At 34.1% G+C, this 57,671-nt stretch carries 56 protein-coding genes and 1 tRNA gene (1 of these 57 only partly in view); 33 read left to right on the top strand and 24 right to left on the bottom strand.

Annotated features, from left to right (window positions below):
- On the bottom strand, positions 1 to 288 hold the 5' end (the start) of the coding sequence (locus LXH21_RS06875) for an efflux RND transporter permease subunit (RefSeq protein ID WP_239863515.1). Its footprint begins 2,100 nt before the window's first position; only the first 288 of its 2,388 coding nucleotides appear in the window; it begins with the start codon at positions 286 to 288; its stop codon lies off the left edge, out of view.
- 179 nt (positions 289 to 467) lie between these two features.
- Here LXH21_RS06875 and LXH21_RS06870 point away from each other — a divergent pair, with 179 nt between their 5' ends.
- Entirely contained in the window at positions 468 to 2,741 is a 2,274-nt protein-coding gene (locus LXH21_RS06870; RefSeq protein WP_239863514.1) for a cation:proton antiporter, read from the top strand.
- A gap of 4 nt (positions 2,742 to 2,745) precedes the next feature.
- On the top strand, positions 2,746 to 3,075 hold the full coding sequence (locus tag LXH21_RS06865; protein WP_239863513.1) for a DMT family transporter: 330 nt from the start codon (positions 2,746 to 2,748) through the stop codon (positions 3,073 to 3,075).
- On the opposite strand, the gene LXH21_RS06860 is transcribed toward LXH21_RS06865, so the two are convergent.
- From LXH21_RS06860 to LXH21_RS06845, 4 genes are all read right to left on the bottom strand, one after another.
- Positions 3,072 to 5,570 (bottom strand): DUF5686 family protein, encoded by a 2,499-nt coding sequence (locus tag LXH21_RS06860; protein ID WP_239863512.1) that lies wholly within the window; start codon positions 5,568 to 5,570, stop codon positions 3,072 to 3,074. The two genes, LXH21_RS06865 and LXH21_RS06860, sit on opposite strands and share 4 nt — an antisense overlap.
- 109 nt (positions 5,571 to 5,679) lie before the next feature.
- A complete protein-coding gene (frr, locus tag LXH21_RS06855; RefSeq protein ID WP_239863511.1) occupies positions 5,680 to 6,243 on the bottom strand; it encodes a ribosome recycling factor in 564 nt (187 codons plus the stop codon).
- Positions 6,244 to 6,320: 77 nt separating this feature from the next.
- Positions 6,321 to 7,028: a UMP kinase gene (gene pyrH / locus LXH21_RS06850; RefSeq protein WP_239863510.1), complete on the bottom strand. Its 708-nt coding sequence runs from the start codon at positions 7,026 to 7,028 to the stop codon at positions 6,321 to 6,323.
- A 240-nt stretch (positions 7,029 to 7,268) separates the two neighbouring features.
- On the bottom strand, positions 7,269 to 8,621 hold the full coding sequence (locus LXH21_RS06845; RefSeq protein WP_239863509.1) for a M20/M25/M40 family metallo-hydrolase: 1,353 nt from the start codon (positions 8,619 to 8,621) through the stop codon (positions 7,269 to 7,271).
- A gap of 218 nt (positions 8,622 to 8,839) precedes the next feature.
- Here LXH21_RS06845 and LXH21_RS06840 point away from each other — a divergent pair, with 218 nt between their 5' ends.
- The gene (locus tag LXH21_RS06840; RefSeq protein ID WP_239863508.1) at positions 8,840 to 9,886 is read left to right on the top strand and encodes an NAD(P)-dependent alcohol dehydrogenase; all 1,047 of its coding nucleotides are present in this window, start codon (positions 8,840 to 8,842) and stop codon (positions 9,884 to 9,886) included.
- 224 nt (positions 9,887 to 10,110) lie between these two features.
- Complete coding sequence (locus LXH21_RS06835; RefSeq protein WP_239863507.1) at positions 10,111 to 10,722, top strand: thioredoxin family protein; 612 nt, start codon at positions 10,111 to 10,113, stop codon at positions 10,720 to 10,722.
- Positions 10,723 to 11,019: 297 nt separating this feature from the next.
- Here LXH21_RS06835 and truB read toward each other — a convergent pair whose 3' ends face one another.
- Genes truB through LXH21_RS06815 form a run of 4 tightly spaced genes read right to left on the bottom strand, consistent with a single transcriptional unit; the run spans position 11,020 to position 13,735 of the window.
- Positions 11,020 to 11,727 (bottom strand): tRNA pseudouridine(55) synthase TruB, encoded by a 708-nt coding sequence (gene truB / locus LXH21_RS06830; RefSeq protein ID WP_239863506.1) that lies wholly within the window; start codon positions 11,725 to 11,727, stop codon positions 11,020 to 11,022.
- Positions 11,727 to 12,545 carry an undecaprenyl-diphosphate phosphatase gene (locus LXH21_RS06825; protein ID WP_239863505.1) on the bottom strand — a complete coding sequence of 273 codons (819 nt, stop codon included), beginning with the start codon at positions 12,543 to 12,545 and terminating at the stop codon, positions 11,727 to 11,729. The genes truB and LXH21_RS06825 overlap by 1 nt, the downstream gene beginning before the upstream one ends.
- 37 nt (positions 12,546 to 12,582) lie before the next feature.
- Complete coding sequence (locus LXH21_RS06820) at positions 12,583 to 12,816, bottom strand: DUF3098 domain-containing protein (RefSeq protein WP_239863504.1); 234 nt, start codon at positions 12,814 to 12,816, stop codon at positions 12,583 to 12,585.
- Positions 12,817 to 12,859: 43 nt separating this feature from the next.
- Positions 12,860 to 13,735: a cell division protein FtsX gene (locus tag LXH21_RS06815; protein ID WP_239863503.1), complete on the bottom strand. Its 876-nt coding sequence runs from the start codon at positions 13,733 to 13,735 to the stop codon at positions 12,860 to 12,862.
- Between the two features lie 160 nt (positions 13,736 to 13,895).
- On the opposite strand from LXH21_RS06815, the gene leuS reads away from it, so the two are divergent.
- Both leuS and LXH21_RS06805 read left to right on the top strand, forming a co-directional pair.
- Positions 13,896 to 17,114, top strand: coding sequence for a leucine--tRNA ligase (gene leuS, locus LXH21_RS06810; protein WP_239863502.1), 3,219 nt, complete (start codon positions 13,896 to 13,898; stop codon positions 17,112 to 17,114).
- A 223-nt stretch (positions 17,115 to 17,337) separates the two neighbouring features.
- Entirely contained in the window at positions 17,338 to 18,027 is a 690-nt protein-coding gene (locus LXH21_RS06805) for a zinc metallopeptidase (protein WP_239863501.1), read from the top strand.
- A 94-nt stretch (positions 18,028 to 18,121) separates the two neighbouring features.
- Here LXH21_RS06805 and LXH21_RS06800 read toward each other — a convergent pair whose 3' ends face one another.
- Positions 18,122 to 18,871, bottom strand: coding sequence for a uroporphyrinogen-III synthase (locus tag LXH21_RS06800; RefSeq protein WP_239863500.1), 750 nt, complete (start codon positions 18,869 to 18,871; stop codon positions 18,122 to 18,124).
- Between the two features lie 13 nt (positions 18,872 to 18,884).
- Positions 18,885 to 19,556 (bottom strand): DUF4271 domain-containing protein, encoded by a 672-nt coding sequence (locus LXH21_RS06795; protein WP_239863499.1) that lies wholly within the window; start codon positions 19,554 to 19,556, stop codon positions 18,885 to 18,887.
- Positions 19,557 to 19,660: 104 nt separating this feature from the next.
- Between LXH21_RS06795 and LXH21_RS06790 the strand changes: the two genes are divergently transcribed.
- Genes LXH21_RS06790 through LXH21_RS06780 form a run of 3 tightly spaced genes read left to right on the top strand, consistent with a single transcriptional unit; the run spans position 19,661 to position 22,245 of the window.
- Positions 19,661 to 20,386, top strand: coding sequence for a polyprenol monophosphomannose synthase (locus LXH21_RS06790; protein ID WP_239863498.1), 726 nt, complete (start codon positions 19,661 to 19,663; stop codon positions 20,384 to 20,386).
- A gap of 11 nt (positions 20,387 to 20,397) precedes the next feature.
- The gene (locus LXH21_RS06785; RefSeq protein ID WP_239863497.1) at positions 20,398 to 21,744 is read left to right on the top strand and encodes a dihydroorotase; all 1,347 of its coding nucleotides are present in this window, start codon (positions 20,398 to 20,400) and stop codon (positions 21,742 to 21,744) included.
- Between the two features lie 30 nt (positions 21,745 to 21,774).
- A complete protein-coding gene (locus tag LXH21_RS06780; protein ID WP_239863496.1) occupies positions 21,775 to 22,245 on the top strand; it encodes a DUF4296 domain-containing protein in 471 nt (156 codons plus the stop codon).
- Here the strand turns inward: LXH21_RS06780 and LXH21_RS06775 are convergent.
- Entirely contained in the window at positions 22,242 to 23,231 is a 990-nt protein-coding gene (locus LXH21_RS06775) for an NAD-dependent epimerase/dehydratase family protein (protein WP_239863495.1), read from the bottom strand. The two genes, LXH21_RS06780 and LXH21_RS06775, sit on opposite strands and share 4 nt — an antisense overlap.
- 194 nt (positions 23,232 to 23,425) lie before the next feature.
- On the opposite strand from LXH21_RS06775, the gene tyrS reads away from it, so the two are divergent.
- Together tyrS and LXH21_RS06765 are read left to right on the top strand one after the other, a co-directional pair.
- Positions 23,426 to 24,724, top strand: a complete 1,299-nt coding sequence (gene tyrS / locus LXH21_RS06770; protein WP_239863494.1) for a tyrosine--tRNA ligase — start codon at positions 23,426 to 23,428, stop codon at positions 24,722 to 24,724.
- Between the two features lie 84 nt (positions 24,725 to 24,808).
- A complete protein-coding gene (locus tag LXH21_RS06765; RefSeq protein ID WP_239863493.1) occupies positions 24,809 to 25,588 on the top strand; it encodes a sialate O-acetylesterase in 780 nt (259 codons plus the stop codon).
- A gap of 52 nt (positions 25,589 to 25,640) precedes the next feature.
- Here the strand turns inward: LXH21_RS06765 and LXH21_RS06760 are convergent, their stop codons facing one another.
- The 4 genes from LXH21_RS06760 to LXH21_RS06745 form a co-directional block, all read right to left on the bottom strand.
- A complete protein-coding gene (locus LXH21_RS06760; RefSeq protein ID WP_239863492.1) occupies positions 25,641 to 26,621 on the bottom strand; it encodes a LuxE/PaaK family acyltransferase in 981 nt (326 codons plus the stop codon).
- Positions 26,622 to 26,724: 103 nt separating this feature from the next.
- Complete coding sequence (locus tag LXH21_RS06755; protein WP_239863491.1) at positions 26,725 to 27,540, bottom strand: S1/P1 nuclease; 816 nt, start codon at positions 27,538 to 27,540, stop codon at positions 26,725 to 26,727.
- 100 nt (positions 27,541 to 27,640) lie between these two features.
- Entirely contained in the window at positions 27,641 to 28,396 is a 756-nt protein-coding gene (locus tag LXH21_RS06750) for a UDP-2,3-diacylglucosamine diphosphatase (protein ID WP_239863490.1), read from the bottom strand.
- Between the two features lie 23 nt (positions 28,397 to 28,419).
- Positions 28,420 to 28,872 (bottom strand): 6-pyruvoyl trahydropterin synthase family protein, encoded by a 453-nt coding sequence (locus LXH21_RS06745; protein ID WP_239863489.1) that lies wholly within the window; start codon positions 28,870 to 28,872, stop codon positions 28,420 to 28,422.
- 380 nt (positions 28,873 to 29,252) lie between these two features.
- Between LXH21_RS06745 and LXH21_RS06740 the strand changes: the two genes are divergently transcribed.
- Positions 29,253 to 30,020, top strand: coding sequence for an amidohydrolase (locus LXH21_RS06740; protein WP_239863765.1), 768 nt, complete (start codon positions 29,253 to 29,255; stop codon positions 30,018 to 30,020).
- A 7-nt stretch (positions 30,021 to 30,027) separates the two neighbouring features.
- Here the strand turns inward: LXH21_RS06740 and LXH21_RS06735 are convergent, their stop codons facing one another.
- Entirely contained in the window at positions 30,028 to 31,725 is a 1,698-nt protein-coding gene (locus LXH21_RS06735) for an Ig-like domain-containing protein (protein WP_239863488.1), read from the bottom strand.
- Between the two features lie 166 nt (positions 31,726 to 31,891).
- Here LXH21_RS06735 and mce point away from each other — a divergent pair, with 166 nt between their 5' ends.
- A complete protein-coding gene (gene mce / locus LXH21_RS06730) occupies positions 31,892 to 32,293 on the top strand; it encodes a methylmalonyl-CoA epimerase (protein WP_239863487.1) in 402 nt (133 codons plus the stop codon).
- Between the two features lie 143 nt (positions 32,294 to 32,436).
- Positions 32,437 to 32,510 (top strand) — tRNA-Ile (locus LXH21_RS06725).
- A gap of 110 nt (positions 32,511 to 32,620) precedes the next feature.
- Here LXH21_RS06725 and LXH21_RS06720 read toward each other — a convergent pair.
- The 5 genes from LXH21_RS06720 to LXH21_RS06700 form a co-directional block, all read right to left on the bottom strand.
- Positions 32,621 to 35,416, bottom strand: a complete 2,796-nt coding sequence (locus LXH21_RS06720; RefSeq protein WP_239863486.1) for a COG1470 family protein — start codon at positions 35,414 to 35,416, stop codon at positions 32,621 to 32,623.
- A gap of 10 nt (positions 35,417 to 35,426) precedes the next feature.
- Positions 35,427 to 36,452 carry a hypothetical protein gene (locus LXH21_RS06715; RefSeq protein ID WP_239863485.1) on the bottom strand — a complete coding sequence of 342 codons (1,026 nt, stop codon included), beginning with the start codon at positions 36,450 to 36,452 and terminating at the stop codon, positions 35,427 to 35,429.
- Entirely contained in the window at positions 36,445 to 37,236 is a 792-nt protein-coding gene (locus tag LXH21_RS06710) for a fimbrial biogenesis chaperone (protein WP_239863484.1), read from the bottom strand. The genes LXH21_RS06715 and LXH21_RS06710 overlap by 8 nt, the downstream gene beginning before the upstream one ends.
- Before the next feature lie 112 nt (positions 37,237 to 37,348).
- Positions 37,349 to 37,870, bottom strand: a complete 522-nt coding sequence (locus tag LXH21_RS06705; RefSeq protein WP_239863483.1) for a hypothetical protein — start codon at positions 37,868 to 37,870, stop codon at positions 37,349 to 37,351.
- A 696-nt stretch (positions 37,871 to 38,566) separates the two neighbouring features.
- Positions 38,567 to 39,850 carry an esterase-like activity of phytase family protein gene (locus tag LXH21_RS06700; protein WP_239863482.1) on the bottom strand — a complete coding sequence of 428 codons (1,284 nt, stop codon included), beginning with the start codon at positions 39,848 to 39,850 and terminating at the stop codon, positions 38,567 to 38,569.
- Positions 39,851 to 40,286: 436 nt separating this feature from the next.
- On the opposite strand from LXH21_RS06700, the gene LXH21_RS06695 reads away from it, so the two are divergent.
- Complete coding sequence (locus LXH21_RS06695; RefSeq protein ID WP_239863481.1) at positions 40,287 to 40,496, top strand: hypothetical protein; 210 nt, start codon at positions 40,287 to 40,289, stop codon at positions 40,494 to 40,496.
- 34 nt (positions 40,497 to 40,530) lie between these two features.
- Here the strand turns inward: LXH21_RS06695 and LXH21_RS06690 are convergent, their stop codons facing one another.
- On the bottom strand, positions 40,531 to 41,118 hold the full coding sequence (locus LXH21_RS06690; protein ID WP_239863480.1) for a riboflavin synthase: 588 nt from the start codon (positions 41,116 to 41,118) through the stop codon (positions 40,531 to 40,533).
- 57 nt (positions 41,119 to 41,175) lie between these two features.
- Here LXH21_RS06690 and pdxA point away from each other — a divergent pair, with 57 nt between their 5' ends.
- From pdxA to LXH21_RS06620, 14 genes are all read left to right on the top strand, one after another.
- The gene (gene pdxA / locus LXH21_RS06685) at positions 41,176 to 42,219 is read left to right on the top strand and encodes a 4-hydroxythreonine-4-phosphate dehydrogenase PdxA (RefSeq protein ID WP_239863479.1); all 1,044 of its coding nucleotides are present in this window, start codon (positions 41,176 to 41,178) and stop codon (positions 42,217 to 42,219) included.
- Between the two features lie 90 nt (positions 42,220 to 42,309).
- The gene (locus LXH21_RS06680) at positions 42,310 to 42,852 is read left to right on the top strand and encodes a YceD family protein (protein ID WP_239863478.1); all 543 of its coding nucleotides are present in this window, start codon (positions 42,310 to 42,312) and stop codon (positions 42,850 to 42,852) included.
- A gap of 9 nt (positions 42,853 to 42,861) precedes the next feature.
- The gene (gene rpmF / locus LXH21_RS06675) at positions 42,862 to 43,059 is read left to right on the top strand and encodes a 50S ribosomal protein L32 (RefSeq protein ID WP_073242095.1); all 198 of its coding nucleotides are present in this window, start codon (positions 42,862 to 42,864) and stop codon (positions 43,057 to 43,059) included.
- 179 nt (positions 43,060 to 43,238) lie between these two features.
- The gene (locus LXH21_RS06670) at positions 43,239 to 44,237 is read left to right on the top strand and encodes a beta-ketoacyl-ACP synthase III (RefSeq protein WP_239863477.1); all 999 of its coding nucleotides are present in this window, start codon (positions 43,239 to 43,241) and stop codon (positions 44,235 to 44,237) included.
- Between the two features lie 24 nt (positions 44,238 to 44,261).
- Positions 44,262 to 44,738 (top strand): acetyl-CoA carboxylase biotin carboxyl carrier protein, encoded by a 477-nt coding sequence (gene accB / locus LXH21_RS06665; protein ID WP_239863476.1) that lies wholly within the window; start codon positions 44,262 to 44,264, stop codon positions 44,736 to 44,738.
- 111 nt (positions 44,739 to 44,849) lie between these two features.
- Entirely contained in the window at positions 44,850 to 46,196 is a 1,347-nt protein-coding gene (accC, locus tag LXH21_RS06660) for an acetyl-CoA carboxylase biotin carboxylase subunit (protein ID WP_239863475.1), read from the top strand.
- A gap of 261 nt (positions 46,197 to 46,457) precedes the next feature.
- Entirely contained in the window at positions 46,458 to 46,778 is a 321-nt protein-coding gene (locus LXH21_RS06655; protein WP_239863474.1) for a hypothetical protein, read from the top strand.
- 42 nt (positions 46,779 to 46,820) lie between these two features.
- Positions 46,821 to 47,156, top strand: a complete 336-nt coding sequence (locus LXH21_RS06650) for a hypothetical protein (protein WP_239863473.1) — start codon at positions 46,821 to 46,823, stop codon at positions 47,154 to 47,156.
- Positions 47,157 to 47,212: 56 nt separating this feature from the next.
- Positions 47,213 to 47,578 carry a hypothetical protein gene (locus LXH21_RS06645; protein WP_239863472.1) on the top strand — a complete coding sequence of 122 codons (366 nt, stop codon included), beginning with the start codon at positions 47,213 to 47,215 and terminating at the stop codon, positions 47,576 to 47,578.
- A 56-nt stretch (positions 47,579 to 47,634) separates the two neighbouring features.
- Complete coding sequence (locus tag LXH21_RS06640) at positions 47,635 to 47,997, top strand: hypothetical protein (RefSeq protein WP_239863471.1); 363 nt, start codon at positions 47,635 to 47,637, stop codon at positions 47,995 to 47,997.
- 56 nt (positions 47,998 to 48,053) lie between these two features.
- Entirely contained in the window at positions 48,054 to 48,413 is a 360-nt protein-coding gene (locus tag LXH21_RS06635; protein ID WP_239863470.1) for a hypothetical protein, read from the top strand.
- Between the two features lie 55 nt (positions 48,414 to 48,468).
- Positions 48,469 to 48,765 (top strand): hypothetical protein, encoded by a 297-nt coding sequence (locus LXH21_RS06630; RefSeq protein ID WP_239863469.1) that lies wholly within the window; start codon positions 48,469 to 48,471, stop codon positions 48,763 to 48,765.
- Positions 48,766 to 48,857: 92 nt separating this feature from the next.
- On the top strand, positions 48,858 to 49,157 hold the full coding sequence (locus LXH21_RS06625; protein ID WP_239863468.1) for a hypothetical protein: 300 nt from the start codon (positions 48,858 to 48,860) through the stop codon (positions 49,155 to 49,157).
- 254 nt (positions 49,158 to 49,411) lie between these two features.
- Entirely contained in the window at positions 49,412 to 50,746 is a 1,335-nt protein-coding gene (locus tag LXH21_RS06620; RefSeq protein WP_239863467.1) for a sigma-54-dependent transcriptional regulator, read from the top strand.
- Here the strand turns inward: LXH21_RS06620 and LXH21_RS06615 are convergent.
- Positions 50,739 to 53,171, bottom strand: coding sequence for a hybrid sensor histidine kinase/response regulator (locus tag LXH21_RS06615; RefSeq protein ID WP_239863466.1), 2,433 nt, complete (start codon positions 53,169 to 53,171; stop codon positions 50,739 to 50,741). The two genes, LXH21_RS06620 and LXH21_RS06615, sit on opposite strands and share 8 nt — an antisense overlap.
- 233 nt (positions 53,172 to 53,404) lie before the next feature.
- Between LXH21_RS06615 and mtgA the strand changes: the two genes are divergently transcribed.
- From mtgA to LXH21_RS06595, 4 genes are all read left to right on the top strand, one after another.
- Positions 53,405 to 54,148: a monofunctional biosynthetic peptidoglycan transglycosylase gene (gene mtgA / locus LXH21_RS06610; protein WP_239863465.1), complete on the top strand. Its 744-nt coding sequence runs from the start codon at positions 53,405 to 53,407 to the stop codon at positions 54,146 to 54,148.
- Positions 54,148 to 55,080: a lipid A deacylase LpxR family protein gene (locus tag LXH21_RS06605; RefSeq protein ID WP_239863464.1), complete on the top strand. Its 933-nt coding sequence runs from the start codon at positions 54,148 to 54,150 to the stop codon at positions 55,078 to 55,080. The genes mtgA and LXH21_RS06605 overlap by 1 nt, the downstream gene beginning before the upstream one ends.
- A gap of 29 nt (positions 55,081 to 55,109) precedes the next feature.
- Positions 55,110 to 55,946, top strand: coding sequence for a helix-turn-helix domain-containing protein (locus LXH21_RS06600; protein ID WP_239863463.1), 837 nt, complete (start codon positions 55,110 to 55,112; stop codon positions 55,944 to 55,946).
- Between the two features lie 206 nt (positions 55,947 to 56,152).
- Positions 56,153 to 57,655, top strand: a complete 1,503-nt coding sequence (locus LXH21_RS06595) for an aldehyde dehydrogenase family protein (protein ID WP_239863462.1) — start codon at positions 56,153 to 56,155, stop codon at positions 57,653 to 57,655.
- Positions 57,656 to 57,671 lie beyond the last annotated feature (16 nt).

Genomic DNA, 57,671 nt, shown 5'->3' with positions numbered 1-57,671 from the left:
TTTAGTCCAAGCTTCAAAAACTTTGGGAGTAAAAAACGCTTCGTCTTTAACACCAACAACAATTAAGTTTCCTTCTTCTCCAAATTTGTCGAGAAAAGCATTGTATTCTGTATTGACGCTATTATTTTCTGGTAAAAGAGTAGCTTCGGTAAATGAAAATTGAATGTTTTTCCATTGATAAGCAAGTAATATAGTTATCAATAAGATAAGGCCAAGAATGGCAAGTCTGTTTTTAAGTACGATTCGGGCAATAAATTCCCAGAAACCTACTTTAAAGAGTTTTTTCATATGTGATTTAAAATGAGGCCAAAGGTAATAAAAACACTAGTAGCAGAGCAATTTATTTGTAAACTTTAGAATAATTTTAGTGTTTTTAAACCAGTAAAATTCTTTAAAAAAGTAATTTTCAAGATGTAAAACATATTATAGAATTTAGCATCTTTGTGAAGGCAAATAAAAAATATCACATGTTAAAAAAATACAGAAATACACTGTTTTATTTGGGAGTTACTGGAGGTTTCTCTGCGCTAATTTACTGGATAATCAACCAAGGAACTTTGCTAGAAAAGAAAGATGCCGCGGTTACTATTAAAGCATCAGGTGACTCTTGGAGTGACTTCATTCATTCAATGCTAGAAAATTTTCAAGACCCTCTGGCCATCCTCTTGGCACAAATAGTAATGATTATTTTGACAGCCAGATTATTCGGCTGGATTTTTAAAAAAATAGGCCAACCAACTGTAATTGGCGAAATCATCGCTGGAATTGTTTTAGGTCCATCGCTAGTGGGTATGTATTTTCCCGAATTTTCTGCTGCCTTATTTCCAGCTGCATCGCTCGGTAACTTAAAGTTTTTGAGTCAAATTGGATTGATTTTATTCATGTTTGTTATCGGAATGGAATTAGACATGAAGGTGCTCAAAAACAAAGCTAGCGAGGCGATAGTCATAAGTCATGCAAGTATCATTATTCCGTTTGCTATGGGGATTGGGTTGTCGTACTTTGTTTATGACCAATTTGCTCCCGTGGGAGTCGAGTTTCTTTCATTTAGTTTGTTTATGGGAATCGCCATGAGCATTACTGCTTTTCCGGTATTGGCGCGCATCGTACAGGAACGTGGAATTCATAAAACAAGATTGGGTGCCATCGTCATCACCTGCGCTGCGGCCGATGACATTACTGCATGGTGCTTGCTTGCTGTTGTTATTGCGATCGTAAAAGCTGGCGATTTTGTTGGTTCTTTATATGTTATCTCACTTGCTTTAGTGTATGTTTTGGCGATGATATTTATCGTAAAGCCATTCTTAAAAAGAATTGGAGATTTATATGCCGAAAAAGAAAATATTGGAAAACCTTTAATTGCCATCTTCTTCCTGATTTTAATAATGTCATCTTATGCCACAGAGGTAATTGGAATTCACGCGCTCTTTGGTGCTTTTATGATGGGTGCAATTATGCCCGACATCTCAAAGTTTAGAATGATTTTTATCGAAAAAATTGAAGATGTAGCCGTTATACTTTTACTCCCATTGTTTTTTGTGTTTACCGGACTTAATACGCAAGTAGGATTAATCAATGACGCTTATCTCTGGAAGATAACGGGTGCAATCATAGCAGTTGCAGTTATAGGAAAATTTATTGGTAGTGCACTTGCCGCAAAATTTGTTGGTCAAAACTGGCATGACAGCTTAACGATTGGTGCATTGATGAATACCCGTGGTTTGATGGAGTTAATCGTTTTAAACATTGGTTTGGAATTAAAAGTTTTAACGCCAGAAGTATTTACTATGATGGTTATCATGGCATTGGTGACTACTTTTATGACTGGGCCCGCATTGGATTTGCTCAATTTTATTTTTAAGTATAAAAAAGAATCTGAGATAGAGGAAATTACAGACGATGATACCTATAGAGTTCTAATCTCATTTGGAAATAATGAAAAAGGGAAATCGTTACTTCGACTGGCCCATAGCTTAACCAAAAAACAAAAAAAGTCTTCTGTTATTACTGCAATGCACCTAACGCAAAGTGATGAATTACATTCCTTCAATCGAGAGGAAATAGAAAAGGAAAGTTTCGAACCTATTTTTGAAGAATCTAATCTTTTAGGAGCAAACGTTGACTCTTTATTTAGAGTTACCAATGACATAGAGTCTGAGATTGCAGATGTTGCCAATCATGGTGATTATGATTTGCTATTGGTAGGTTTGGGAAAATCAATATTTGAAGGAACCTTGTTGGGGAAAGTTATTGGTTTTACAACCCGAATAATTAATCCAGACAGATTGATTGATAAATTTAAAGGAAAAGAAGGTCTGTTCGAAAATTCTCCCTTTGACGAAAGAACGCGCCAAATTGTTGCTAAGACAAAAAAGCCGCTGGGTATTTTAATCGACAATGATTTACAAGATGCAAATCAAGTATTTGTACCGATTTTGAAATCTGACGATACTATTTTGATTGATTTTGTACAGAAATTAATCTACAATAATCACAGTAAAATTACAGTTCTTGATATGAACGGGTATGTCAAAAATAATTTTGTAATTCAAAGTGCTATTGCTTCGCTTTTACAAAAATACCCCGATAATATTGAAGTAATTAATGAGAAAGGAATGTCTGTTGATTTGCTACAACAGCAGGATTTAATGTTAATTAGTTTGGCAAGTTGGAAAACAATCTTAGATTCTGATAACGAATGGTTGGATGATGTTCCTTCTGTATTAATTATTAAACCTTAAAAAAATGAGTTGGATTTTATTGATTATTGGCGGTTTGTTTGAAGTAGCATTTGCATCATGTTTAGGCAAGGCAAAAGAGACTACAGGCATGGAATCGACTTACTGGATTATCGGATTTTTAGCTTCTTTAACCGTGAGCATGATTTTACTGTACAAAGCTACTCAAGTATTACCTATAGGCACAGCATATGCAGTATGGACCGGCATTGGCGCAGTTGGAACAGTCTTGGTGGGAATATTGGTATTTAAAGAACCCGCAACTTTTTGGCGTGTATTTTTCTTATCAACTTTAATTATGTCAATAATCGGGCTAAAGGCGGTATCTAGCCACTAGAGACCAATATTTATAACAAAACTAAGTTTTACTGCAATATTGTCTTCAAAATTTGGTAATTGATTAGGACCATAGCGGTAAAATGCCGTTAATCCCAATCCACTCAATATTTGATTAAGTTCTATTCCAGATTCAAAGTAGCCTTCATTTAGCGTTTTATAATTCAAACCGAGGTGTTGCTCCGGCTTGTCCAAATTACCCCAAGCCATACGTGACACCAAAACCAAAGAAGGCTTCACTTTCGAAAATAATTTCAGTCTATTGAAGCTGTGTTTGAATTGAAAAAATGCAAACTCACTAGAGAAAAACTCATTAAAATACATGGTTTCAAAACTATTTTTACCAGCAAATGTTATCCTCTGTATGATCGTTTCTTTAGTAATATTATTTGGTGAAGTATTGTACAAATGAGTTAATGGCACATCTCCTAACGCATACCCTCCTTGAAAAAGTAAATTGGTTTTTTGACCATTTAAGTATTTCTTTTCATACTCTGTTTTAAAATCAAATTTGGTAAATTCAAAATCATTTTCAAAAGCTTTGGGCAGCGTTTTTGTAATTTGAAAAGTGAATTTAGGAAAACGCTTTTCTATTTCAATTCGTCCAGTTGGTGTTTGCATATAGTCACTAAAAGGATTCCACTGCAAAGATACCTTGGCCGTTGTCATTTGATAGTAAGTATAAAGTCGGTTATTCAGATTGTATACATAATCAAATTTCGGTAAAACCTCTGTATGTGACAATTCCCAAATACTTTCCGTTTTAGGAATGATAGCAGTCTCAATATAAGATTTATAACTCACATAGTTGTAGAAAGTACTTATGTTGATTGGTCTTGGATCATAGAGTTTAAACGGCTTTTTATCGATGGCAAAAGTAGTACTTGCAATCTCACCTACATCATCTGTATATGAAGCTCCAATCCACGAATTAGAAAACTTACCAACGCGCACTGCAGCTCCCAAATGGTATTTGAATGCACCATCTTTCGTACCATAGGCGGAGTATCCGTCGATCTTAATTATTTTTGAAAAACGTTCATTTGTTACACCACCAAAACCCAAACGAAAGCCTTCGTAATTGTTGTAACGAAATATTCTGCGCAAGTCCAAATCAAAAAAGCCTAAAGGTAAATATCCATTATATACTTTTCGTCCAAAACGAATTTTACTCTCCAATCGCTTTCTTAAAAACAAACTATCCAGAGCCAGATAAGTTTTTTGCTCCCTTACATCCAAAGAATCTTTACGGTATTTATCCCAAAAGTCTTCGGTTTTATTCAGTGCATTGTCTTTAATTTCAATGCTAACAAATGATTTCTTGACAGTTAAAGGTGCATTAAACCGAAAGTCAAAATTATCAGTTTCTGAGGTTACGTATACATAATCGGATGGCTGTTTTTCTCTTGTTGATAGGTTGTCTTCAAAATCACCATCAAACTGAATAGTCCCTCCTAATATTTTGATATCATCGTCATTTTTACCCTTTACAATCCTGAATTTTTTCGAAATAGGAAACCACATCTTTTCCTGAGGAACATACTCAAACTCATGCGTGCCACTGATGTCTAAAACACCTTTAATTCTCATTACTGCCTTTGCGACAGCAGCACTACTTTTGTCTATATATAAAATTCCTTCTAAACCTGCAGCCTTACTCTTCTTCTTGTTTTTAAAGTGAACCATATATGTCATTCTGCCCTCTATTTCTAAAGTGTCGAGCAATTTATAACTGTATTCTTTAAGTGCATTTTTGGATAATGGACTACTATATTTGGTTTCAAATAACTCATATCGTTCATCATAGACAGAAAACGACTGCAAGTTAAATCCAATAATTTCATAAATAGGCTGCTTTAATCCCGCCATTTTTGTCCCCAAAATAGTTTCTTTTAAAGCATTGTCTTTATATTGAAAATTTGACACTTTTTCTGTTAGAAAAAGATGGTGTTTGTCAATTACTTCTTTGAATTTAAACTTTGTGGAATCTACTTTTTGAAAAATAAGTCCGCGCCTTTTCTGAATAAAAATTGAATCTAATTTTCCGACTATCGAATCTGGATGTGCACTTACTAATAGCTTATTATATGATTTAAATTCAAAACTATTAAGCTTCACCTTTGGATTATTTGCCTCTTTTGATGCTATAGCTTTCTTTATTATTAGTGTCGCAGGATTGATATTGTTACTAAGTACTTCCTCTAGAGCGGTGGTCTTAGGTAGGAGATTGACAAGATAATAGCTAACGCTGCCCGTAATAATATGCTGCGTAGTTGTATACCCAATATAAGAAGCCTCAAAGACAGGGTTGGATGTTGGGATGGTTACCGCAAATTTCCCATCTACGTCTGTTATAGTTTTATGATTAGTATCGAAAGTTATCGTAGCAAACGGAAGTCCTTTGCTCGTCTCTGCATTTTTCACAACACCACTTATTCGCACTTGTGCTTGTAGGGTTAATGAAGTAAATAAAAGAAAGAAATAAAAATATTTCATAAAAAAGTTTCTAATCAAACGTAAAGGACGTCAATTTGTTATGGCAAAAATAGAATAAAAAAGTCCGTCTACAGTGTAAACGGACTTTTAATAAATAGTTTGAAAATGATTATACTTTCATTATTTCAGCTTCTTTAACTACCAACAATTCATCAATTTTTTTGATGTAGTTGTTAGTCAAAATTTGAACCTCATCTTCTGCACTTTTACAAACATCCTCAGAAGTACCATCTTTTTCTAATTTTTTAATATCGTTATTAGCATCTTTACGTGAATTTCTAATACCGATCTTAGCATCCTCAGCTTCAGACTTGGCTTGTTTAGCCAAATCACGTCTTCTATCTTCTGTCAAAGGCGGAACACTGATGATGATTAAATCTCCATTATTCATTGGATTGAATCCTAGATTAGCAATCATAATTGCTTTTTCTATAGGATGCAACATATTTTTTTCAAAAGGCTGTAAGGTAATTGTTCTAGCATCTGGCGTGCTTATTTTTGCAACCTGAGAAAGTGGTGTTGAAGAACCGTAGTAATCAACAAAAACACTTCCTATCATTGCAGGTGAAGCTTTTCCCGCACGAATATTTGTAAATTCTTTCTCTAAGTGTGTAATAGAACCTTCCATTGATTCTTTTGCGCTGTCTAATATAAAATCTATTTCTTCAGTCATCTTTTTGAGTTTTATTTTTTGTGGAATCATTTGCCATTTTAAGCATCATTGTCATGATCTTAAAATAACATTATAAACTATACGTTTACTACTGTTCCTATGTTATCTCCGTTACAAATTTTTTCAAGATTACCTATTTTGTTCATATCAAAAATGACAATTGGTAATTTATTTTCTTGACTTAAAGTAAAGGCTGTTGTATCCATTACATTTAATCCCTTTTTAAGAACGTCTTCAAATGAAATAGTATCAAACTTAATAGCACTATCATTTTTCTCAGGATCACAGTCATAAACACCGTCTACTCTAGTTCCTTTTAAAATAACATCTGCATTAATCTCAACACCTCTTAATACTGCCGCTGTATCTGTAGTAAAGTATGGGTTCCCTGTTCCTGCACCAAAAATTACGATTCTACCTTTCTCAAGGTGACGTACTGCTCTACGTTTGATATAAGGTTCTGCAATTGCTTCAATTTTTAAAGCTGTTTGTAACCTAGTTAAGATCCCTTTGTCTTCAAGAGCACCTTGCAAAGCCATACCATTTATTATAGTGGCTAGCATCCCCATGTAATCTCCTTGTACACGATCCATACCCGCACTTGCACCAGCAACTCCTCTAAAGATGTTTCCTCCACCAATAACGATGGCGATTTCTACTCCTTTATTGTGGATCTTTTTGATTTCTTCAGCGTATTCGGCCAATCTCACAGGATCAATTCCGTATTGCTTATCTCCCATTAGAGCTTCACCACTTAATTTCAGAAGAATTCTTTTATATTTCATGAGTTTGTTGAGTTGTTTGGTGCAAATATAGTAATATTCTTTTTTTTTGAAATAGGGATGCATAATTATTACAAATTAAGTTCCTATTTTATTGATTTGCATTAGAGCACCAATCCTGACAACATACCAATTTACCCTTTCCTTACGTTCATTGATAATGTAAATATTTCCATGGAAAAACATAAAATTATTTTACAAGATGATGTGTTTACAATTTAATCTATTCTATTTTATGCGTTTTTAGCGAATAGGAATAGGAAAAACTGGTAAACTTGCGTGACCCAATTCATCAATTGCTTGTACAGCAAACAAAAAATTGTCTTTCGAATAAGGTATAGTAGCTTTAGTATCTTTTACAAAGACTGCTTTCTGCCAACTATTGTCAGATGTCTCTCTAATTAATATCTGGTAACCATAAACATTAGTCGTCTTTGAGGCTGTCCACGTTAGTGTAGAAAAATTTGTAAGGTCTTTAACTTCGATACCCACATTTTGAGGAGCATTTGGAGCTCCTGCCAAATTTGCTAATGTGGCCAAATTTGACGCTGCAACTTTTCTCAAATATTCAAAGTCCATAAATTCGGGTAAATCGCCATATTTTATATTATCCTCAGTACGTAAGTCTTGGTGTTGGTGGTCAAAATTTTCATTCATCTCGCAAAAGCGAATGGCTGTAAATCCATTTTGACTAAAGGGAGTATGATCTCCACCACGTAAAAAGCGATCATTTCTATAGACTAGATTGATATCAAGTTGTGCTACATATTGATTGGTAGTTGCCTTGATATATCGGGCAAGTTGTCTTGACGGACTGTCATTATCTCTATTTGTAAGTACACGCATTTTGGCCTCCTCATTAGTTTCTAAATATGGTGTGGCTTCGCTAAAGACACGTACTTGCGTATTGTCGCGTAACTTTGTACCACTTGATAAGCTATTACCAATCATATCATTATTTAGCATCGCAATTATATTCCAATTTCCTTTTTTGGCAACCTCTGCAAGATGACGTGCCCCATACAAGCCTTGCTCCTCACCTGTTACTGCAACAAAAATTATTGAATAAGGAAAAGCTCTTTTACTCATAATTTTAGCCAGTTCCATCATGGCCGCTACACCAGAACCATCGTCATTTGCTCCTGGAGCATCCGATTTTGCATCCATAACATCTGTAACACGTGAATCTAGATGACCGCTTATTATAAGTACTCGATTATCAGAAGGATCCGTTCCTTTTAAAGTCGCCATCACATTCCCTAATTGACTATCAGTAGCGATGCGTTTTCCATCTGCTTTTACGGTAAAATAATCGATGATTGATGTTAACCTACCTCCAGATTCTAATGCGTATTTTTCAAATTCAGATTTCACCCATTGTTGCGCCGCACCAATACCGCGCGTTTTACTTTTGGTATCACTCAAAGTATGTCGGGTTCCAAAAGAAACTAATTTTTTTACAGTGATTTCAAGGTTATCTGCCTTTATTTCAGAAATCATTTTTGTTATTTCGGGATCTTCCTGAGTAATTTGACCAAAATTAGTTTGAGTCACAAATAGAAGAGAGCAAATAAATAAAGTAGTGATATGTTTCATTTTATGAAGAATTTTATTTTAGAAATAAAAATAAGTAAAAAAAGAGGAAGAATAAGGTTCTGAAGAAAATTTAGGAGTTGTTTAAACGCTACCATTTTACAACTAGGATTATCAAACAGTTATAGGAATTCGCAATGAGAGCTTACTCATTTACATATTTCTTAACAATTAACGCACTATCGTTTTGTAATTTTGCCTTTTAAATAAATTAAGATATCATGACAGAAATAAAAGCATATGCAGCATACGATGCAGAAACCCCTTTAAAACCATTTACTTTCGAAAGAAAAGAAATTGGCGAAAAAGAAATTCAAATAGAGATCCTTTATAGTGGAGTATGTCACTCAGATATACATACAGCAAAAGGGGATTGGGGACCAGCTATTTACCCATTGGTACCAGGTCACGAAATTGTAGGTAGAATTACAGCAGTTGGTAGTGGTGTATCTAAATTTAAAGTTGGAGAACTTGCAGGAGTAGGATGTTTTGTAGATTCTTGCAGAACATGTCCTAGTTGTCAAGCAGGTGACGAGCAGTTATGTGACGAAGGTATGACAGGAACATACAATAGTTACGAAAGAGGAACAACTATACCAACTTATGGCGGATATTCTACTAGTATTACTGTTGATGAAAATTATACTTTGCACGTATCTGATAAATTAGAATTATCTGGAGTTGCACCTTTATTATGTGCTGGAATCACAACTTACTCTCCACTACGTTATTTAAAAGTGGGTAAAGGACATAAAGTTGCTGTTTTAGGACTTGGAGGTCTAGGACATATGGCAGTAAAATTTGCAGCTTCTTTTGGTGCAGAAGTAACCATGCTAAGCCACTCGCCATCTAAAGAGGCAGATGCTAAAAAGTTAGGAGCACATCATTTTGCTTTGACATCAAATGAAGAAGTAATGGCATCACTTGCAAGTAAATTTGATGTGATTTTGAATACTGTATCTGCAGAGCACGACTACAATGCATACTTAAACTTATTGAACACAAATGGTACAATGATCATTGTAGGTATTCCTAATTCTCCAGCTATTATTCCTGCTGCTACTTTGGTAATGAAACGTAGAAGCATCATGGGAAGTTTAATTGGCGGTATTGCAGAGACTCAAGAAATGCTTGATTATTGTGCAGAGCATAACATTACATCAGATGTTGAAGTAATCGATATGAATTATATCAATGAAGCTTACGATCGTATGAATAAAAGCGATGTGAAATATCGTTTTGTAATTGATATGGCATCATTGAAATAAAAGTTGAAATAAAGTAATTTTACTTTATTATTCATAACATCTAGCAACCCCAAAATGACTTTTTCAAGTTGTTTTGGGGTTGTTGTTTTCAGAGATATTACAAGCTTTGACTAGCGATTATTTATTTTATTAGCCTAAAACATATTTATGATTAGCGCTAATGATTATTATCATTACTAGTTCGTACTATTTCTGCTAAATTTACTAAAATAAAAAATTGAACTATGAAGACAGTAATTGCAAAAGCATTATTCAACAGCCATTCTTACTTAGAGTACCGCAAATTAGTCTCTGATTTACTTATAGAAAATAAATCTACTGCCCAAGAACAAACAGAAGATCTTACCAATTATAGTCACCTAAACGACACGAGAATGAATCGATTGGATAAAACCGTGAGATTGAATCATGAGTCAAACAACAAAATGAAAAGTCTACAAAAGGAATACATTTGGTTGGTGATTACAGAAGGTTGGTGTGGAGATGCTGCACAAATATTACCCGTAATAGACAAGCTAGCAACAGCCTCTGAAGGTAAAATAGATTTGAAGATTGTACTGCGTGATGAAAACGAGGAATTAATGAAACTCTTTTTGACCAAGGGCACAAAAGCGATTCCGAAATTAATTATTATCGATCAAGAAACTACAGAAGTATTAGTGCACTGGGGGCCTAGACCAGAAGGAGCAACTAAACTAATTCAAGAATACAAAAAAACGCATGGCGTACTCGATGAAACTGCCAAAACCAATTTACAGTTATGGTATTTGCATGACAAAGGGCAATCTATTCAAAATGAAATTGCCACTACAATGATGGAATTTGAGTTGAGTTAAAAAATAGTTATAATTCAAAATTTATTAAATAAATTACGTAACTTAGTGATTCCCAATCAAGTCTATCATTTCCTATTTGATTTTTATGTGTATTTAATTATTGTTTAACAATTAAAAAATATCGTCATGAAAAAATTATTCGAAAAAATGTATGATATGCTTTCTCGTTTTCTATTTGGAAATGAACGTATGTCACATTATTAATCTATCAAGGGATTTGATAGTTAATGTAGTCTTAATCTATTCACGATTTGAGCTTTGGCATACAAAACTCAAATCGTGAAATTTTTATAGCTATTATTGAAGATTTTTTAAGTTTTCTTCGAATAATTCTACATCAATCGCATCGTCAACATCATAGTTTCCAATCTTAGTTCTTCGCAAAGCCGTTAGGTGTGATCCTGACTGCATAGCTTTACCAAAATCAAAAGCTAATGATCGAATGTAAGTCCCTTTACTGCAAGTCACTCTAAAGTCAATTTCTGGTAATGCTATCCGTGTAATTTCAAATTCGTGTATGGTCGTTTTCCTAGAAGCAATTTCGACTGTTTCCCCTGCACGAGCATGCTCATAAAGTCGAACACCGTCTTTCTTAATTGCCGAATAGATCGGAGGAATTTGATCAATTTCGCCTAAAAATTGCTTTACTGTTTCGTGAATTAATGCTTCATCGATATGTGAAGTCGGAAATTCTTGATCAACTTCTGTTTCCAAATCATATGATGGTGTAGTTGCACCAATATAAAAAGTTCCTGTGTATTCTTTGGCTTGAGCTTGAATTTCAGTAATTCTCTTAGTAAATTTTCCCGTGCAAACAATTAACAAACCAGTAGCAAGCGGATCTAAAGTTCCTGCATGCCCAATTTTGAATTTCTTTGGCAAGCCGATTGTATTTATCAAAGCGTACTTTAATTTATTAACTGCCTGAAAAGAACTCCACTTTAATGGTTTGTCTATCAACAATATTTGTCCGGTTAAGTACTCTTCTGGAGTTAATGTGTCCATTATTTAGTAGTATAAAAATAGATCAATAATCCAATACCGATAACAATTCGGTACCAACCCCAAAATTTGAAACCATATTTAGTCAAAACAGTTATAAATGTCTTCACTGCAATCAGGGCAACAATAAATGCCAAAACATTACCCAAAATAAATAGTTGTATATGACTATCATCTTGCATAATCATCTCGTAACCTTTCATTTCGGTAACCGTTCCTTTTCCCCATGTTTTTACAAACACAGAATATACTGTAACTGCCAACATCGTAGGAACAGCCAAAAAGAATGAAAATTCAGCAGACGCTCTTCTACTTAACCCTTGCGTCATACCACCAATAATCGAGGCTGCAGAACGCGAAGTTCCAGGCATCATAGCAAGACATTGCCAGAAACCAATGATTACTGCTTTTTTTACAGTGATGTCTTTTTCGTCAAGTATTACTGGATTTTTAAACCAATTATCTACAAACAAAAGAACGACACCGCCTAGCACCAAAACAGTAGATATTGCTATTTGATTTCCTAGAACTGCCTCTATTGCATCATCAAAAAGATAACCCAAAACCAAAGCTGGAATTACTGCGCACACTAATTTTATGTAGAAATTAAAATTTTTGAAGTCAAAAAATTTCTTCCAATACAAGACAACAATTGATAATATTGCTCCAAATTGTATTGATACTTGAAACATTTTTAAGAATTCCGTCTCTTCCATTCCTAGGAGAGAGGCTGTAAAACCCATGTGAGCTGTAGAAGAAATTGGTAAGTATTCCGTAAGTCCTTCGACAATCGCAAGGATAATTGCTTGTAATGTATTCATTAATGATATTTAAAATAGTGAGAAGAGATAAAAGTAACTACTTACGTGTTTTAAGTATTGAAAAAACAGTAATACCAAAGCCAATTAAGACCGTAGTAGGTGCTAATCGAATTCTTCTAAAATTAAATATTTCTTCGTTAAAAACAGTTGGATCATCACTACCTCCACCAGACATCAAAATAAAGCCTAAGGCAATAACCCCCACTCCTACCAATAGGATTTTGTAATTTACATTATCAAATAAAAATTCTGATTTATTTTCTTCCATCATGCTGTCGTTTGTCTTTTTTTATCTTTCGATTATAATTCTACTATTAATATAAATCGTCTGTTCTTAAGTTTAAGAAACGTTGTGTTGCAAAATGAGTACTGATCCAAGTGATCAAAATTCCCATTGCCATAACAGCAGCAAACACAATCCCAATTAATGCTTTGTTTTCAAGAATTTCAAGTTCAGGAAAGTTTGATTGAACATAAGTTAGCATCGCAATTAGAGCGATGATGGCCAATGTTGCACCGATAACCCCAAGTTTCACACTACGCATTACAAACGGTTTTCTAATAAAAGATTTGGTAGCTCCTACCATCTGCATGGTTTTGATGATAAATCTGTTCGAATAAATAGAAAGACGTAGAGAGCTATTAATAAGTAAAACTGCTATAAAAGTCAAAAAGCAGCTGATGATTAGAATCCACATACTTACTTTTTTAATATTATCATTTACCAAGTTAACAAGTTGTTTGTCATAAACAATATCATCAATTTGTTTGTTAAGCCTAAACTCTTTTTCGATTGCCGCAATACTATCACGTTCTACATAAGCCGCTTTAAAATGGATATCATACGAATTCTGCAAAGGGTTTTCGCCCAAAAAGGTTAAAAAATCTTCACCAATAATATCTGTATGTTGTTTAGCAGCTTCATCTTTAGTTACAAAAACCGATGATTTAGCAAAAGGCGCTTTTTTCAGTTCTGCACCAAAAGCTTTTAATTCCGCATCAGTAGCTTTGTTTTTGAAAAATATAGTCATGGCGATTTTTTCCTTAAAATCATCTGCTAGTTTTTGAGAATTGATAATGAAAAGACCAAGGGTCCCTAACAGAAACAAAACCAAGAATATACTTAGCACAACTGAAAAATAAGAAGAAATTAATCTGCGTTTTTGAAACTTATCAAATGAAGAACTCATAGTGTGTTTTAATTATGCCGTAAAAATAATAAAGTATTTCTTTATTTGAAGTTAATAACGTTCAAAGTTTTGACTTTCGTACAATAAACGTAAATTTGCGCCTTTATTATATCGTTAATCCTAGAAACTTAGCGTTTTTATACTTTAGAAACACAATCTGATGAAATACAATCCAAACGAAATTGAAGCCAAATGGCAAAAATACTGGGCAGACAACAAAACTTTTGCTGCGTCTAACACTTCGGATAAACCTAAACATTATGTTTTAGACATGTTTCCTTACCCGTCGGGAGCAGGATTACATGTAGGTCATCCGTTAGGATACATAGCTTCAGATGTCTACTCAAGGTACAAGCGCCACCAAGGTTTTAATGTTTTACACCCAATGGGTTATGACAGTTTTGGTTTGCCAGCAGAGCAATATGCAATACAAACAGGACAGCGCCCAGAAGATACTACACGTGTAAATATTGATGGTGGATTTGACAAAGAGGGAAATCAAATTGCGGGGTACAGAAAACAACTAGACACTATTGGGTTTTCATTTGATTGGGATAGAGAAGTGCGAACTTCGAATCCTGATTACTACAAACACACACAATGGATTTTTATTCAGTTATTTAATTCATGGTATAATAAAGACAGCGATAAAGCAGAAGATATTTCGACTTTAATAACTACCCTAGCATCAGAAGGTAATGCTGCAATTAACGCGGTTTGCGATGACAATATTACTGTTTTCACCGCCTCTGAGTGGAATGTTTTCGACAAAGAAAAACAAGAGAAAATTCTATTACAATATAGAATGACCTATCTAGCAGAAACCGAAGTAAACTGGTGCCCTGGCTTAGGAACGGTTTTGGCCAATGACGAAATTATAAATGGTGTTTCTGAACGAGGAGGATACCCTGTAGTACGTAAAAAGATGACACAATGGAGCATGCGTATTTCTGCTTATGCAGAACGTTTGTTGCAAGGATTGAATACGATTGACTGGACAGAAAGTATCAAAGAAAGTCAACGCAATTGGATTGGAAAAAGCATTGGTGCTATGGTAGACTTTCCTATTATAACTTTCCCCGAAGGAGAAGAAAACATGGGATCTAGAGATCCTTTGGCTAATTCAACCGAAATTGAAAAGACCTTATGGCTAAGTTTACAATCAAAAGCTTTAGATTATAAATTCAAGCAACAACATTTAATCGCAGGATATACGGTTGATTTTGTATGTCTTTCGAAAAAATTGGTAATCGAAGTTGATGGTAAAGTAAAAGGTGAAATTATAGCGATCGATCCTGAAAAAGTTAGAGTATTAAATGAAAATGGTTTTAAAATAATTCGTTTTACAAACGAAGAAATCATCAGAAATCTAGCAGGTGTTTTAGATACCATCACAATAGAATTAGACAATATTGGAGACTACCCTTCTGGAGCTAACGGTACCATTAGTGTTTTCACTACACGTCCCGACACTATTTTTGCTGTTACTTTTATGACACTAGCACCAGAGCACGAGTTGGTAGCACAAATTACGACAGCAGATCAAAAAGATGCAGTAGCTGCTTATATCGAAAAAACCTCTAAACGTTCTGAAAGAGAACGTATGGCTGATGTAAAAACAATCTCTGGAGTATTTACAGGAGCTTATGCAGAACATCCGTTTACCAAAGAGCCAATTCCGGTTTGGATTGGAGACTATGTTCTGGCAGGATATGGTACAGGTGCTGTAATGGCCGTTCCTTGTGGAGACGAAAGAGATTTCGCTTTCGCTAATTTCTTTAAAGGGCAAAACGGAATGCAAGAAATTAAGAACATATTCGACAAGGACATTTCCGAAGCTGCGTTTGGAGCTAAAGAAGGGTTTGTTTTAGAAAATTCTGATTTCTTAAATGGACTAGGTTACAAAGAAGCTACTAAAGTCATTATTGAAGCCTTAGAAAAAATAAACCAAGGAAGAGGAAAAATAAATTACCGTTTACGTGATGCTGTTTTCTCCCGCCAAAGATATTGGGGAGAACCATTCCCAGTTTATTATGTAAATGAGTTACCACAAATGATTGATGCACAATATTTACCAATCATATTACCAGAAGTAGAAAAATATTTACCAACCGAAGACGGTTTGCCTCCATTAGGAAATGCAACTGTTTGGGCTTGGGACAGCATAAACAATAAAGTTGTCGAGTCGACCACTGTCGATAATCAAACCATCTTCCCGTTAGAGTTGAACACGATGCCAGGTTGGGCAGGTTCATCATGGTATTGGATGCGTTATATGGATGCGAGTAATGAAAATGAATTTGCAAGCAAAGAAGCGCTAGCGTATTGGGAATCTGTGGATTTGTATATAGGAGGTAGTGAGCACGCAACAGGTCACTTGTTGTACTCCCGTTTTTGGAATAAATTCTTAAAAGATAAAGGGTATGCACCTACAGAAGAGCCGTTCAAAAAATTGATTAATCAAGGAATGATCTTAGGTACCAGTGCATTTGTATATCGATTGGAAGGAACAAATTCATTCGTTTCGAAAAATAAGATTGAAGGACACAGTATCCAACCAATTCATGTTGATGTCTCAATGGTTAATTCATCTGATGAATTAGATATTGAAAAATTCAAATCATGGAGAGAAGAGTATAACAATGCTGAATTCGTACTAGATGAAAATGGTAAATACATTGTAGGTCGCGAAGTAGAGAAAATGTCTAAATCGAAATACAACGTTGTAACACCAGATGATATTTGCACGGAGTATGGAGCAGATACCTTACGTTTGTACGAAATGTTTTTAGGGCCACTGGAACAAGCAAAGCCTTGGAATACGGCAGGTATTTCGGGAGTGTTTGGTTTCTTAAAAAAATTATGGCGTTTGTATTATGAAGAAGACACATTGGTAGTCACAAACGATGAACCGACCAAAGACAACTTAAAAACATTACATAAAACGATTAAAAAAGTAGCAGATGATATAGAGAATTTCTCTTTTAATACCTCTGTGTCACAATTCATGATTTGTGTAAATGAATTGTCTACTCAAAAATGCCATTCACGTGCCATTTTGGAACCTTTGGCTATTGTAATTTCTCCTTATGCACCACATATTGCAGAGGAATTATGGTCAATATTAGGAAACGAAGGATCTATAGCTACGGTTGCTTTCCCAGTTTTTGAAGAGAAACATTTGGTAGAATCTGAAAAAGAATACCCAGTATCTTTTAACGGTAAGATGCGTTTCACGTTGACTTTACCATTGGACTTGAGCAAAGATCAAATTCAAGAAATTGTTTTGAACGATGAAAGAACGATTAAACAATTGGACGGAAAGACTCCTAACAAAATAATTATTGTACCAGGAAAAATCATCAATTTGGTAGGGTAACAATTGTACTAATTAAATAATTATTGCTTTAACCTGAATATAAAGCAACAACTTAAATCCAAATTCTATTAACAATTAGTTAATTGGAATTTGGATTTTTTTTTAAAATTTTAATCTAAAGTTCTATTTAATAAATAATTAACCATTGCCACAATGACACTTTTATCAAATTGGTTCAGAATTTGCTATCTAATAGTCAAATAAAAAACTTAAAATAAAAAACATGGGAACAGGATATCTTGTATTGGCTGGAATCATAATGCTTTTCAGCTGGTTGGTTAGTTCAAGACTTAAAAGCAAATTTGAATTTTATTCGAAACTGCATTTGCAAAATCATATGAGCGGAGCTGAGATTGCTCAAAAAATGCTCGCCGATAATGGTATTTATGATGTGCGCGTTATTTCGACTCCAGGTCAATTGACCGACCACTACAATCCAGTAAACAAAACAGTAAACTTAAGCGAAGCTGTATACAACCAACGCAATGCAGCGGCGGCTGCTGTGGCTGCTCATGAGTGCGGACACGCTGTACAACATGCTGTTGGTTACCAGTGGTTGACGATGCGTTCCAAATTGGTACCTTTTGTAAATGTAGCTTCTAGCTATATGCAATGGGTTTTACTGGGAGGTATATTGTTATTAAATAGTTTTCCGCAGTTATTGTTGGCTGGTATCGTTTTGTTTGCAGCGACTACTATCTTCTCACTTGTTACATTACCAGTAGAATACGATGCAAGTAACAGAGCTCTAGCCTGGCTTAAAAACAAAAACATGCTAAATCATGCCGAGTACGCCGGAGCAGAAGATTCTTTGAAATGGGCAGCTCGCACCTACGTTGTAGCTGCATTAGGTTCTATCGCTACGTTACTGTATTATATTTCAATTTATATGGGTGGAAGCAGAAGAGACTAATTAGAGCTATAGCTCTTTTATTCAAAAAAACAGGAAACAAAAAAACCGCAATTAGTTGCGGTTTTTTTTTGACTTATATAATTCTAGTAAAAAATTACTTTGATTTATTATTTTCTACAATGTATTTTTCGATTGCCATTGTCATTGAAGGTGTACCAGGAGTTGGAGCAAGAATATCAATTCTCAAACCACAATCCAAGGCTTCTTTTTGGGTAGTACTACCAAAAACAGCAATTCTAGTTTCGTTTTGTTTAAAATCTGGAAAGTTTTTAAACAATGACTTGATTCCAGTTGGACTGAAAAAAGCCAAAACATCATAATAAACATCAGCAAGATCAGACAAATCACTCATTACAGTTTTGTAAAAAGTGGCTTGAGTCCAGTCTACTTTCAAGTTATTTAATGTAGTAGGTGCATCAGCATTCAATTGATCAGACGCAGGTAATAGGAATTTCTCATCCTTATACTTTTTAATCAGCGGTGATAAATCTGCAAAATCTTTTCCTCCAACATAAATTTTACGTTTTCTATACACCACATATTTTTGCAAGTAGAAAGCAACAGCTTCCGATTGGCAAAAATACTTTAATCCTTCAGGAACTTTGAAACGCATTTCTTCAGCTACTCTAAAAAAATGATCTACGGCGTTGCGACTCGTTAAAATAATTGCAGTAAAATTATTAAGATCGATTTTTTGTAGACGAATCTCTTTTGCATTAACTCCTTCTATATGGATAAAAGGTCTGAAATCAATTTTTATTTTATGCTTTTGTTGCAATTCAAAGTAAGGAGAATTCTCAACTTTAGGCTCAGGTTGTGACACCAAAATAGTTTTCACTTTCATATTTTAACAGTTTCTAAGCGCTACCTTTTGTGTACAAATAATACATAAAAAAATAGGGGGCTATTTCGAGAGTGCAAAGATATAAAATAAAATAAAACAACTTGCTGAATATTAGATTTTGATAATTTTTTATTGATACCAAATAAATCAAAACATTAGCTATCAACAACATAGCTATAATTACTTGTGGTATTATAATAGAAATAGTATCGTGGTAAAACAAAATTATGTTAAAAGGAAGTATCAAAAGACCAATATATGTTCGATATGTAACTTTTTGAAGGTTAAACTGCGCAGCAAAATCCTCAATATTGAATGCTGTTGCGATTATTTTCTCAATCAGGTATTTTGATAAAATGAAGAAAATAACAAATGTTACAATTTGAATATAAAGTATAAAATCAGTCTTGGAGGCTGATCCAAAAACACTCAAAGACAGTTGTATAAAAAAAGCAAAAGAGATTGCTTGAACAAAAAACAAGACAATTGTGAAGGTGCTTTTTAAGTGAGTTGGGTCACGGTATATTTTAGAATACTTATCAGAAAAGAGAAGATTCATAAAATCTCCAAATCGACCTTCATTGGTTGATCGGGTTACGGCTATAAGCATAAACGACAGTACAAATAAAATTGTTGCCCAATCTTTGCTCTCAATAATTCTTGGATGAAGTAAATGTTCTGTCATATTGCGACAAAATTAGTAAATTTTTGTTTCAAACTTTTTATTATAGTTTTATTATCATTGAAATGCTTTAAAAAGTTTACTTTTGCGTTGAAATTATTTGAAAAATGAGTGACTGTATTGTTATAATTCCTACCTATAACGAAATTGAAAACATCGAAAGTATCATCCGTTCTGTGCTGTCGCAGCATAAGAACTTTCATATAGTTGTAATAGATGATAATTCGCCAGATCACACGGCAGATAAGGTTATTGCATTGCAGTCTGAATTTGAAAATCGATTGTTTTTGGAAAAAAGAATGAAAAAAGCGGGACTTGGTACTGCCTATGTTCACGGCTTTAAATGGGCTATCGCTCGAAAATATGATTTTATATTTGAGATGGATGCCGATTTCTCACACAATCCCAACGATTTAGAAAAACTTTACAACGCTTGTCATTTTGGAGATGCCGATTTAGCCATTGGTTCCCGTTATGTAACAGGTGTAAATGTTGTAAACTGGCCACTGAGCAGAGTTTTAATGTCTTACTTTGCCTCTGTATATGTACGCATGATAACCGGAATGCAAATTCACGACGCTACAGCAGGATTTGTTTGTTACAAACGAAACGTGCTTGAAACTATAAAACTAGATAAGATAAAATTTGTTGGTTACGCTTTTCAAATTGAAATGAAATACCGAACTTACTGTCGCAAATTTAAAATTACCGAAGTTCCTATTATCTTTACCGATAGAACCAAAGGACAGTCCAAAATGAGTAATTCTATTATTATAGAAGCTGTGTTTGGAGTAATTTCTCTGAGATTAAAAAAATTATTTAATACATTATAAGAATTAGTACAATGAACAGGGTTTTAATTAAGAATGCCAAAATAGTAAATGAGGGAGTGATTTTTGAGGGCGATGTTTTAATTGAAAATGACTTAATTGTTGAAATTTCAGAAAGCATTAGTGCAAAATCATCCGATTACGTAATTATTGACGCCGAAGGGAATTACTTAATGCCCGGTGCAATCGATGATCAAGTTCACTTTAGAGAGCCCGGTTTAACTCACAAAGGTGATATTGAATCAGAATCAAGAGCAGCAGTTGCAGGTGGAATTACATCGTTTATCGAACAACCTAATACCATCCCTAACGCCGTTACTCAAGAAATCCTAGAACAAAAATACGAATTGGCTGCCGAAAAATCGTATGCGAATTATTCATTTATGATGGGAGCAACCAATGACAATCTTGAAGAGGTTCTGAAAACCAATTCAAAAAATGTTGCTGGTATCAAAATATTCTTGGGATCTTCAACTGGTAACATGTTAGTTGATAATGAAGCTACGCTAGAAAAAATATTCTCTAGTACTCCTTTGCTAATCGCAGTTCATTGTGAAGACGAAACAACTATTAAAGAAAATACAGCAAAGTATATTGCAGAGTATGGAGATGATGTTCCTGTAACAGCGCATCATTTGATTCGTTCTGAGGAAGCTTGCTATATATCCTCATCAAAAGCTGTAGCTCTTGCCAAAAAAACTGGGGCTCGCTTACACATCTTTCATCTTTCGACTGCAAAAGAAATGGATTTGTTTACCAATAAAATCCCATTGGCAGAAAAGAGAATTACTGCTGAAGTTTGTATTCATCATCTTTGGTTTTCAAATGATGATTATGCTACAAAAGGAAATTTAATAAAATGGAATCCTGCAGTAAAAACTGCCACTGATAGAGATGCATTATGGAAAGCACTATTAGATGATCGAATAGATGTTATCGCTACTGATCACGCTCCTCACACGCTTGAAGAGAAAAAACAATCTTATTTAAAAGCTCCTTCTGGAGGACCTTTGGTACAGCATGCAGTAGTAGCCATGTTTGAAGCTTACCACCAAGGAAAAATTAGCATTGAGAAAATCGTTGAAAAAATGTGTCATAACCCTGCAAAAATCTTTCAAATTGAGAAGAGAGGTTTTATCAAAGTGGGATATTATGCCGATTTGGTGATTGTCAACGCAGGTTTGCCGTGGAGTGTTAAGAAAGAAAATATTCTAGCAAAATGTGGATGGTCTCCTTTTGAAGGTTTCACTTTTAAATCTAGAATTACACATACTTTTGTAAATGGTCAGTTAATTTACAAAGCTTTTAAAGTGAAGGACGTCAAAGCTGGACGTAGACTGTTATTTGATAGAGATTTTTAATTACCAGAATTACATCATAAAATTCAAGTTATGAAAAAGATAGGCATACTCCTTTTTTTATTTTTTTGGGTAGGGTGTAAAGATCAGGTTATGGAGAAACCTGACAACCTTATTGACAAAAAAGAGATGGTAGATATACTTTATGATTTGTCATTACTAAATGTGATTAGGTACCAAAATGCTGCCACTTTACAGAAGTACAAGGGTACAGAATTAGAATATATTTTTAAGAAGTATAATATCGATAGTGTCCAGTTTTCAAAAAGCAACAGTTATTATGCTGCTGATTATAAAAATTACAAAGACATTTTTGATCAAGTCAAAGTTCGAATTGAATCTGATTTAAAAAAAGTGGACACGCTAATAAGAATAAAAGAACGTGCCGATTCATTGAAGACCAAGAAATCAAAAACCATCAAAAATGATTCGGTGGCTAAGAAAACTAACATAAAGGAAAAGCTAGAACAAGCACCTGTAGAAACAGAAGGTGTCTTAAATTAAACTTTTGCAATCTTTTTAATATACTGATGAACATCTATAAAGCTGATTTTTAAATCAGCTTTTATTTTTTCATTTGAGAAGATTCTACTATTATAACTGGATCTAGCCATGTACTTTGTTAGATTTCTTTTCGATCGAAATAAAAACGAAGCAAATTTATCCAATCGCCAAGCAATCTCAAGTAACCAACCTTTGGCATGTATACTAGGACGCTTTACATTTAACGCATCACTCATTGAGTTCAAAATTTGTTGGTAAGAACTATTCTCCGCCACAAGTGTATAGCGCTCATTTACGATAGAACTATTTATAAGTTTGATCGCAATTTCGACAACATCAGGAACTGCAATAAATGCGGTAACACCTGTAGTGTAAAATGATAAGCCTTTGGCGACTCTTTTATACAGCAAACCACTTCCTTGATCATCAAAACCTGGCCCAAGAATTATTCCAGGGTTAATGATAACACTTTGCAGACCTTCCTGTTGCCCTCGCCATATCTCCATCTCAGCACCATATTTTGAAATGGCGTAATCAGAATGAGGTTTTTCAGGATTCCACTCTGTTGATTCGGTTACTACAGTTTCATGCTCTGCCAAATCACCTAAAGCAGCTACAGAACTGATGTAACATAATTTTATTACATTATTGGCAAGACAAAAGTTCACGACATTTGCCGTACCTTCAATATTAGTTTTACGAAGTCGACCTTCATCAGATGGTTGAAAAGAAATTAGTCCAGCGCAATGGTATACATATTCGATACCAATAAAAGCTTCTTCTAGTTGCGTGATGTTGGTAACATCTGCTTCCTTCCACTCTATCGCATCAAAAAGAGTCTCTTTCTGGTAATATGCAAATAGCGCTTTTGTTTTCTCGATTGCATTTCTATTACGATAAGTAGCACGCACTTTTTCACCGTTTTCTATCAAACGAATTAACAAATGTGCCCCAACCAGTCCTGTTCCTCCTGTAAGTAATACCATAAATACAAAGGTATAAAATTCAATAGCAATGACAATATTCAACCGCAGTAAGAACAAATAAATCGAGACCTAACACATTTTCAGATTGTTACATTTTATAAATTTTAAGATTTTATTATAATTTTGAGCACGAATGGGATAGATATTGAAATTTGACATTTGAATTGTTATCTTTGCTGAAATTGATTAAAAAGATGAAAAATATTATTACTGAATTACAATGGCGCGGTTTAGTTCACGACATTATGCCGGGAACAGAAGAACAACTTTTAAAGGAAATGACAGCAACTTATATTGGCTTTGATCCTACTTCAGACTCCTTGCATATTGGAAGTTTGGTGCCAATTATACTTCTAGTACATCTTAAAAATTTTGGTCACAAACCTATTGCATTAGTAGGTGGAGCTACTGGTATGATTGGAGACCCTTCTGGAAAATCAGACGAACGTAATTTACTTGACGAAGAAACTCTAGCACATAATGTGAATGGTATTAAAGGAGTTTTAAGTCATTTTCTAGATTTTAATTCGAAAGATGAAAATGCAGCAGTCTTAGTAAATAATTACGACTGGATGAAAGAACTATCGTTTATAAATTTTGCTCGTGATGTAGGAAAGCGAATTACAGTTAACTATATGATGGCAAAAGACTCTGTAAAAAAACGTATCAATGGCGAAGGGGAAGGAATGTCATTTACTGAGTTTACATACCAGTTAATTCAAGGTTACGATTTTTACCATTTGCATAAAGAATACAACTGTATGCTACAAATGGGTGGATCAGATCAATGGGGTAATATCACTACAGGAACAGAGTTAGTACGTCGTATGAATGTAGGCGAAGAAGCCAAAGCATATGCAATGACTTGTCCGTTGATTACAAAAGCAGATGGCTCTAAATTTGGAAAATCTGAAGGAGGAAATGTTTGGCTAACAAGTGACAAAACATCTGTCTATAAATTTTACCAATTTTGGTTAAATACTACTGACGTAGATGCTGAGAAATATATTAAAATCTTTACATTTTTAGATAAAGAAGCTATCGAAGCTTTAATTGTTGAGCATCAAGTTACGCCACATTTAAGAGTGTTACAAAAAAGATTGGCCGAAGAACTGACTGTTTTTGTTCATTCACAAGAAGAGCTAGAAAAAGCACAAAAAGCTTCTACGATACTTTTTGGAAATGCGACTTCGGATGATTTAAAAACACTTGATGCAGCTACTTTTCTCGAAGTTTTTGATGGTGTTCCACAAGCAGAAATTTCTAAAATTGAAATCGAAACTGGAATTGAAATTATTACGGTCTTAAATGAAAAAACAGGATTTTTCAAATCGAATGGAGAAGCGAGAAGAGCATTAACCGCTAATTCAATTTCGATCAATAGAGAAAAAGTCAAAGAAGATTTTATACTTACTTCAGCCGATTTGATAAACAATCAGTTTGTATTATTGCAAAGCGGTAAGAAAAATTACTTTGTAGTGAGAGTCGTTTAAATATATACTGTTCAACAGAAAAACTACAGCTGATGGTTATTTATAAATTTCATAAATAATCATCAGCTTTATAAATTGCATAAAATGAAGGTCAATCTATCTATCACTTTTCGTTTGTTTGCACTTTTAGTGATTTTCTTTGCCTGCGAAGCCCATAGTCAAAATAGTAATACGCCAGATGATGTGTATTTACTTATTGGGCAATCTAATATGGCTGGAAGAGGCCCACTAGAAGAGATTACACCTGCATTGTCAAGCAATATTTTGATGCTGAACAAAAACAATGAATGGGTCATTGCAAAAGATCCGTTGCATTTTGACAAAGCGATAGCAGGAGTGGGACCTGGTATAAGTTTTGCAGAAGAAATGCTTAACGGTAATAAAGATTTAAAAATTGGTCTTATTCCGGCTGCCTGGGGAGGTTCTCCACTTTCAGTCTGGGTTTCGGGAGCAGAGTATTCACAGCATCATCCCTATGATGAAGCCATTGCACGCACAAAAAAAGCTATGGAATCTGGAAAGCTCAAGGGAATACTTTGGCATCAAGGAGAATCTGATAATAATGAAAAAGATTCTAAAGAATACCTCCACAAGCTTAAAGTACTAGTTGCAAATTTAAGAAGGGATCTAGGTACTCCTAACCTACCTTTTGTTGCTGGCGAAATTGGTCACTTCAACAAAGACCATTTCATCAATAAAGCGATCAACTCTGTAGAAAACGAAATTCCTAACGCGGCTGTAGTTTCCTCTGAAGGTTTGACAGATAAAGGTGATCATTTGCATTTTGATACGCCATCGGCTCGAATATTGGGTGTGAGATATTCCGAAAAAATGAAAATACTACAACATACAATTTCCAAATAAGAGGTAATTAAATCGATTAGCATCTTATTTTTTTTCGAAAATTATAAAAAATTTAAAGTACCATTAGGTTACAACCACGAATATCCGAATTATCAAAACGTCCCAATACTTCGAAAGAATTATTGGGATATTTTTTGCCCAAATCTTGAGTCGCAATAAATGAGCACGAGTTGATATTTGCAAGGTCAATTACGTTGATTCCGCCTGTTTTTCCGGTTGGGACATAAGTTAGGGCATCTTCTGTATCTCTAACTAAAATTTGCATCCAAGACGGACATTCAAATATACCATCACCTAGAGAATAGGCCTGAGAAAGCAGCTCGGTCATACCATATTCAGAATGAATTGCATTTACGCCAAAACCATCACAGAGAATATCATGTAATTCTTCTCTAATCATTTCTTTGCGCTTTCCCTTCATTCCACCAGTCTCCATGATAATAATGTTTTGAAGTTGAAAGCGCTGTTTTTCGATCAAATCTAATAAAGCATAAGTAACCCCAATCAAAAGTACATTTTGTCCATCCTGATTTAACTTAATTAATTTCTGAATCAAATCGTCGTGATTGTGAAGGTAAAACCCACTTTCGGCATGATTGGATAGGTTTATTAAGTTTTCGACCATATGAATTAAAGAAGAACCTTCTCTTTCTAAATACGATGGTAAAAGTGCCAAAACTACGTAGTCCTCAATATTGCCATAGAACTCCGAAAATGCATTTCGATAACTTTCTTCATATATAGACACATCTGTAACTAGATGTTTACTAGTGATCATTCCTGTGGTTCCACTGCTGGTAAATGTAGTTTCAACGGGATCGTGATTGCTTACAACGCTATGACTCTTAAAAAACTGAATTGGTAAAAACGGGATTTGCTTCAACGATTTTACTTTGTGCACATCTGTTTTTAAATGATTGCAAAACTCTCGATACACAAGATTATTTTCGTACTGGAAACGAAAGGTTTTTAAAGCTATTTTTTCAAATTGCTTTTGAGATGAGATCGTAAATATATCTGAAGTTGAAATCAAGTTTTTTTTTAGCAAAAATAGTAAACTTAAATACAAAAGCTCCAAAATAATTTTGGAGCTTTTGTTATAAAATATAAATTGATAATTATTTTAATTTTTGATATTACAAATCAGCAAGGAAACCATCTAACCATTTTGATTTATTTTTGAAAACTTCATTTAGGATCAATGCCAATCGTACTCCACCTTTTTCTAATTGATTTTGAGCAATCGGAAAATTTTGATACATGTATTTGTACCCTAACTTTTCATCTTGGTGTGTTTCACTATATAATTTCAACGCCAATTGTCTTGATTCGACAACCCACTCCAACAAGGTACCTTTTTCAAATTCTTCAATTTGTGCCTTAGTAACCATTTCATCATTGTTGGTCGCCAATTCTGTGTAACTCATCTGGTAATCATCAATCATGTCAGAATCCCAAACGCGGTGCAAGTTTGAATCTCCTCCAAACCATTTTACTTTAACATCATTTCCTCCTTTATCGGCTAGGTTACCTGCATGTAAAGGCATGTGCAAATCACCAACAAAATGAATTAATAATTTTAGGTAAAATTTCTTTTCATCATTTGATGTCTCGTCAGAGCGAATTTTCTCAATAGATGCTTTTATCCCTTGCAATACATCACCTTCTGGATTGATGGGATCTTCTTTATATTTCTTTTCTCCATCGAAATTAACATAATGCCAAGATCCAAATTTATTGAACTGGGAATCACTTTTAATATCATCTGCAAAAACGGCTGCAACTGCCATAGATTCATTATTCAAAAGAGCACTAATCTTTTTTGAGGTGCTACTTTTTAAATGTTTGGCAGCTATTTCTCCCACTGTTCTATGCCCCGTTTTACCCCAATTTGGAGCGGCAAAACTTGCAAAACCTACACTGACTGTCAGTGCCAAAATTAAATTTTTCATATTTAAATTTAAATGTTATAATCGAGAGCTAATAAACAAAATTTTACAAAAAAGAAAAAACAAATAGCGTTAAGATATTGCGTCAAAACAAAATCAAATTTTATTTATATTCTTTTATTTCGAATGTATCTCCATTGAATTCACCAAAAGTAAAATAGGTAATCCAATCTCCCAAATTGACGTATTCTGAATTTTCACCAATAGACTTAATCATGGGTAAGTGGCGATGGCCAAATATGAAATAATTATAATGCTTGGTCTCTAGTTTTCGTTTGGCATATAAGATAAGCCATTCTTTATCGTCTCCCAGAAACTTCACATCGGCTTCTCCTGATATCATTTTGTTTTTGACTGACAAATACTGAGCTAGTCCAACACCTATATCTGGGTGCAACCATCCAAAAAGCCATTTAGAAACCGGATGAACAAATACTTTCTTCATGCGTTTGTATCCTAAATCTCCTGGTCCCTTGCCGTCACCATGTCCTATCAAAAAAGTTTTACCTCCAAAGGTAAATTCTTGATTATCGTGATAGACAGGGATATTTAATTCGGTTTCAAAATAATTGCGCATCCATAAATCGTGGTTTCCCACAAAAAAGTAAATCGGAATGCCACTATCTCGTATTTCGGCTAGCTTACCCAATACGCGCATGAAACCTTTTGGAACAACTGTTTTATATTCAAACCAAAAGTCAAATAAATCGCCTAGTAGAAAAATCGCCTCGGCATCTTGTTTAATCTCGTCCAGCCAAGCGACAAATTTCTTTTCTCGTGGTAAGCTCAACTCAGCTGTTGGTGCTCCAAAATGTTGATCAGAAGCAAAATATATTTTTTTATTATTGGCTAATAGCATGAAATAATTTTCAAAAATTGAAATTATAAGTTATCACTCGCGAACCATTCTGCAAAAGATGATTCAGTTTCTTGTAATTTCAAAGAAAATAGTTCGATCCCTTCTGGTAAACGACTAATGATTCTTTTAGAAAAATCAATCACCATGTTTTCACTTGTAGGTTGGTAATCAACCAAGATCACGTGGTGTCCGCGATTTTGCAATTCTCTTGCCAATTCAATATGCGGAGTTGTTTCATTAAAAACTGTTGCATGATCAAACTGATCTACAATTTCTTCTGTGACAATTTTTTTCAAGTCAGAGAAATCTATCACCATTCCAAACTTCACATTATTACGGTCCTTAATTGGGCGCCCCATAACCGTTACAGACAATTTATAACTATGACCGTGTACGTTTTTACATTTACCATCATACCCATAAAGGGCATGTCCGGTTTCAAAATTGAATTGTTTGGTGATTCTAATATTGCTCATTTGGTTTTATTTTGAATGCAAATTTAGTGAATTGAATTGAGAATTGACAGCCTAGAAAATGCAAGATGAGAAAGTCCCTTTATTGCCATCAAGAATTACAACATTCATCGTCTAAAAACAGATTATGCAGTAGCATTCTAAAAGTATTCCTGAATCCTAAAAAACTTCTTTATAATATTCTAGTCAAAAAATTTGAATATAACATCATAACGATAGAGAGTAGCCATTAACCCTCGATAAAAGTATCATTACCTTAATTTTGCCACAGCAAAAGATAGCCATTGGAAGATCCGGGAGCGACAGAAGCTACTCTTAAAAAAGCCTACTTCCCTACTCCTTCACTTTTCTACAGAATACTTACCTTTATAAAAAATTTAGAAATGAAAATAGCTTTGATACAATCGGCTTTGGTCTGGGAAAATCCAACAGTCAACAGAACTGAGTTTGAGAAAAAAATCAGCGATTTAAATACAGATATCGAATTAATTGTGCTACCCGAAATGTTTAGTACGGGATTTACAATGAATACTACCAAAATTGCAGAAACTATGACTGGCGATACAGTTGTCTGGATGCAAAAAATAGCAAAGTCTAGAAATTGTGCGATTACAGGAAGCGTCGTCATTACTGAAAATGAAAACTATTATAATCGACTGCTATTTGTCTCACCCTCTGGCAGCATTCAACATTACGATAAGAGACATCTATTTACGCTTGCAGGCGAGGAGAAAATTTACAGCGCTGGAAACCAAAAATTGATTGTAAATTATTTAGGATGGAAGATTTGTTTACTAGTTTGTTATGATTTACGTTTCCCAGTTTTTTCTCGAAATAAAGAAAATTACGATTTACTAGTATATGTCGCCAACTGGCCAGAAACAAGAATTCTAGCATGGGACAGCTTACTACGCGCTCGTGCAATCGAAAATTTATGCTACACCATTGGTGTAAACAGAGTTGGACAAGACGCCAATCACCTATCGTATAATGGCCACTCACAGTTGATCGCTCCACTAGGAGAATATTGCATTGCACCTACAGAAACCGAAAGTATTTTTGTAGATGAGATTGATCTAGAATTAGTTCGAAATACCAGACAACAATTCAATTTCCTGAATGATGGTGATACTTTTAAAATTGAACTTTAGCTACGGCTTAATTTAACTCGGGTTTTCTATTTGCTGGTTTTGCGCCTTTTTCGTTCTTTTTACCTGTTTTATCTTTGGGTTCGGGAATATAAGGAAGACTTACATCAAAAGATTGCTCGACATCCCAGTTAATTCGAACATCAATCTGCTTCGAATAATAGACTACTTCCTCTGAGTATCGTTTTTCTAAAAAGCTACCCGTGTCATATTGCTCATTTTTGTTATCATCATAAATAATACGAAGCGTATAGAGCGACGGTTCAATCAAATTAAAATTTATTACAGTTTCACCACTAGTATATTTTGAAGCTTTTACATCTCCTGCATCATTTGTAAGCTCCACAATCACAGGGAATTTTTTAACATTTTGCAATTGAATTTTGAGATTCCCTACTTGATCTAAAGGTTTTGTATCAAATTTATAGGTCAATGTATCGCTCTTTTCATCAAAAAAGTCAGTCAATGCGCCTGGCAAAAGCGTTAGACTGTACTTCTCTGCGGGTTCTTTTTTAAAGTCAAAATATAATTTTTGATTAAAAATATCTTGTTCCGTTTCAAAAGGCACTTCTTCTTTTGCATTATTAATCAACCTCATCTTGGTCTTATCAATAGTAACCAACGGTGTAGAAGCATCAAGTGTAAATCTATCATTGAATCCTATTGTTCCACTTTGCAAAGTTGAAACGTTCAGTGTGTCTTTCTTATTTTGATCTCTTATCTTAAAACTATAATCTTTTGCATATTGATCCTTTTTTATTTCAATAGAAAGACTATCATTTTTTAAAGGCTTGTACCAAATTTGTAAGGAATCTTTCTTTGGCATCTGCGTTATAATTGTCGGAAGAATTTCGCTGCCCCTTTTTAGTACAACAGTCGGTTTTGAAAGTTTAAAGTTTTGTGTACCATCATAACCTAAAAACAATCTGTTCCCACTCGCTTGCGTTGGTTTGTATGCTTTAAAAGGAATTGTTTCTTTAAATAATTCAAGCTCGTATAAAGTATCATTTGGTATGGTAATCGCTTGCTTTATAAATCCGATTTTATCTTCTTTAGAATTAAACTTGTTGTTTTTATTAGCGTCCTTTAATGCCACGAGCATATACTTACCTGCTTTTAAATTTTCAAGTTTAAAAGTTTTCATGCTATCGAGTGTATTCGTTATATAGCGCGGCATTTGGTTGTAAACGATGGAATCAGTGTATTTATCATCCATCTCATATAACATTATTGATACAAAATTATCAAACTCTTTATTATAAGCATCTTTAATAGTCCCAGCAAGTGATAAGGAATCGATATAACTCCCTGTAGAAAACACATACTTAAATTGGTTTAACGCATTTCCTTCATTATTATCGGTAATACTTTGCCCAAAATTGAAACTATAAGTTGTATTGGGTTGCAACGTATCTTTGATTTCAATTTTTAAAAACTTTGTTGCGTTTGTTGGTAAAATCAATGGTTCATTTTTCATTGGTGGCGAAATCACGAGTTGCTTGCTCATGTCTTTCAATTTTATATACTCATCAAACGTAAGATTGATTTCTTTGGCTGTAAAGTTAGTCGTGAAATTTTTTGGAAAACTACTCTTAAGTACTGGAGGTAAAGTATCTTTAAGACCACCAGTAATACTTCCTCTTTTGGCGCAGCCTAAAAGCGATAGTGCAAGAATCAAACAAAAAGCAATGAAAATTTTTTTGAACATCTGTTATCAAAATTAAAGAGTACAAAATAACAATTATATTTACGGCTATCGAAATTTTTAATAAATTATTATAGGTTAATTGGTAAAACACAATGAGAATAGAAAACCTAATTATAGATGTTTTAACTTTACGTACAAATCACGACTAATGAAAAACCATTCTCAAATGAAGAAAATTGAACATATCGGTATCGCAGTCGAAAATTTAGAATTCTCGAACCAACTTTTTGAAAAATTGCTTGGTGTCGCCGCTTACCATTCTGAATCAGTGGCTCACGAAGGTGTCGAAACATTATTTTTTAAAAGTGGGCCAAACAAAATTGAGTTGCTCGCCGCCACAAATCCTGAAAGTTCTATTGCTAAATTTCTAGCAAAAAAGGGAGAAGGAATACATCATATTGCTTTTGAAGTAGATGACATTGAGCAGGAAATAATTCGTTTAAAGCAGGAAGGTTTTATTTTTATAGATGAATTTCCAAAAAAAGGAGCAGATAATAAGCGCGTTGTCTTCTTGCATCCAAAAAATACTAATGGTGTTTTGATCGAACTGTGTCAGGAAATAAAATAATTTTTTACTCAAAATCCCTTTAGCACACTAATAATCAATTCATTTGAATCTATAAAAATTTTGTTCGTAGCAGATCTTTAAAAACAAATTAAAAAATATTTGGAGCAAACGAAAAATAGTAGTAATATTGCACTCTCATAACCGGTCCTATAGCTCAGCTGGTTAGAGCACCTGACTCATAATCAGGTGGTCCCTGGTTCGAGCCCAGGTGGGACCACAGAAAACAAGCCTTTCAAGAAATTGAGAGGCTTATTTTATGGAATAAATTTAAAAGAAAGGTTGTTCTACTTCTTATATACTAGAACAACAATTTTTCCTCTCCATCTATCAATTTGTAAATTTCTTTGTATTGATTCTTTTCTCCTTAACATTAATTGTAAAAGGAGGAATAACAACAATTTTTCCAGTTTCAAGTTTAGCATCTTGGCTTTTCACAGTACAATACGTATTGACCGGTAGCGATTGCTCGTCAATTACTATACTATAATCACCAGTTGGAAGAAAAAGAGTAAAATTACCGTTGTCATTGGTTTGAATTTTCTGAATCAATTTTCCGTTTTGTGTAACGTTGAATGTAATTCCGTATCCTCGCTTTTCAAAATCTAATGCTGTTTCGGCATTGTAGTTAAAGACAACTTTTCCCTCTACTTTTCCACTTTGATGCAATGGTAAATTGAGGTTGTAATTGTGTCGGTCTACATTTATTGCCGCATCATTATAATACCATCCATCTTGAGTAAACTGCTTTAAGTAATAAATACCATAAGGGATTTTTTTGTAAGACGCAGTTCCGTCCTCATCTGTTCTTAAGGCGATTGTATTGATGTTGATAGTATAATTTGCAGCTAAAATTTCATCGGAATCCAATCTATTATTATTGTTTCTATCGTAAAAAGCAGTTACCTTAATTGTACTTTTTTTATCAGGATTCAAAATAGTATTTTGCAATCTTACCGTAACACCTAGCTCTAGCGTTATACTATTGTTTATTAAACCACCAATCGTATAATTATACCAAGAAGAATTTAGAAAGGTACTAAAGGACTTGCCATTATATCTTGTATTTATAAAAGCAGACGGAGATTTGCCATATATAATGTCATCCACATAAGTAAATCCGCTGTTAAAGTTCAGTTTATTATTCAAGAAATTACTGTTATAAAACAATGATAAAGAAAGCTTTTGATAATCTTCATCTGCAGCTATTACTGACGAAAAAATGTATTCAGAAAGATAGTAGCTTCCTAATTGGTACACCGAATTTATATTGAAATTTTTATAGTTATAGTTCGCATTGATTTTCATCTGATATTGGTCATTGGCCATTGTCGGATAACGCACTGCTCCTGTTTCAATTCCTAACAAAGCTGATTGTCTTGAAATATTATTGACCCATGAAAATTGCTGAGCAATACGATGTGCAGCCATTTTTTGTGTTCCATTATTATCGAGGTTTCCAAGTAGCGTGCTAAAACTATTAGATTGCTCACTTTGATATTGATATGCTAAATTGTAACTAAAACTTTTAAATTTTGGAAATCTGATTCCTATATCTAATCGGGTATTCGCAGATTCCTGAGTTGTATCAAAGGAATAGTATTTGGGTGCAAAATTAGCATATGTTACGTTGGCATATACGTTGTGTTTTTTTATTGGTGTTGAAAAACTTTGCTGTAGTTGTATGTTTCCTCTTCGATTACCGGGATAATAATCTGTGCTAAAAAAGTAATTTCCGTTCAAGTTAACGTCTTTTATTTTTCCGATATAATTTGACTCTGCCGCAAATGACGTTTTAGTTGATGCATTCAAATCATAGGTACTTAATCCTCCATTTAATTTGGTAATCATACTCCAATCACGATTAAACTCGTATTTTGCAGTGGTTCCAATGATGTTATGTTTGGCTTTTTCGAATGGATCGTAACTATACAGGTAATTCGCAGTTAGATTTGTGGTGCTGTTCTCAGGGTTTAAAATAGCATTTGCATAGAAACCATATCCGTATTTTAACCAGCTGTTTTCTTCCAATAAATTGTAATTCTGATCTATAAAGCCAAACTCGATTTTCTCTTTTTTGTTAAATGTATGGCTGTATTCAGCACCTCTTCCCACAAATATCATTTCAAATAACTTACTGATATTTCCAACACTAAACTCATTACTTCCTTGACGGTATGTTAAGTTAGTATTAGTAACCAATGGCGCTTGCTGACTATTAGATAATGCAACATTTCCGCGCAGGAACAGATAGCCCGACGGAATATTTATACCACCCGAACCTTTGAGTTGATAAAAATCTACGTCACCACCTAGCCTTCTGTAACTGGCGCTAATTTCGTTAGATGTTTCTTGAGTAAAATTCGTAAAGTCAACTGCTTGGTATTGTTGTGTGCTTGAAATATTTTGAATATCAACAGTTGTATTTCCAAAGATTTCTTTGTCGGGATTTCTAAAACCCGAAATTCTTACAGTATAAGTAGATTGCTTAACTAAAACCTTAGAAGGAAGATAAGTAAACGTGAAGATGGAATCTTTTTTAACTGCAAGGGTAGCATTTTGTTCGATAAAAAGGTTTGAATTGGAAGGGTCAGGAAACTTACAAACTAGTGTTATACTTTGCGAAATATTACCTTTATTACTCACTTTTACTTTGACAGCGATAGGTTGATTATTAGATAAGCGATAGATAGTACTTTCAATTGGCGTGATCGTTAGCGTATTGTCTTGATTTATAGTATGAGTAGTACTATGCTGTGCTATGATCGTACCGTCTGCAGAAGTTAGTTTACAAATAAATACTGATGTTCCAGCCATAGCGTCTGCTCCTATGATAAACTTCACAGGAATGTGGCGTGTTTCTCCGGGAGCCAGTTTTAAAGATGAATTATCACCACTTAAATTTCGAAATCCTTGAAGCGCTTCAAATTTTAATTTTCCACTTAGTGTAGTCGCATTGGTATTTTCGATTACCACCACCAAGCTTAGTAGAGTAGGTTGCTTAAACGAAATATCGTTCTCCACAGTCATCAAAACGCCACGATCACTATTCTGTGCTATAATGGGAATGCTGAAAAGTAGAAAAAAAATAAATTTCGATAAAAGTCTCAATTTATTAAGGGGCATTTTTTGGGGGTTATTGAGGGGTTATCTCATATTGTAACGTTGTGGCATAATCATCAGACTTGGCGCTAATTAATCGTTGATCTTGACCAGTCGTGTAGTATTTAATGTCATATTTGTAGGTCGTTAAAATACTTGTATTCGTCTTCACCAATGCTTGACTCGAGCTACTTAAAACAATTGGTGTAATTGTTTGGTTGGAATTTGAACCTCCTGACAAAGTAAGGTTTACTACATCGATTGGTATGGTGTTACCAGTTGCTGACTGTAAATTACTATTTAGCGAACGAACTTTTATTTGGAAATTAGTATTGCTCTTTACAGATAATCCATCAGTGTAGGTCACGCTGGCACCATTGCTGTAATCTTGAATACTTTTAAATTCCAAAACTCCTTTTGACGCACTTAAATTAATCTGCATTGACATTTCATCAGCGACTGGAGGTGCATCAGTAATATTACCGATTTGTATTTGGTAAGTTTGAGTAGATTTACCAATGATTCCGTTACTCTGGTTATAAGTTGTAAATTCAATAGGAACAGTAAATTTTGTCCACGCAGGGAAAGCACCTAAATATGCCCCGCCAATTACTGTGAAATTAAATTTCATTTGTAAAAAATAATAGGAACTAGTCTGCGATGAATTATTATATATAGGACTATTCGAATTTGGAATTAAAAATGCTTCTGCATTCTCTTGCAATATTACATTTAAAGGCGCGCCAATTTCAGTAAATGATGGTGTCGCCGTTGGTGACTGTTGACCCGTTGTTGATGAAGGTTGAAAAGAAATTTTATTTGCAGGTAGAGTGTATTTACCATCATCTGAAACAAGCGTTTGATTGATCTTTGCCGATAATTTCCAGTTAGGAATAGTAAAATTTCCATTTCCTGCCAATTTTGCTGTCAATGCTTCAGAGCTACTGTTCCCATTATAGGATGTTACCTGTAAATACGAATTTGTCCAAGATGTAAATGCTACTTGGGAGAAGGAGAACAGTGAAAATAAACAACATATAATTACGATGAATTTATTCATAATTAAAATTTAGTTCAGCCATTTCTAATTGCGCAGCATCCCCATAATCAATAATTATTGAGGCATTATACGATCCTTTTTCTAAGGTTTCTAACACAGGTAAACTTAACGTTCGCAAATTTCCTGGTAATGTGTAAAAAACAACATTATTTAAAACTGATTTTTTACCTGTTTTAGTATTAATTATTTCTCCAGATATCTTTCCGTCAACCCATAATTTAGATTGATTGCGAAATTTTAAATTTACTTTGTTTAGGGACTGATCGTACTTTAAATCCTCTATTTCTACTTTTCGAATAAAATTCTCAGGATAACTGTGAAAAATTTTAATCCCAGAACGAATACTCACTTTTATGGAGGTACCTTTATTATCAACATCATCCACAGGATTCATTTGACTGACATATAATACCGCAGTGTGAGCTGCTAGTGTATCAATTGCCGTTTTGGGTGGCGTAACAGTTATTTCAAGCTCTTTTCTTTCTCCTGGTTTTAAAGTAAAATAATTATCGGTGTTTTTTATCGAAATCCAATTTGCACAAGAGTTTGCAAGAGTGTTTGCACTGAACATCTGGTTTTCACCTTTTTCATCATATTCCCAATCGCCAAGGCTTACAGCGAGATCGAGAGTGTTTGTTGCACTTACGTTTGTCACTGATATTAGCTGTGTATTACTACCTCCTAATTTAGAATCAAAGTATATTCTAGGTGGTGATACAGATATGCCAGTTTGGGCAGTTGCTTGGAGAATAAAAAAATAAAAAAATAAAAAAAATTTGTTCATTATAGGTTTTCTTTGGGGCTACAATTACATTTAATTGAAAAACACAAAGTTAGTAAATAAAAAAGTGCCACTATTTCTTGCAGCACTATTTATTAATTATGAAAAGGTTTACTTATTGACTTATAATTGTATAAGTAAGTTCAGTAGTATAAACAGTAGGCGTTTGACCTGCAATGTAATTATCAAGGTAAGCTTCTGCTCCAGCTCCTTTATAAGCAACAGATATTTTTTTATCTACACCACCTGCTGTAGACGATACAAGAAGTGTTTCTGCAGTAGACAATTTTAAATTAGATGAGTACGTAGCTCCAGTAATTCCATCCGTTCCTGCAGTTGCTGTAAGTTGGATGCTGTTTGCTTCAATTTTTTTAGTTCCATTAGTCATCGAAGCAGTTGCACTTTTTACTTTTACTTGAAAACCTCCAGTGCTATAAATGTTCAAATGATCTGTATTTGTTGAAGTAACACCGTTTTTGTAATCATCTTTTGAAGAGTATTCTAAGTCAACAGTTTTTTGAGCAGTATTAACAACAAGGGTTTGAATTGGTTTTAATTTTACGTTTAAAGTAACGTTTTGTGCATTAACTGTAGATAGTCCTAATAAGATAAAAGATGCAATAATTAAATTTTTCATTTGGGGGGATATTAAATTTTTGATTTATTTCTGGTGCAAATGTAGATGTAATTTTTAGTCTGATTTTCAAATAATTGACATTTCAGTTAAGATACCAATATTTCCGATTTACTACTTTATAATTTTTTAACGTAACAAATAAAGTAATCTAAAAGATACAATTATCGAGTTGCCTTTTAGCAAGCTCTAATTGTTTTTATAATTAAAATCTTGTTAATAATTCTTACTTTAGCGAGTTTACACCCTTAAAATAAATTGAGATCATTACCATCTAAAATAATTTTAGATTTAATTTATCTCTTCTTAGATAAATACACGATATACAATCGATCTATTCATCATGATTTTTTCTCATTTTCATATTATTCCAGTTATTTTTTTGACTGATTAGTTGTTCATCATTTTAAATAGTGCCATTATTCTTTCAAAAACATCTTCTTACTACGATAAATATTAACACCTCTGTCATAGAAAAAGTAATGGTATCGAAATTTAGAAAGAAAAAGACGAAAGGATAAGGAACTAAAAAAATGCGATGCCTTATCAACTACTGATATTTTGAAATAAAAAAAAATGCTCAAAGCAGAATTTTACAATTCGTTTTGAGCACTTTAATACGTGTTTATTTTGCGAGTCTATCTTTTAAATTCACCTTGGTCAAAAATCATATGGATATTATTAATGTACCCGCACTTATTAAAATTTCAGTATATACAATTTATTACTATCTTTTTGGCTACCACTTGTAGGAGATAAAGTCTTGGATTTAATTTTATTTGTAGCATCACTCCAAATACCAAAATCGTCGTCATTGATGATACCAATAGTATTAGCGTTAATCAACCAAATCCCTTCTAGCTTATCATGAGGATATCCTCCTAAATATTTAACCACATCTACAGCAAGTGTTTTTGATACTGCAATAATATTGGCCTGAGCCAATTCTTCCCAAGAATTAGCCTCCAGTGTCTTACCATTAACCATATATCCATTTTCGGCATTAAAGTCATTCCCAGAAACATCTGTTGCTTTGCTAATGTCAATTTTATAAATATGTTTCATAACCGGACCATCGGCACTAAAGTTTCCGTCACGTTCTATAATTAAAAACTGACTAGCACTCAATGCAGTGATCTCTGAATTGGAATTATTATCTATTTCTTGCTTGTATAAAAATTGTTTGGTAGTACCGGTGGCAATATCAAAAGTTACAATTCTGGTTAGCGTTTTATTTGTTGCAGCTGCATTTGATGGGTTGTACAATCGTGACTGCATAATCCCTACCAATGTTTTTTGATCTGGCGTTACAGTTAAACCCTCCATTCCGCGATTTGCCCATCGCTTTACAAATACTGCTGGTAGTTTTCGAATACCTGTATTTATACCCACCGGACTAATTCTCTCCAATTGAATTCCAGTATTACTATAATGAACGATATGAGGTCCATATTCATCAGACACCCAAAAAGAACCATCATTCATCGCGGCCAAACCCTCAGAATCAAGTCCATATTCATCCGTAGCAAGAACACTTCCAGATAAATCATATGCTATTTCACCTGTCGATCCAAAACCAACTGGATTGGGTCTACCACTAATTGGTATTCCCGCTGGAGTTTTAAATAAAATTTCATTTACCTTACTTACAGTTCCATCATTATTTAATTTGAAATGTCCAATCCTAGGCGTGTAATCTGCTACGGGAAAATACTTTCCACCTGTAGCATCGGCATTCGGACCTCGGTCTGTCATCGCGTAAAACTCACCCAATTTTGAAGGATGCGCACAAGCTGCTGAACCAAATCCTCCATTTCTGATTTCAACGCCATTACTTGTACTTAAAATAGAATAGGGTAATGAGACACCAGTATTCTCAATTGTGGGAGGATTAAAAGAGTCATTATCATCGATATCATTTTTGTCGCAGCAAATAAGTAATCCTGCAGAGAGAAGATATGCGGTAGCATTTAAAAATTTCATAATTGTCAAAGTTTTATTCAGCGACAAAAGAAATTATAAATTACACTATAAAAGTTAACTGGAGATTAACAAATGATAATATTTAATTTATTATTGAATGATTATTATAATGCTAAAATTTACTCAAGTACAACAATAAAAAATGAAGACGAAAAATACTTAAATTTTCTAAAACTGCAGCAGGTTAATATATTCTGGAAAGTTATAAAAACCAAATACTATAACTAAACGTATATAAACTGAATAAACAGAGTACACGCAGCCTAAATTGCTATTTTAAAAAGAGTTTTGTCGATAAAAAACATATTAATCAGTTAAAAGTCAAAATTTTTATCGAATTTTGGTTGATTATTATTACTTTGGCCAAAATTTTGAACCTATAAAAAACATCGAATCAAATCACCTGCTGGTTCTTCTATTTTATATTATAAAAATGATGAAAATAATTTCGAATAAACACTATTTATTAATTGCATTTTTCGCAGGAACCGTTTGCATGATAGCCCAACCACCAGCACCGATACCTGTTATACCGCCGCCGGGCCTTCCTATTGATGAGGGTTTGATTGCTCTACTGATTGGTGGGATTTTATTTGGTACTTACACAATATACAACTTCAATAAAAAAAGAAAGCCTTTGAATTAATTCAAAGACTTTCTTTTTAATCTACAAGCTGCTATTATTTATTAGCAAATAATCTGGAAACGTATTTCCCAATTACATCAAACTCTAGGTTAACTTTCGTACCCACAACAAAATCATGAAAATTTGTATGTTCATGAGTGTAAGGGATAATTGCAACGCTAAACTGATTTTTTTTCGAATTAACTACAGTCAAGCTAACACCATTTACGGTAATAGATCCTTTTTCGATTGTAATATTACTCAATGCTTCATCGTATTCAAAAGTATAACTCCAACTACCGTTCGTTTCAGCTGTAGCAATACAAATTGCCGTCTGATCTACGTGACCTTGCACAATGTGACCATCTAATCGATCCCCTAGCTTCATGGCCCGCTCAAGATTAACCTGATCTCCAACCATCCAATTCCCTAAATTTGTTTTTTGAATCGTTTCGTCAATAGCAGTAACAGTATATTGACTGTCCTTTATGGCCACGACTGTCAAACATACGCCATTGTGCGCAACACTTTGGTCAATTTTAAGTTCATTTGTTATCGATGAGTCCACTGTGACATGGATATTATCTTTCTCTTTGTTGATTTCCTGGATAGTACCAAGGGTTTCTATAATACCTGTAAACATTCTTATTTTATTTTACTAAATTTGCACTTCAAAATTAGCAATAAATAACTTGTGGTCATGATGAAAAAAGCAGAAAATATTATCGTTGGAATTTCAATAGGAGATTTGAATGGTATTGGAAGCGAAGTGGTATTAAAAACATTTGAAGATTCTCGAATGTTAGAACTATGTACTCCTGTTATTTTTGCCAATGTTAAAATAATGTCTTTTATCAAAAAGAACTTGGATTCTGCCATTTCGTTACACGGTATCGATAAATTAGATCAAATTGTACCCGGTAAGATAAACGTACTTAATGTATGGAAAGAAGGAGTTGATCTAAATTTAGGAACCAATGATGAAAAAGTAGGTGGTTATGCCATTAAATCCTTTGTAGCAGCTACACAGGCCTTAAAAGAAAATTTAATCGATGTATTGGTCACCGCTCCGATAAACAAATACAACATCCAGTCAGAAGATTTTAAATTCCCTGGTCATACTGATTATCTTGACCAAGAATTAGAAGGAGACGCGCTAATGATGATGGTACAAGGAAATCTACGAGTTGGACTATTAACAGATCATCTTCCGTTAAACCAAGTATCTGCGGCATTGACCGAAGTCTTAATTAAGAAAAAAATTGAAACTGTAAAAAATTCTCTAATCCAGGATTTCAGCATTACCAAACCAAAAATTGCCGTATTAGGATTAAATCCTCACTGCGGAGATGGAGGCGTTATAGGTAGTGAAGATGATGCTATATTAAAACCAACCTTGCAGAAAATATTCAATAAAGGAACACTCGTTTTTGGTCCTTTTGCAGCAGATGGTTTTTTTGGTAGTGGTCAATATGAAAATTATGATGCTATTATAGCGACATATCACGATCAAGGGTTGATTCCTTTTAAAACACTTTCCTTTGGAAACGGTGTAAATTTTACTGCAGGGCTAAATAAGATAAGAACTTCACCAGATCATGGGACCGCATACGATATTGCTGGAAAAGGAAAAGCAGACTATAATTCCTTTAAAGAAGCGGTTTATTTGGCCATAGACGTTTATCGTTCCCGAATTCAGCATGCAGAAATCAGTGAGAATCCTCTAAAAGTAAGAGAAAAATAGTCATTAATAAAAAAAGATAAATAACTTTATTAGGTTCACAATAATTTTATATCTTTGCACTCCCGAAGTTTAGGGCAAAATTTTGTTGAAATGAGTAGTACAAAAGAATATTTAATTCCGTTTGTAGGATTAAAGAACGGAAAACATCATTTTGAGTATCAATTGAATAATACGTTCTTTAAAATCTTCGACTATGACGAATATCAAGATTCGGATATCAAGGTAAGTATAGTCTTAGAGAAGCAAAGTAATATGCTTGAATTGAATTTCAAACATAAGGGAACGGTAAATGTTCCTTGTGATCTAACCGGCGAAGATTTTGATTTGGCTGTAAAAAGCAAAATGAAATTGATAGTTCGCTTTGGAGAGGAATTCAATAACGACAATGAAGAATTATTAATTGTACCTTATGGTGAATTTGAAATCGACGTTGCGCAGTACATCTATGAAATGATTGTACTATCGGTACCTCAAAGACGTGTTCATCCAGGAGTAAAAGATGGAAGTTTAAAATCTGAAGCTCTAGAAAAACTGAATGAATTGACAATTAAAGAAGAGAAAGAAATTAAAGAAGAAGACGAAAATATTGACCCGCGTTGGGAAAAATTAAAGAAACTATTAACGGATAAATAATATAGTAAAATGGCACATCCTAAGAGAAAAATCTCGAAAACAAGAAGAGATAAAAGAAGAACACATTATAAAGCTACTGTAGCTCAAATCGCTACTTGCCCTATTACAGGTGAAGCACATTTATACCACAGAGCTTACTGGCATGAAGGTAAAATGTATTACAGAGGACAAGTTGTTATTGACAAGTCAGAAGCTACTTTTGCTTAATGCATTCTTTTATAGATGATATTATGAACTCTCACTTGTGAGAGTTTTTTTTGTTGTTTATAATTTTCCTTTAAATAACAAGCTCTAAAACAGTGGGTTTGAATAATTTTTTGTATTTTTCAAACCCTTTTTAAACGTTTTTTCAGGTGGAAACATCTGAACAAAAATAGTCAGACGAAATGAATAAAATGACCGCCGCAATTACCGCTGTAGGAGCTTATGTTCCAGACTTTGTACTTACTAACAAAGTTTTAGAAACAATGGTTGACACCAATGACGAGTGGATTACCTCTCGTACAGGGATTAAAGAAAGAAGAATTTTAAAGGACACCGATAAAGGAACATCTTTTTTAGCAATAAAAGCAGCACAAGAGTTAATTGCCAAAGGCAATATTGACCCGCTAGAAATTGATATGATTATCATGGCTACTGCCACTCCAGATATGCCTGTTGCTGCAACAGGAGCATATGTAGCTACAGAAATTGGCGCTATAAATGCATTTGCGTATGACTTACAAGCAGCTTGTTCTAGTTTTTTATACGGTATGTCTACAGCCGCAGCATATATTGAATCAGGTAGATACAAAAAAGTGCTTTTAATAGGTGCCGATAAAATGTCTTCTATAGTTGATTATACAGATAGAACAACTTGCATCATCTTTGGTGATGGAGCGGGTGCCGTTTTATTCGAACCAAATTATGAAGGTTTAGGTTTGCAAGACGAATACTTAAGAAGCGACGGTGTAGGCCGTGATTTTCTTAGAATTCCTGCTGGTGGATCATTAGTACCTACAACCATGCAAACGGTAAAGGACAATAGACATAACATTATGCAAGACGGTAAAACTGTATTTAAATACGCGGTTACCAACATGGCAGATGCTAGCGAGCAAATCTTAAAAAGAAATAACCTAACCAACGATGACGTGAATTGGTTAATTCCGCATCAAGCAAACAAGAGAATCATCGATGCTACTGCAAACAGGATGAATCTTGAACCTTCCAAAGTACTGATGAATATTGAAAGATATGGAAATACTACATCGGCAACTTTACCACTTGTTATCAGCGATTTTGAGCACTTGTTTAAAAAAGGAGATACAATTATTTTTGCAGCCTTCGGTGGAGGATTCACTTGGGGGTCTGTTTATTTAAAATGGGCATACGACACAAAATAAATTTAAACTAAAAATAGACCAATTATGGATTTAAAAGAAATTCAGAACCTAATCAAATTTGTTTCAAATACAGGTGTAGCAGAAGTTAAGTTAGAAATGGATGATATCAAAATCACCATTAGAACAACTCTTGAAGGCAACAGCACAGAAACAACTTATGTACAACAAGCACCACAAGCTCCAGTACAACAGGTAATTGCTCCTGCACCGGCGGCTCCAGTTGCCACTACGCCAGCTGCTCCAGCTGTTGAAGAGTCTAAATACATTACTGTTAAATCTCCAATTATTGGAACTTTCTATAGAAAACCATCTCCAGACAAACCAATGTTTGTTGAAGTTGGAACAACTATCGCAAAGGGAGATGTACTTTGTGTAATTGAAGCAATGAAATTGTTCAACGAAATCGAATCTGAAGTTACTGGTAAAATTGTAAAAATATTGGTTGACGATATGTCTCCAGTAGAATTTGACCAACCTTTATTTTTAGTTGATCCGTCATAAATTTGTAAACTATAATAAGTTGGTTTTTACTAACTGACTATAATTGCAAATTTTGATCTACCTGACGCTTATTTTGTTCGGGTCAAATTGTTTAATTTTCATATTAAAAAGATGTTTAAAAAAATATTAATTGCAAATAGAGGAGAAATTGCACTTCGTGTAATTAGAACTTGTAAAGAAATGGGCATCAAAACAGTTGCCGTATATTCTACTGCAGATGCAGAAAGTTTACACGTACGATTTGCTGACGAAGCAGTTTGTATCGGACCACCTCCAAGCAACTTGTCCTATTTGAAAATGTCAAATATCATTGCCGCTGCAGAAATTACAAATGCAGATGCAATACACCCAGGGTACGGATTTTTATCTGAAAATTCTAAATTTTCTAAAATCTGTCAAGAACACGGAATCAAATTTATTGGAGCTGCTCCAGAAATGATTGACCGTATGGGTGACAAAGCTTCTGCAAAATCAACAATGATCGAAGCAGGAGTACCATGCGTACCCGGTTCTGTTGGGATATTAGAATCTTACGAACAAGCATTACAACTTTCAAAAGAATTTGGTTTTCCTGTTATGCTAAAAGCTACCGCTGGTGGTGGAGGTAAAGGAATGCGTGCTGTTTGGAAAGAAGAAGATTTATTGAAAGCTTGGGAAGGTGCTCGACAAGAATCAGCAGCTGCTTTTGGAAATGACGGAATGTACCTTGAAAAATTAATCGAGGAGCCTCGCCATATCGAAATTCAAATTGTTGGAGATTCTTTTGGTAAAGCATGTCACCTTTCTGAAAGAGATTGTTCAGTACAAAGACGCCACCAAAAATTAACAGAAGAAACTCCATCACCTTTCATGACAGATGAATTACGTCTTGCTATGGGAGCTGCAGCAGTAAAAGCAGCAGAGTACATTAAGTATGAAGGTGCAGGAACGGTTGAATTCTTGGTAGACAAGCACCGTAATTTCTATTTCATGGAAATGAATACTCGTATTCAAGTAGAGCACCCTATAACAGAACAAGTAATTGATTACGATTTAATTCGTGAACAAATCTTGGTTGCTGCGGGAGTAAAAATTTCAGGTAAAAACTATTTACCTAAATTACATGCTATAGAATGCCGTATTAATGCAGAAGATCCATACAATGAATTTAGACCTTCTCCAGGAAAAATAACAACCTTGCACATGCCAGGTGGTCACGGAGTACGTTTGGACACTCATGTATACTCTGGTTATACAATTCCTCCAAATTATGATTCGATGATTGCAAAATTGATAACTACTGCACAAACACGTGATGAAGCAATTAGTAAAATGAGAAGAGCTTTAGATGAGTTTGTAATTGAAGGTATTAAAACTACAATCCCTTTTCACAGACAATTAATGGATGATCCTAGATATATAGCTGGTGATTACACAACAGCATTCATGGATACCTTTAAAATGATTCCAAAAGAATAATACATAAATTATTCTTCCTTATAATTAAGCTACACAAACTGTGTAGCTTTTTTTTTGTTCGTTATTCTCGTGCAATGAGTAATTATTACACACTCTTTCATTCAATTACCCACTATTACTCATTACGGCACAGTAAGCACAAAACAATAAACCCTTTAAAAACAAGGGCTTAGCAGCATTAAGCATTACCTAATGATTGCGGCACAATTATTTCATTATCTAAAGCGTAACACAGTAACAACATTTAAAAAATATATCATTATGAAAAAATTAATCTTATCAGCAGCAATCGTATTAGGAAGTTTATCAACAATGTCAGCGCAAGAAGCAATGCCAGAAGAAACTACAACTACTACAGAACAAACAACGACAACTACATCATCAACTCAAACTGGATTTACAGAAATAGCAATGGATCAAGTACCATCTGCAGTAATGGAATCTTTGAAAACAGCTTACCCAGATGCAGCAGTAACAAAGGCATATGTTAACGAAAATAAGGAATACCAACTTGACGTTACAATGGGAGATAAACAAGGATCTGTATTCGCTGACGAAACAGGAAAATGGATTCAAAAATAATAAGACACTCACTCAAATAAAAATATTTAAAAAATAGAAATTATGAAAAAATTAATCTTATCAGCAGCAATTATATTAGGAGGTTTATCAACAATGTCAGCTCAAGAAGCTACTCCTGAACAAAGCACTACTCCAACTGAAGCAACTATGCCAGCAGAAACAACTACTGAAACTGCAACTGCTCAAACAGGATATAACGAAATAGCAACAGACCAAGTTCCTTCAGCTGTTAGTACAGCATTATCTAACGCCTATCCAGATGCAGTTCTTCAAAAAGCAGCAGTAAACGAGAAAAATGAATACCAGTTAGATGTTAAAGTAGGAGATAAAGAAGGTTCTTTATTTGCAGATGAAACTGGAAAATGGATTCAAAACTAATTAGACTTTAGTCTATCACGACAACATTCAACTAAAAATATTAAAATATACAAATTATGAAAAAGTTAATCTTATCAGCAGCAATTATATTAGGAGGTTTATCAACAATGTCAGCGCAGGAAGCCATGCCTGAGCAAAGTGCAACTCCAACAGAAGAAACAATGCCAGCAGAAACTGCAGCAGCTACAGAAACTGATGCTACAACTGCAACAGCAACAGCATCAACTCAAACCGGATATTCAGAAATTTCAAATGATGAAGTTCCATCAGCGGTATCAGATGCATTAGTTAAAGCATATCCAAATGCTACAGTAAGCAAAGCTTATGTAAACGAAAACAATCAATACCAATTAGACGTTAAAGTCGATGATAAAGAAGGTTCTTTATTCGCAGACGAAAATGGAAAATGGATTCAAAACTAGTTAGACTTTAGTCTATCAAAACATCATTCAATTAAAAATATTAAAATATAGAAATTATGAAAAAGTTAATCTTATCAGCAGCAATTATACTAGGAGGTTTATCAACAATGTCAGCTCAAGAGGCGGCACCTGAGCAAAGTACAACAACAACAGAGCAAACAATGCCAGCAGAAACTGCAGCAGCGGAAACAGAATCAAATGCTACAACTGCTACTGCATCAACCGAAACGGGATTTTCAGAAATTTCTAATGAAGAAGTTCCTGTAGCAGTGACTGATGCGTTGGTAAAAGCTTATCCAGCAGCTACGCTAAATAAAGCATTTGTTAATGAAAACAACGAATACCAATTAGACATCAAAGTAGATGATAAAGAAGGATCTTTATTTGCAGATGAAAGTGGTAAATGGATTCAAAACTAATTAGACTATAGTCTAAAACAATACAATATTCAATTAAAATTTAAAAAATAGAAATTATGAAAAAGTTAATCTTATCAGCAGCAATTATATTAGGAGGTTTATCAACAATGTCAGCTCAAGAAACAATGCCTGAGCAAAGTGCAACTCCTACGGAAGAGACAATGCCAGCAGAAGCTGCTACAGCTACAGAAACTGATGCTACAACTGCTACGGCATCAACTCAAACAGGATATTCTGAAATTTCGAATGAAGAGGTTCCATCAGCAGTATCAGATGCATTAGTAAAAGCATATCCAAATGCTACAGTAAGCAAAGCGTATGTTAATGAAAACAACGAGTATCAGTTAGATATCAAAGTAGATGATAAAGAAGGATCTTTATTTGCAGATGAAACTGGAAAATGGATTCAAAACTAATTAGACTGTAGTCTAACATTACAATATTCAATCACAATTTAAAAAAATAGAAATTATGAAAAAGTTAATCTTATCAGCAGCAATCGTTTTAGGAAGTTTATCAACTTATGCAGCACCAATAAATAATGTAACACCAGTTGCAAAAACAGTTACAGTTGCAGATGAATATACAGAAATTAAAATGGAAGAGTTGCCAGCAGCTGTAACAGAATCATTAATGAAAGCATATCCAGAAGCTATTATATCAAAAGCTTATGTTAATGAAAATAGTGAATACAAACTTGAAGTAAAAGTCGGAGATAAAGAAGAAACTTTATTTGCAGACGCAGATGGAAAATGGTTGGATAAATAATATTGAAGAAAAAGAGATTCGAATCGCCTTAATATAATGCGATTCGAATCTTTAAAATATAAATCAATCAATAATAGATAAATAAAATCAATATGAAAAAGTTATTCTTATCAGCAGCAATTGTAGTAGGATCAATGTGTGCATTCGCAACTACAAATACTGCAACGGCTCAAAAAATAGCGACTGAAATGATTCAAGATGAATTTGTTGAAGTAGGAATGGATACTCTTCCTGAAGCAGTGAAAAAAACGGTAACAAATTCTTTTCCTGGAGCAAAACTAGAAAAAGCGTATACTAATGAGCAGAAAGATCAATACAAGTTAGATATTTCTATGAGTGGTAGTATGTATACCATCTACACAGATGCTGAAGGTGTTGTAATAAAAAAATAATACATCAAGTATATCAACTCTTATCCGTATCTATTAGTAATTTTCAAATTAAGCGATTTCAAAATCAAATTATCAGTCAAATTCATTGGCTACTGTATCAGCAGATGTTTATGAATACTGATTTAAATACATTAAAACGGATAAGTGAATACCAAGTGGAAGAGGTCGCAAATTGCGGCCTCTTTTTTTTTGCATAATTTTATGAGAAAAGTAATAATATAAGTCTTAATTTAGCTCAAAAAGCACCCTCACTAATGCGGAAGATATTAATTATCGAAGATGATATTTCATTTTGTAAATTGTTAGAAAAGTTTCTAACTAAGAATTCATTTTCTGTAACTACCTCATTTTCTGCAGACGATGCAAGGCAAATGGTCAAAAAAGAAACATTTGATTTGATCTTGACCGATTTGCGCCTTCCTGATACAGACGGTATAAGCCTCCTAGGCGAATTTAAACAAACTCATCCGCAGGTACCAATCATTTTGATGACAGGATACTCTGATGTTACAACTGCTGTAAAAGCTATTAAAAATGGAGCAAGTGACTACATTTCAAAACCTTTTAATCCTGATGAAGTTCTGTTGGTCATCAATAATGCGATTCAGACTATTGAAGAAACAGTTGTTCCAAAAAAAGAAGTTCCAAAAACCAAAAAGAAAAGTTCAACATCTGAATATGTTCAAGGAATTTCGGCCGAATCAAAAAAGTTGTGGGAGCACATCAATTTGGTCAGCCCCACCGACATGTCTGTTTTAATAATTGGCGAAAGTGGTACTGGTAAAGAAATTATTGCAAAAAGTATTCACCAAAATAGTAATCGAAAGGAACAAAATTTTATAGCAGTGGATTGCGGTGCCATACCTAAAGAATTAGCTGCAAGTGAATTCTTCGGACATTTAAAAGGATCTTTTACAGGTGCTATATCTGATAAAATAGGTTATTTTGAGGCTGCAAATAATGGTACGCTTTTCTTAGACGAGATAGGTAATCTATCTTATGAAAATCAAATCCAGCTTTTACGCGCCCTGCAAGAAAGAAAAATTAAACCAGTAGGTAGTAATAAAGAAATTGATGTTGATATTCGAATCATCACAGCAACGAATGAGGATTTGCGAGAAGCGGTTAAGAACGGTGATTTTAGAGAAGATTTGTATCATAGAATAAATGAATTCTCTATACACTCTCCCTCGCTGTCAGAACGTGGTGCCGATTTAATGATATTTGCTGAGTTCTTTCTCGATAAAGCAAATGCACAATTAAACAAAGAAGTAATCGGCTTTAGCAAAGACGTCGTACGCATCTTTGAAAATTATTCTTGGCCTGGAAACTTACGTGAATTACAAAATTGCATCAAACGGTCTACACTTTTAACACAAGGTGATTTTATCGAATCGGCTGTTCTTCCTGTAGAATTTTTTCAAAATGAAGAGATTAAATCAGAATCCTTGTCTTTATCTCAAAATGAAAAAGAAGCGATAGAGTTAGCTCTAGTGAAGACACAAAATAATAAGTCTGAAGCGGCAAAACTTTTAAAAATTACGAGAAAAACTTTGTACAACAAATTAAAATTCTACAATCTTAATTAAGGACTTTCTGCAATTCGATAAAAAGTTTCTTGATCCTCACCTTTAAATCGGCTATCACTGTGGTCAATTCCTGTTCTTGGTATTGATTTAATTCGATCGCATTTAATATAGCGGCAATTTCCTTGGCTTCAATTTGTTTAAACATTGGCGCCATTTTATGTGCCACTGACTGCATTTGTTCCCTTTCTAAATCATAGATTGCCGTTTCGAGATTGATTAAATTATCATTTGTAGACTCCATAAAAGATTCTATTACACTTTTTATTGCCTCTTGATCATTGTTTAAAAACAACTGAAAAGACTCTAAGGAAAAGGACTTATTACTACTTTTTTTCGATTTGGTTTCTGCACCGTCTATAGGCAATTCTACATTAGAAAAAAGCGCATCTATAGTTTTTAAAAGGAAGTTGGGACTCAATGGTTTTTTCACAACCGTGGCAAATCCAGCATTTGTGTAAACTTCATCGCTCAGGTCTCCTCTACCTGTAACTGCCATTAGAGGCTGTGATGTATAACTACTCTTCTCTAAATTCTTAATTGCGCTCACAAGCTGAAATCCGTCAATGATTGGCATTTGAATATCTGTAATTAATAAGTCAAAAGAATCGTTAACCATATATTCCAAAGCTTTTTCCCCATCAGAAAAAGGAACAACATTATAATATTTTTTTAAAACTTCTGTAGTAAGGTTTAGCAAGTCTGCATCATCATCAATAATAATGATTGTCTTATGTTGATGTGTAGGCGTGTAAAGTACAGAATTACTCACAGCGCTTTGTTGACCAAAAATTAGCGGTAGTCGAATTTCAAAACAACTCCCCTTTTCTGAGCTACTTTTTAACTGCAAATCACCTCCAAGAAGATTACTTATTTTTTTCGAAATGGCTAATCCCAAGCCTGTCCCTCCAAATTTCTTTTCAATACTCTCGTTTGCTTGAGCAAATTCTTCAAATACCAATTCTTGACTTTCCTTTTCAATACCTATACCAGAATCAGAAACAGCTACCATTACCCATTCTTTATCTGGCGAAATTGTAGCCGTTATACCAATATATCCTTCAGAAGTAAATTTATAGGCGTTACCTAAAATATTTATCAAAACTTGCTTAACGCGAAAGACATCTCCAAGAATATTCTGGTGGAGACGTTCATCAATACTAATTTGTAGATCAATGTTTTTCTCCTTGTGAACCGATTGAATATTATTTGCTATTTCGCGAATAGTATTATCTAAAGAAAATGGTGCTTTTTCGATTGCAATTTTACCCGCTTCTATCTGTGAAAAATCTAACAGATCTTGTACTAATCTAGTAATGTATTCCGATGAATTTTTGATATTATTCGTATAATACAATTGCTTTTTAGTCAAGTCTGATGTTCCCAAAAGTTCGGCATAACCAACAATCGTGCTCAAAGGTGTCTTTAAATCATGGCTAACTGTCGAAATTAATTGTTCTCTACTCTTTAAAAGATTACGTGTTTTAAAATTGGCCACTTCCAATTGTGTTTTATAAGACTGTGATTTCGAGAAATCGTTGGTAATTAATAATGAAAAGAAAATAGTGAGTAGCAATCCTAACCCAGCAGCATAGGTAACGATTTGGTTGATCTTTTTGAGTGATTTATCTTTTTCCACATTGTTCTTCATCGAAGAAGTAATCATTTCACTCTCAATTACTCTTAAAACTTTCCGAAGTTGTTCCGAAATTAAGATCTCATTTCGAAGTAGCTTGTTCTCTTCCCTATTTAATGATACTTGTTTCTGTTCCGCTTTTGTTTTTACTTTGTAAAGCAATCGTTTGGACGCCGCCAAAATAGAATCAGATGCTTTTTTGGTCAAAGTATTGGTACTATCGTCTGGAATATTCTTATTGAGATAATCTACATAATTTTGCAAAACCCCACGTTCATAGCTCCCCATTTTATCTGGGTTTTTTGTAAAATCATTGATTTGCAGTTTTTGAAGAGACAATTCTAATTCTGTCAATTCCTTGATCGCATCGTTTACAGATGCATCGTCAGAACTTTTATTTTTAATCGTCTTTAGCTTTCTTATGTTTTGTGTTTTCTCTTTCAGTAAAACAGTTACACTATCTAATAATTTTATCTGATATTCATTTGAGACACCATTTTTCAATGAATCAATGCGCACCTTCAAAGAATCTGTTTGATTGATGTAATTTATAAAATCTGCTTCAGAGCTTGATTGAATTGTTTTTCTAGCGAGACTCTCTGCTTTATAGACACTGGAAAAAAGTTTGCTAATTCTTAAGACAATACTATTTTCGGAGGCACTCTGATTTTCAATTTTCGAATAAAAAATGTTTTCCGTATATAAAACCCACCCCACACTTACTACTAGTGCGAGAAGTACTAGGTAACTGATTAAAACTTTAAAAGGTAAGTAACTGCTTTTATTTCCCATAAATGAGGACTAACTTGTAATATTAATAATTTAAAAACGTCGTAATTAGATTCAGTAGATAAAGTATACTGCGAGCAAATAAATTTACTCAAAATACTTCATTTTACAAGAAGTTTCCCAATTATAAAGAGTGTTAAGGCAAACTTTGTGAAATTTGATTCGAGAAAATATTCAAAATAAATTGTAAGCTTTGGTAAAAAAAGTAATTTTACCAAATCACCCTAACAAAACAAATGGCAGCTCCAAAAACTCCCAAAAAGATCACAAAAAGACCTATTAAAAGAGACACTAAAACAAAATCAAGTATGATAAAGAATTTTTTTATTAAACTAATAGTATGGTTTTTTGGTATTTCGTTATTTTTTGTTCTCCTATACAAATACGTGCCCGTTGCATTGACGCCCTTGATGGTAATTCGACTTATTGAGAATAAAAGCGCAGGTAATGACGCTGTCTTCAGTCACGATTGGGAGCCAATTGAAAATATTTCGACCAACTTACAAAAAGCAGTAATTTCTAGCGAAGATGGATTATTCTTAACACATAACGGTTTTGATTTTGGAGCGTTGCAAAAAGCTTATAAGAATAATGAAAGAGGTCGAAAGATTAAAGGCGGTAGTACTATATCTCAGCAAACAGCCAAAAATGTATTTTTATGGCAAGGAAGAAGTTATCTAAGAAAAGGATTAGAAGCGTATTTTACTGTTCTTATCGAACTTATTTGGGGAAAAGAACGTATTATGGAAGTGTATCTTAATAGCATCGAAATGGGAGACGGAATCTATGGAGCTCAGGCCGCAACACAGTATTGGTATCGAAAAGACTGTAACAGCCTTACGCCAACGCAAGCCGCCGGAATTGCAGCTATCTTACCAAGTCCTCGTAGATACAAAGCCACTGGATCATCAACTTACATCAATAATAGAAAAACAAAGATCGTAAGAGTGATGAAGACAATAGGTCCTATTAAATATTAATGAGTTTTAGAAAAAAAATAACAATTTCTCTACTCCTCTTTTCAGCTGTCTTCTACTGTCAGGATACCCATAGTGAAATTGGAATCATAACTGATAATGATTTGTATACATCCACCATTAATGACATGTACTACACTAATGGCTTAGAAATTTTTTACAGGCATCACACTCCTAGTAATAACTTTAAAATTTATAAAAAAACGATCGAATTTAAACTCGGGCAATATATCTACACTCCTAGTTTAATGACTTATGAAGAAAGTGAAACAATGGAGAGGCCTTATGCTAGTTATCTGTTTGGAGAAGTTGGCAGAAGTTTTTTCTACAAGAATGAATCCGTGCTCAAAGCCAATTTGAGACTTGGCTATTTAGGACCCAACGCATTTGGGAGAGAAGTTCAAAATAACTTTCACGATCTGGTAGGCTATCCCAAATTTAAAGAGTGGGACTATCAAATACAAAATGCCCTTGCCATACAAACCCATTTTTTGTTTTCGAAAAGGGTTTTTCAAAAGAACGATTCTGAATTTGTTGACTTTCATTTTCGATCAAAAGCCAATTTGGGTACAATTTTTACTGGAGTATCCACTGGTTTATTGTCTAGAATGAGCTTGAAAAAATTAGCACCTGTCTATAATTCAACCTTATATGATGGTGCAGTAGGTAGTAATGAAAGCGAATTTTACTTTTTTATAGCAACCAACATTAACTATCAATTGTATGACGCTACGATTCAAGGCAGTCTATTTAGCAATAATAGCCCCGTTACATTTCGTCTTATTCCGATTCGCTTCAATGGAGAAGCTGGTGTAAAATACCGAAAAAACAAACTTAATTTATCTTACACCTTCATGTACAAAGGGAAAGAATCACATAGCCCAAAAGGCACAGGTTATTTTTACGGTTCAATCGGACTTTCGTATTTATTATAACCAACCCACTAATTTAGAAAGAAAGCGCCATGCCAATAGAAAATATCCCTGAAGTATATATTAAGGAAAAAGAAGTAAACAGTGGTTTGCTGGTTTATGACTTTAAAATGACCAGTGATGTTGTAAAAAGTAAGGTGAATTTAAGCATGAATATGTTTAGCTTTTTGCAAGTAGGTAAAAAACAAGTGCACTTTAGCGATACCTCAATCGCAGTCAATAGTCAGCAATCGTTGCTTTTAAAAAAAGGGAACTGGCTGTGGACGGAATTATTAGACACTGAAACAATTTATTACTGCAAATTATTCTTTTTCTCAGAAGAGCAACTTTTGAAGTTTTTAAAAAAGCATACTAAAAACGTACAGCCTGCGGCCAATGATGTCGCTTATTTTGTGATTGAAAATGACGACTATATTGTTTCTTTTTTAAATTCGCTATCTATTTTAAATCTCGAAAACTCAAGTTATAGCGCTAATTTATTAGAAATAAAGTTTGAAGAAATCATGTTGTATCTTTTGGCTAAATATAAAGCTGCTTTCGAATACTACCTGCATTCATTAATTTCAAAAGAGGTCTCACCATTTAAAAACGTTATTGAGAGCAATGTTTATTCGAACCTTAAACTAGAAGAAATTGCTTTTTTATGTAACATGAGTTTGTCTACTTTTAAGCGTCATTTTACAGTAGAATATAATGAAGCTCCGGGAAAGTGGTTGCAAGACAAACGCTTGCAGCGCGCCAAAGACTTGTTGCATGAAGGACTCTTAAAACCTTCTGATGTGTATTTAGATGCGGGTTACAATAACCTTTCTAATTTTAGTATTGCGTTCAAAAATAAATTTGGAATAAGTCCAACAGATATTTCTTAGCAGCCAGTAATTTTTTATATAATTGAAATTCAAATAATTATATATGATTTGTAATGATTGATGTTTGCTTATTTTGCTATTGAACTGTTTTCATAAGTTAATGAACTGTATTGATAATAGAGTTGGTTTTTGTTGTAGGTATCTTTGTGATGTAATTAAAACAAAGTGTTTTTGAAAATTATTACATCAAGTTAAAACAAACAAATATGGCAAATGTAACGAAACCGGACTTTAAAGAAAGATACGGAAATTTTATTGGAGGTAAATTTGTTGATCCAGTTAAAGGACAATATTTTGATAATATTTCACCAGTTGATGGTAAAGTATTTACTCAGGCAGCACGTTCAACTCAAGAAGATATAGATTTAGCACTTGATGCTGCACACGAAGCATTTCCAGCATGGAGTACTTCATCAGCAACAGAGCGTAGTAATATGTTATTGAAAATCGCGCAAGTGATGGAAGATAATGCAGAATACCTAGCAACATTAGAAACAATTGACAACGGAAAACCTATTCGCGAATCACGTGCAGCAGATATTCCTTACTGTGTAGATCACTTCCGTTATTTTGCAGGAGTAATTCGTGCAGACGAAGGTTCAATTGCTGAGCATGATAAAAATACAGTAAGCATCGTATTGCACGAGCCTATTGGCGTAGTGGGAGAAATCATTCCATGGAATTTCCCAATGTTAATGTTAGCTTGGAAAGTAGCTCCAGCATTAGCTGCAGGATGTACTGCAGTAGTTAAACCAGCAGAGCAAACACCTACAAGTGTAATTATGTTAATGGAATTAATTGGAGATACCTTGCCTCCAGGAGTTCTAAACATTGTAACAGGTTTTGGTGCAGAAGCAGGTCAAGCGCTAGCAACTTCAAAAAGAATCGCTAAATTATCATTTACAGGTTCAACAGCAACAGGACAGAAAGTGTATCACAATGCAGCCGAAAATATTATTCCAGTAACAATGGAATTAGGAGGTAAATCACCTAACATTTTCTTCCCATCGGTAGCGGCTCATGATGACGATTTCTTTAGTAAAGCTATCGAAGGAGCCTTAATGTTTGCTTTAAACCAAGGTGAAATTTGTACTGCTCCAACAAGAATTTTAGTACACGAAGATATCGTTGATCTTTTTGTTGAAAAAATGAAAGTTAGATTGAAAGCGATCAAAACAGGAAATCCTTTAGATCCAGAAACTATGATTGGTTCTCAAGTGTCTAAACCACAATACGACAAAATCCTTAACTATATCAACATTGGTAAAGAAGAAGGTGCTGAAGTAATTGCAGGTGGAGAAGCAGGAAACTATGAGGGAGATCTTTCGGAAGGATATTACATCCAACCTACAGTTCTTAAAGGAAACAACAAAATGCGTGTTTTCCAAGAAGAGATTTTTGGACCAGTAGTTGCCTTAACGACATTTAGTAGTACTGAAGAAGCAATCGAAATCGCAAATGACACTCCTTATGGATTAGGAGCAGGAGTTTGGTCTCGTGATGCGCATGAATTATACCAAGTTCCACGTGCTATTCAAGCAGGTAGAGTATGGGTAAATCAATACCATACGTATCCAGCTCACGCACCATTTGGTGGAGTAAAAGAATCAGGTTTTGGACGTGAGAATCACAAAATGGCATTAGACCATTACCGTGTTGTAAAAAACATGTTGATCTCTTATGATAAAAAACCAATGGGTTTCTTTTAATCTAAAGCAATACAAT

Source organism: Flavobacterium algicola (assembly GCF_022399565.1).
Classification (GTDB): Bacteria; Bacteroidota; Bacteroidia; order Flavobacteriales; family Flavobacteriaceae; genus Flavobacterium; species Flavobacterium algicola.
The sequence above is the reverse complement of the archived record's forward strand: the minus strand, read 5'-3'. Positions and strand labels throughout refer to the sequence as shown.

Excerpts from the sequence above, each read along its gene's own strand:
- LXH21_RS06870 (WP_239863514.1), top strand. The coding sequence starts at position 468 with ATGTTAAAAAAATACAGAAATACACTGTTTTATTTGGGAGTTACTGGA.
- LXH21_RS06865 (WP_239863513.1), top strand. The coding sequence starts at position 2,746 with ATGAGTTGGATTTTATTGATTATTGGCGGTTTGTTTGAAGTAGCATTT.
- LXH21_RS06860 (WP_239863512.1), bottom strand. The coding sequence starts at position 5,570 with ATGAAATATTTTTATTTCTTTCTTTTATTTACTTCATTAACCCTACAA.
- frr (WP_239863511.1), bottom strand. The coding sequence starts at position 6,243 with ATGACTGAAGAAATAGATTTTATATTAGACAGCGCAAAAGAATCAATG.
- pyrH (WP_239863510.1), bottom strand. The coding sequence starts at position 7,028 with ATGAAATATAAAAGAATTCTTCTGAAATTAAGTGGTGAAGCTCTAATG.
- LXH21_RS06845 (WP_239863509.1), bottom strand. The coding sequence starts at position 8,621 with ATGAAACATATCACTACTTTATTTATTTGCTCTCTTCTATTTGTGACT.
- LXH21_RS06840 (WP_239863508.1), top strand. The coding sequence starts at position 8,840 with ATGACAGAAATAAAAGCATATGCAGCATACGATGCAGAAACCCCTTTA.
- LXH21_RS06835 (WP_239863507.1), top strand. The coding sequence starts at position 10,111 with ATGAAGACAGTAATTGCAAAAGCATTATTCAACAGCCATTCTTACTTA.
- truB (WP_239863506.1), bottom strand. The coding sequence starts at position 11,727 with ATGGACACATTAACTCCAGAAGAGTACTTAACCGGACAAATATTGTTG.
- LXH21_RS06825 (WP_239863505.1), bottom strand. The coding sequence starts at position 12,545 with ATGAATACATTACAAGCAATTATCCTTGCGATTGTCGAAGGACTTACG.
- LXH21_RS06820 (WP_239863504.1), bottom strand. The coding sequence starts at position 12,816 with ATGATGGAAGAAAATAAATCAGAATTTTTATTTGATAATGTAAATTAC.
- LXH21_RS06815 (WP_239863503.1), bottom strand. The coding sequence starts at position 13,735 with ATGAGTTCTTCATTTGATAAGTTTCAAAAACGCAGATTAATTTCTTCT.
- leuS (WP_239863502.1), top strand. The coding sequence starts at position 13,896 with ATGAAATACAATCCAAACGAAATTGAAGCCAAATGGCAAAAATACTGG.
- LXH21_RS06805 (WP_239863501.1), top strand. The coding sequence starts at position 17,338 with ATGGGAACAGGATATCTTGTATTGGCTGGAATCATAATGCTTTTCAGC.
- LXH21_RS06800 (WP_239863500.1), bottom strand. The coding sequence starts at position 18,871 with ATGAAAGTGAAAACTATTTTGGTGTCACAACCTGAGCCTAAAGTTGAG.
- LXH21_RS06795 (WP_239863499.1), bottom strand. The coding sequence starts at position 19,556 with ATGACAGAACATTTACTTCATCCAAGAATTATTGAGAGCAAAGATTGG.
- LXH21_RS06790 (WP_239863498.1), top strand. The coding sequence starts at position 19,661 with ATGAGTGACTGTATTGTTATAATTCCTACCTATAACGAAATTGAAAAC.
- LXH21_RS06785 (WP_239863497.1), top strand. The coding sequence starts at position 20,398 with ATGAACAGGGTTTTAATTAAGAATGCCAAAATAGTAAATGAGGGAGTG.
- LXH21_RS06780 (WP_239863496.1), top strand. The coding sequence starts at position 21,775 with ATGAAAAAGATAGGCATACTCCTTTTTTTATTTTTTTGGGTAGGGTGT.
- LXH21_RS06775 (WP_239863495.1), bottom strand. The coding sequence starts at position 23,231 with ATGGTATTACTTACAGGAGGAACAGGACTGGTTGGGGCACATTTGTTA.
- tyrS (WP_239863494.1), top strand. The coding sequence starts at position 23,426 with ATGAAAAATATTATTACTGAATTACAATGGCGCGGTTTAGTTCACGAC.
- LXH21_RS06765 (WP_239863493.1), top strand. The coding sequence starts at position 24,809 with ATGAAGGTCAATCTATCTATCACTTTTCGTTTGTTTGCACTTTTAGTG.
- LXH21_RS06755 (WP_239863491.1), bottom strand. The coding sequence starts at position 27,540 with ATGAAAAATTTAATTTTGGCACTGACAGTCAGTGTAGGTTTTGCAAGT.
- LXH21_RS06750 (WP_239863490.1), bottom strand. The coding sequence starts at position 28,396 with ATGCTATTAGCCAATAATAAAAAAATATATTTTGCTTCTGATCAACAT.
- LXH21_RS06745 (WP_239863489.1), bottom strand. The coding sequence starts at position 28,872 with ATGAGCAATATTAGAATCACCAAACAATTCAATTTTGAAACCGGACAT.
- LXH21_RS06740 (WP_239863765.1), top strand. The coding sequence starts at position 29,253 with ATGAAAATAGCTTTGATACAATCGGCTTTGGTCTGGGAAAATCCAACA.
- LXH21_RS06735 (WP_239863488.1), bottom strand. The coding sequence starts at position 31,725 with ATGTTCAAAAAAATTTTCATTGCTTTTTGTTTGATTCTTGCACTATCG.
- mce (WP_239863487.1), top strand. The coding sequence starts at position 31,892 with ATGAAGAAAATTGAACATATCGGTATCGCAGTCGAAAATTTAGAATTC.
- LXH21_RS06720 (WP_239863486.1), bottom strand. The coding sequence starts at position 35,416 with ATGCCCCTTAATAAATTGAGACTTTTATCGAAATTTATTTTTTTTCTA.
- LXH21_RS06715 (WP_239863485.1), bottom strand. The coding sequence starts at position 36,452 with ATGAATAAATTCATCGTAATTATATGTTGTTTATTTTCACTGTTCTCC.
- LXH21_RS06710 (WP_239863484.1), bottom strand. The coding sequence starts at position 37,236 with ATGAACAAATTTTTTTTATTTTTTTATTTTTTTATTCTCCAAGCAACT.
- LXH21_RS06705 (WP_239863483.1), bottom strand. The coding sequence starts at position 37,870 with ATGAAAAATTTAATTATTGCATCTTTTATCTTATTAGGACTATCTACA.
- LXH21_RS06700 (WP_239863482.1), bottom strand. The coding sequence starts at position 39,850 with ATGAAATTTTTAAATGCTACCGCATATCTTCTCTCTGCAGGATTACTT.
- LXH21_RS06695 (WP_239863481.1), top strand. The coding sequence starts at position 40,287 with ATGAAAATAATTTCGAATAAACACTATTTATTAATTGCATTTTTCGCA.
- LXH21_RS06690 (WP_239863480.1), bottom strand. The coding sequence starts at position 41,118 with ATGTTTACAGGTATTATAGAAACCCTTGGTACTATCCAGGAAATCAAC.
- pdxA (WP_239863479.1), top strand. The coding sequence starts at position 41,176 with ATGATGAAAAAAGCAGAAAATATTATCGTTGGAATTTCAATAGGAGAT.
- LXH21_RS06680 (WP_239863478.1), top strand. The coding sequence starts at position 42,310 with ATGAGTAGTACAAAAGAATATTTAATTCCGTTTGTAGGATTAAAGAAC.
- rpmF (WP_073242095.1), top strand. The coding sequence starts at position 42,862 with ATGGCACATCCTAAGAGAAAAATCTCGAAAACAAGAAGAGATAAAAGA.
- LXH21_RS06670 (WP_239863477.1), top strand. The coding sequence starts at position 43,239 with ATGAATAAAATGACCGCCGCAATTACCGCTGTAGGAGCTTATGTTCCA.
- accB (WP_239863476.1), top strand. The coding sequence starts at position 44,262 with ATGGATTTAAAAGAAATTCAGAACCTAATCAAATTTGTTTCAAATACA.
- accC (WP_239863475.1), top strand. The coding sequence starts at position 44,850 with ATGTTTAAAAAAATATTAATTGCAAATAGAGGAGAAATTGCACTTCGT.
- LXH21_RS06655 (WP_239863474.1), top strand. The coding sequence starts at position 46,458 with ATGAAAAAATTAATCTTATCAGCAGCAATCGTATTAGGAAGTTTATCA.
- LXH21_RS06650 (WP_239863473.1), top strand. The coding sequence starts at position 46,821 with ATGAAAAAATTAATCTTATCAGCAGCAATTATATTAGGAGGTTTATCA.
- LXH21_RS06645 (WP_239863472.1), top strand. The coding sequence starts at position 47,213 with ATGAAAAAGTTAATCTTATCAGCAGCAATTATATTAGGAGGTTTATCA.
- LXH21_RS06640 (WP_239863471.1), top strand. The coding sequence starts at position 47,635 with ATGAAAAAGTTAATCTTATCAGCAGCAATTATACTAGGAGGTTTATCA.
- LXH21_RS06635 (WP_239863470.1), top strand. The coding sequence starts at position 48,054 with ATGAAAAAGTTAATCTTATCAGCAGCAATTATATTAGGAGGTTTATCA.
- LXH21_RS06630 (WP_239863469.1), top strand. The coding sequence starts at position 48,469 with ATGAAAAAGTTAATCTTATCAGCAGCAATCGTTTTAGGAAGTTTATCA.
- LXH21_RS06625 (WP_239863468.1), top strand. The coding sequence starts at position 48,858 with ATGAAAAAGTTATTCTTATCAGCAGCAATTGTAGTAGGATCAATGTGT.
- LXH21_RS06620 (WP_239863467.1), top strand. The coding sequence starts at position 49,412 with ATGCGGAAGATATTAATTATCGAAGATGATATTTCATTTTGTAAATTG.
- LXH21_RS06615 (WP_239863466.1), bottom strand. The coding sequence starts at position 53,171 with ATGGGAAATAAAAGCAGTTACTTACCTTTTAAAGTTTTAATCAGTTAC.
- mtgA (WP_239863465.1), top strand. The coding sequence starts at position 53,405 with ATGGCAGCTCCAAAAACTCCCAAAAAGATCACAAAAAGACCTATTAAA.
- LXH21_RS06605 (WP_239863464.1), top strand. The coding sequence starts at position 54,148 with ATGAGTTTTAGAAAAAAAATAACAATTTCTCTACTCCTCTTTTCAGCT.
- LXH21_RS06600 (WP_239863463.1), top strand. The coding sequence starts at position 55,110 with ATGCCAATAGAAAATATCCCTGAAGTATATATTAAGGAAAAAGAAGTA.
- LXH21_RS06595 (WP_239863462.1), top strand. The coding sequence starts at position 56,153 with ATGGCAAATGTAACGAAACCGGACTTTAAAGAAAGATACGGAAATTTT.